The sequence below is a fragment of the Kitasatospora sp. NPDC051705 genome (assembly GCF_044453265.1).
Taxonomy (GTDB): domain Bacteria; phylum Actinomycetota; class Actinomycetes; order Streptomycetales; family Streptomycetaceae; genus Kitasatospora.
On record NZ_JBITCO010000034.1, the window covers coordinates 1 to 55266 of the forward strand.

The following is a 55266-nucleotide window of genomic DNA, read 5'->3' on the forward strand; positions in this document are numbered from 1 at the left end:
TGTGGCGGTTCTTTGGTTCCCCGGGGCCGGCGGGGGGGGGGCCCGGGGGGGGGGGGGTTGGGCCGGGGGGGGGGGGGCCGGGGGCCCCCCCCCCGGGGCCCGGGGGGGGCGGCCCGCGGCCGTGTGTGTGGTGGGTGACCGGTTTTCCCCGGGTGGGTGTCCCCGGTGGCTTCTGCCGGGGCGCGTGCGGGCCCGGTGTGCGGGCCGCGGGGCCTCTTCGGGGGTTGCGCGGGCCCGGGGAGGGCCGGGGTGTGCGGTGGGTGCTCGGCGGGTGTCGTGCAGTCCCTGCCGGGCCGCGCGGGGCCCCGGGGTGTCCGGGCCCGGGGGGTGTTGGGGTCGTGGGGAGGGTGGTGGCCTGCCGGTACGAGGGCAGGTCCCGTCGGCTTCGGTGCGATCGTGTCCAGGGCCATCGCCATTGCGGCGGTCGACCGGTTCCTGTGCCACGCGGTCATCGTGTCGGCCGGGGGCGGTGTTCGCTTCGCCGGGGCCGCCGACGGCCAGGGCGTGGTGTTCCTGGCGATGTGACCGGGCGTGCGCGAGGTTCTCGCCGGAGCAGTCCGGGGTCACATCCTGTGGAGCTCGACCGAGAAGCCGCGGGCGAGGACGGCGTTGAGGTGTTCCGCGTGGGCGCCGAGCCACTGCTCGGTGGGGATGCCGGGGGCGCTGATCCCCAGGAGGACGTAGTCGTCGGATCCGGTGGTGCTCTGGCCGCAGACGCAGCACAGGAGGTGCTCGAACATGGTGTCTGAGGGGTTCGCGTCATCGGGCATGAGCGGCAGGGTAGCGAGTGCAGGCCGCTCGGTGCGGGCGATTGTCGCTCGCTGGAGACCCGGCCGCCCGGTGGAAGGGTTCGCGGCCACTGCACCACCGACGTCCGGGTCGGCCGCCGCATCGGTGACAGCTGTCTCGACCGGTCGCACCGTGCGGGTGACGGTCGATCACACGGCGCGGGGAGCCGAGCTGTCCGCCCGCTGGGGCCGCGAACTGTCCTTGCACCCGGACGTCCTGGTGTCCGAGGACAGGGCGGTGATCTGCGGGCTGACCGGGGGCGAGGACCTTCACCGGCCCCTGCCGGGGCGTGCACGGGCCCCGGGGCCTCTTCGGGGGTTGCGTGGGCCCGGGGGAGGGCCGGGGTGCCGGGCGGGTGGAGGAGGTCCGGGCTGCCGCCCACGCCTTCCACAAACCGGGCACCCCCCGAGTCCGAGGCCTGGAGCGCCGCAGCGCCCGGCCGTGATCCTCGCAGGCCACGCCGCCCGTACGGCCGGCGAGATGACCACCCGGGCCGGCCACGAACACCTGACTGCTTCCCGACGCGAGGCCGTCGACGCCTGCCACCGTTACCCGTTCGGCCCGCTTCGCCCGGCTCCGTGACGACACCGCCCCCGACAGCGGCCGGCCGATCGCCACCGGCGCGATCGAGGGCGCCTGCCGGCACCTGGTCGTCGACCGTGAGGGTGCCTGCCGCCACCTGGTCGTCGATCTTGAGGGTGTCTGCCGCCGTCTGGTTGCCGACCGCTGCGACGTCACCGGCGCCTGCTGGGGCTTTCACGGAGTCGAGGACGTCCTGCGACTGTGCACCCTCGTCTGCGGCGGCGGCCGCGACCCGTGCTGGCGCTTGCGCACCGCCTGCGGGCACCGGCGTCCCTGCCCCGCCTGCGATCAGGACGGATACGGGCTCATGGCCTGAGCGTGAGTCTCCGGACGAAGAGCCACCACCAGGTACTCATGTCCTGCCGAACCGGAAGACCGTGTCGGTCCAGCCGGTGTCGGGTACTCCGTCGTCGAGGGCCTCGCTGATCGTCCGCTCTTCGTAGCTGAAGTGTGATTCCATGATCGCCGCCAGTCCGTCGAGTTCACGTCGGACCGCCTCCCGGGCCGGGCCGCCCGATTCGGCGGCCCTGTCGGCGAGTTCACGCACCCGGGACAGGATGGATGCGATCATGCCGTGATCCTCGACGAGATTGGCGACCGTCGTCGCGAGATCCGGGCGTTCGCGCAGCAGCTGGGAGAACATCGCGTCGTCCTCGCCCTGGTGGTGTGACGTCAGCGCGGCACAGAAGGCCAGGCAATGGGCGGCGAGTGTGTCGTCGCTCGACCGGCGGTGCCCGAGACGCGTCCTGATCTCGCTGATCTGGCGGCGCAGTTCGTGATGTGCTTGTGAGAGTTGCAGGCTCAGGGCGACTACACGGTCGCCGTCGCGGGAGGCCACGGACGGTGGTCCCTTCGGTTGCGCACCTCCATGCCTGGCGCGGTCCGCCACCGGCACGCGATGCTGCCGCAATCCGATCACGTAACGGGCAGGCACGGCAAGCACGTTGCCTGCCCGCACCTGTCACCGGCTCCGGGCCCCGGCGTTCGGCCGGCTCGGCCCGTCACTGCGGAAGAACCGCACCCGAGGGACAAGCCGGCCATCGCCTGCCGGGCGGCACGTCACCTCGCGGCCGTCCTCGTCCGGGGCCCGCAGACGACCAGCGCAGAAGGGGGCGGCCGTCAGGCGGCGCGGTGCACGAGGATGAGCACATGGACGATCTGCTGAGGTTCCTGCGGGCCCGCACCACGGAGGACAACCACGCCTACGCCTACATCGCGCAGGTCTTCGGCAGCGAGGCCCTCCTCGACAGCCACCTGCCCCTGCTGGACCTGATCGACGTGCTGGCACGGGAGCACACGGCGATGGACCGCTCGGATCCGCGTTCAGTCGGCCTGGCCCATGCCCTTCGTGTCCTTGCACAGGCCTACGCCGAGCACCCCGACTTCCGCGAGCAATGGCGTCCCTGAACCGCATCGAAGGACAGTTTCTCGTCGGCGGAGTCGTCGCAGTCGGCGGGGCGCTGGTGCCCGCACGGCACGATGCCGCCGTTCTTGTCGACGACCTCAGCGTGGTTGGACGAGTTCACCCACACCGTGATGCCCTGGGCATGGACGACGACGTCGGACGGTGACTTCTCGTGCTCCGGTTCCGTCACGACAGTGAACTCCTCGCCGGGGCGCATCCGGTGATCGGTTCCCCGGGGCTCCACCCACAGGCAGTGCATGCCTTCGGTCTCGTTGCTCACGCTGGTCTTCGACACACCGCGACACACCGCGACCCTGACGAGCAGCATGGTCGCCCGGACGGCTCCTGGTGTCCGTGGACAGGGCGGTGATCCGCGGGCTGGCCCGGGGGCGAGGGCCTTCACGGGCCCCTGCCGGTGCGGGGGCGTCGCCGACGGCCTCGCGCTCGACGGCACGGTCATTCGCGGCCGTTGCCGGCTTCTGCCGCGTGGCCGGTGTCCGGGCCCGTACCGGGCGGCCGGAGGGGGCCGGGGCGGGCCGGCCGGGGCGGGCCGGGGCCGGTGTGGCGATCTTGCCGGGGCCGGCGGGTGTGACGTCGGATGCGGTGGGACGCCGGTGTCGGCAAGCGGCACCGCCGCAAGGGGGTTTGGCGTGTTCACCATGGAAGAGACGGTTTTCGATGCCGGTGAGATGCCGGGCCTCGACACGTCGGTGGGCTGGGAGGGCTGCACCGGCGATGTCGACAGGCCGCCCTGCCGGGGCCTGTGCGACTCCCATCTCGTCATCACCGCGCGGGACGGTTTGGGAACGCTCCTGGGACTGGCCCGGAACCGCCCCGACCGGCGGGAGATGACGCCGTGAAGGCTCTCGCCCGTCCCGTCCCGCCCCGCCCCGGCCCGGCCGGGGCGCGGACCGCGGGTATGTCCGCCCCTGACCGGCTGACGCCGTCGCGGTGAGGGGTGTCGGCCGCGGCGCGTCCCCCCGGACGGGCCATGCCGTTGTGCCGTATCGGCGGCGGTCGGCCCGGCGATCAGCATGTGCCTGCGAAACCGGTCGACGAACGCTGTCCCTGCGGTTCTGGTCGCTCCCGCGGCCCGGGTCGCGTTGACTGTTCTGTCGGCGGGGTCGGCGGGGTCGGCGGGGTCGGCGGGGTCGGCGGGGTCGGCGGGGTCGGCGGGGTCGGCGGGGTCGGCGGGGTCGGCGGGGTCGGCGGTGTCGGCGGTGTCGGCGGTGTCGGCCTGGGCGGTGTGGGCGGTGTGGTGGGGGTGTTCGCGGGGTGGGTGGGGTGGTTCAGGGCCTTCAGGGCCTTCGCCGGTCGGAGGTGGTGGTGCCGCCGGGTGTGGGGGTGAGGAAGTGCCGGCCGGCCAGGGCGATGGTCCAGGCGGGTCTGTCGGTGGTCGCCGGGACGTCGAGGTGCCATCCGTTGGCGAAGCGGATCTGTAGGGCGCCCGTGTCGTGGGGGTGGATGTCGGCGATGACCTGGTCGAGGAGCTGGGCGGCTTGGTCGAGGTTGGTGCGTGCCGGGGCGTGGACGGGGTGGGTCTGGCGGCCGGTGGTCAGTACGGCGGGGCTGTGGATCTCGATGCCGTGCGGGCCGATGTGCAGGCGCAGCGAGGTGCCGAGGACGATCTCGCTCACGCTGATGCCGCGCATGACGCGTAGGTCCGGGCTGTGCGGGGTGGGTTCGGTCGGGTGGTGCATGGGGCGGAAGGCTATCCGCTCAGGCGGGGTGGTTTGGTCGGGTGGTGGTGGGAGCTGTCGGGCCGGGTGTGGGGGAGGGCTGGGTCCAGGCCGTTGGTGGCGGTGGTGTGTTCGGCAGTGGCGAGTGTTCGTCGGCGCGTTCGGGAGCCGTTCTGCGGAGCGGGTTGTGGGGTGCGGGGTTCGGCGGGTTCGAGGGTGTTGGTGTTGTTGGCTTGTCCTTCGATGGTGGGGGGGTGGCCGGGATCGCTGCGGGGAGTTCGGCGGCGGGTGCGGGCAGGGCGGTGTTCGGGCGTTGCCGTGGGGCCCAGCACGAGCAAGCGTGCGGGTGCGGGTGGGCGTTGGGGCGGTGCGTGTTCGGTCGGCGGGTGTGCGGGTCATCGGCCCGGGACCGTGCGGGCGGGCTCGTGCGGCGTGGCCCGCAGCGCGGTGGCGCCGGCCGGCGGTGGTGCTCGAATGGCGGTGTTTCGGCTGGTCAGCGATGGTATTGCCCGTTGTGTCGGCGGGCTTGGTCAAGATCGCGGTGAGGCCCTACAGTGCGCGGCATGAACCTGCGTACCAAGAAGACGCTGTCCATCCTGCTCAGAGGCATCGTCGTCCTCGCCTTCCTGACCCTTTTCGGCGTGCTCAGGAACGGGTGGCACGGCCTGGGTCCGGGTTTCTACGTCTGTGTGGCCCTGAACGTGGCGGTCACCGGGTACGCGTGGTGGTGGTACGGCGATTCGCCCAAGGCGGTGGAGGCGCGGATGAAGGTGGAGGCCAAGCGGGCCGCCCGGCAGCAGACGCGCTGATCGCTTCGTCTCCTGTTCGCCGGTGTGTTCGCCGGTGTTCGTCGGCGTCCGCGCTGTCACGGGCCGTTCGTCACACCGATCCTGACGACGGGCCGTTCGGCCTGCGGGGCGCACGGCGCGCCCGCCTCGCCCGGGCCGGGCCCGGGGCGGGCCGGCGAGAACACGGGAGATCGAATCCCCGGCCTTCCCGAGAGCAGGACGAGGCCGCACCCACCTCGAGTACGGTGGCTTCGCGTGATCGAATCCGAGACCGAGATCAGCGAGGACCTGCTCCGCGACCTGTTGCGGGAACAGCATCCGGATCTGGCCGAACTGCCCATCCACGAGGTGGAGGGCGGTTGGGGAAACCAGATGTGGCGCCTCGGGGACACGCTGGCCGTCCGGGTGCAGCGGATGGACCCGCTCCCCGACCTGCAGCTCAAGGAACGCCGCTGGCTGCCGGTACTGGCCCCGCGCCTGCCGCTTCCGATCCCGACCCCGGTGCGAAACGGGACACCGTCCGAGCGCTTCCCCAAGACCTGGACCGTCATGACCTGGGTCGAAGGCACACCACTGGACCACGCCTCGATCACCCGCGGCGACCACGCGGCCGACACCCTGGCGGCCTTCCTCAAAGCGCTGCACACGCAGGCGCCCGCCGACGCGCCGCCCGCCGCGGACTTCGGCGCCCACCCCCGGGAGTGCACGGACGCCTTCGAGAACCACCTGCAGGCCGTCGACCTCGGCGACCTCGCCGAGGACGACGTCCGGGCCGTGTGGGACGACGCGACGGCGGCGCCCGCGTGGCAGGGCCCGCGCGTGTGGGTGCACGGCGACCTGCACCCCGCGAACGTCGTCGTCGCCCACGGAACACTGGCGGGCGTCGTCGACTTCGGCGCACTCTTCGCGGGCGACCCGGCATGGGACCTGACGGCCGCCTGGCTGCTGCTCCCGGCGGGCGGTGCGTCCCGGTTCTTCGCCGGCTACGCGCGGGCGGACGCAGCGGCGCTGCGACGGGCGCGCGGGCTGGCGGTGATGAAGAGTCTGTTCCTGATGCTGATGGGGCAGAACGGGGACCGCGGCCTGCCCGGTGGCAAGCCGAACTGGGGGCCTGTGGGCCGGTCGGCGCTTGAGCGTGTCCTGAAGGGTCCGTGACGTCGGCACGGCGGCACGTCGGCACGTCGGCATGGATCGGCCGACTGGCCCGGGCCGCCGCCGGCGTCCTGTCGCGGCGGGCGCCGGGCGTGGTGGCCGGCCGGGGGCGCGAGGTGGCACGGCCCGGTGCCGGTGGCTGACGAGTTCCCGAACAGAAGGCGCGAGGCGACAGGCGGGGGCCGTTGCCGCCGGGTACCGGCCCTCGGCCCCCGGCCCCGGTCCCGGCCCCCGGCCCCGGTCCCTGGTCCCGGCCTTGCAACCTCAGCCTCGGTTACGCCCTGGCCCCGTCCAGGCTGGGGCCAGGGCGTGACATCACCGCCCGGCGGGTCCGGTCCTTCGCGGCTGCTCTTTGGCCGGGCCGCCCGGCTGGGCGGGGCCGCTGTGGTGTGCTGCCTGCTCCGGCAGACCGGTGCGCCCGTGGCCGTGGCCGTGGTTGTTGTCGTGGGCGGTGGGCGGTGGGCGGTGGGTGGTGGTGCGGGCGTGGTGGGTTCGTCGTTGGCCGGGGCCCGTGCGGGGGTGTTGGGGGTTGGGTGGTGGTGTCAGGGGTGGTTGAGCAGGTGCAGGGGCCATCGTCGTTGTTCGGTGGTGTCGGGGACGGTGAGGCCGCGGGCTCGTTCGATGTGGTGCCAGGCGGTGTCGGGGGCGGTGCCGGTGAGGGTGAGGACTGCGGCCGCGAGGAGGGATGAGCGGCCGATGCCGGCTCGGCAGTGGGTGACGATGTGGGCGCCGTCGCGGAGCTGTTCGGCGAGTGTGTGCAGGGTGGGCAGGATCTCGGCGGGGTCGGGGACGGTGCGGTCGGGGACGGGGGTGGCGACGAACCGCAGCCCGGCTGCGGTGGCTGCGCGGGGCTCGTCGGTGAGGCCGGGTTCGGCGAGTTCGGGGCCGGTCAGCGCGCAGACCAGGATGTCGACGCCGTGGTTGCTCAGTGCGGTCATCTCGTCGTCGAGCCAGTCGTGGCCGCGGGGTCTGGCCATGGTGCTCAGTCGTCCGGGGCCGGGCAGGTCGAGGGTGAAGAGCGCGGGGCGCATGGGCGGTGGCACCTTTCGGCCGGGTGGATTGCCCGCATCCGGGCTGGAACACCGACCCCCGGCCCGGGTCCTGAGCCCCGGGCCCCGGTCCTGAGCCCCGACCCAGGCCCCGGGCTCAGGTCGCGAGTCCGGGGTCCGGGGTCCGGGTTCAGGCCGGGGGCCTGGGGAGGGCGGCTACTTCTTCAGGTGGCGGTGGTAGAAGCGGCTGGCGTCTTCTGCTTCGAACCAGGGGGTGCCGGTGTGTCCGCCGAGGTTGGCGTGGAGGGTTTTCTCGGTGCTGGCGAAGGCGTCGAACAGCTCGAGGGCGCGGTGGCGGGGGTTGCCGTGGTCGTCCCACTGCAGCAGCATCAGCAGGGGGATGGTGATCTGCCGGGCCTGGGCGCGTTGGGCGTGGGGGACGTAGCCGCCGGCGAAGTAGCCGGCGGCGGTGATGCGTGGCTCGGCGGCGGCCAGGGCGATACCGACGGCCATCCACCCGCTGTAGCCGACCGGGCCGGTGATGCCGGGCAGGGTGAGCAGGGCGTCCAGGGTGGTGCGCCATTGCGGGACGGCCTGGTCGACGAGCGGGCCGATGAAGGACTCGAAGACGTCGTCGACGCTCTCGCCGGCCTGCATCGCCCGGCGTAGCTCGGCGCGGGCCTGTTCGGTGGCGGGGGAGCGGGGCCGGTCGCCGCATTCGGGGGTGTCGATGGAGGCGACGGCGTAGCCGTCGGCGGCCAGGTGGCGGGCCCGGGCGATCAGGCGGGCTTCGCGCCTGGGCAGGGCGTTGTTGTGGGCCATGAGGACCAGCGGCACCGGGGCGGGGGCCGACGCCGGTGCGGGGGCCGGGTCGGGTGTGGGTGTCCACAGGGTGCCGGGGATGTCGCCGAGGGTGAAGTCGCGGGCGAGGACGCCGTCGTCGAGGTGCTGTTCGGAGGTGAACTGCATGGTCGTGCCTTTCGGGAGGGCTGTGAACGGCGCTCCCGGACGACCTACCGCCCGACCATGACCCCGTAGGAGAGCACCCGTGTCGTTACTGCGTTCACGGGTATCACCTCCTTGTTCTCTCGCACGGCCGGGGGAAACGTAGCAGGGCGTGTGGTGGTGCGCCAAACGGTTTAGCCACCCGCCCCTTCCGGCCCCCGCCCACCCGTCTCCCCGCCTCCCCGCCTCCCGCGGGCCCGCGGCCTCCCAGGTCCCCGGGCCCCCTACTGCCCTCGCCCTCCTGGCCCTGGCCCTCGCCCTCCTGGCCCTCGCGCTCCTGGCCCTCGCGCTCCTGGCCCTCGCGCTCCTGGTCTTCCGGGCCAGCGGCTCTGCGCTCTGCTGGCCCGGGGTGGCTCTGGGCGGGGCCGGGCGCCACCCTCGGTGCCCGGGAGCCCGGTGGCGCCCGGTGGCGCACCTCCCGGGGGCTGCGCCGGCGGGGGCCGGGGACCCACCGGGTCCGGGGTGCGGGACGGGGGTGGGGGTACCGGCCCCGGGGTGGGGCCCCGGGGTTGCCGGGGTGGGTGTCAGGTGCCGAGGAAGCGTAGGACGGCCAGGACGCGGCGGTTGGTGCTGTCATCGCGGGGCAGGCGGAGTTTGTCGAACACGGCGTTGGTGTGTTTCTCCACGGCGCTTTTGGACACGAACAGGTGTTGCGCGATGGCGGTGTTGGTGTGGCCCTGGGCCATGAGGGTCAGGACGACGTGTTCGCGGGGGGTGAGGTGGCGCAGGTCGTCGGTGTGGCGGGTGCGGGCGAGCAGGCGTCGGACGACTTCGGGGTCGAGGACGGTGTCGCCGTCGTGGATGCGTTGCAGGGCGGTCAGGAACTCCTCGACCCGGGCGACGCGGTCTTTGAGGAGGTAGCCGACGCCGCGGGTGTCGGCGGCCAGCAGGTCGGCGGCGTAGCGCTGTTCGACGTGCTGGGACAGGACCAGGACGCCGACCTGGGGGTGGGTGCGGCGCAGGTGCAGGGCGGCGCGCAGTCCTTCGTCGGTGTGGGTGGGGGGCATGCGGACGTCCACGACGGTGACGTCGGGCGGGTCGGCGGCGACGGCGGCCAGCAGGGCGTCGGCGTTTGCGACGGCGGCGGTGACGTGGTGTCCTTCGTCGGCGAGGAGGCGTTCGAGGCCGGCGCGCAGCAGGGCGGAGTCTTCGGCGATCATGAGGCGCATGGCAGCTCCGCGGTGAGGTGGGTGGGGCCGCCGGGTGGGCTGTCGATGGTGAGGTGTCCGTCGAGGGCGCCCAGGCGCCGGGCCAGGCCGGCCAGTCCGGTGCCGGTGGGGTCGGCGCCGCCGTTTCCGTCGTCGCGTACCGACACCCGTACGGTGTGGGCGTCCTGGTGGATGGTGACGTCGATGCGGGTGGCGGCCCGGGCGTGCTTGGCGGCGTTGGTGAGGGCTTCGCGGACGGCGAAGTAGGCGGCGGTCTCGATGGCGGGGGCGGGGCGGTGGGTCAGGTCGCCGTGGAGGTGGACGGGCACGGGGCAGCGTTCGGCGTCCACGGCCAGGGCCTCGCGCAGGCCGAGCTGGTCCAGGGACGCCGGGTAGATGCGCCAGGCGACCTGGCGCAGTTCCTCCAGGGCCTGTTCGTTCTCGTGCCGGGCCTGGCGGTACAGCTCCTCGGAGTCCTTGCGCCGGGCCCGGCCCAGGAGCATCGCGACGACGATCAGGCGTTGTTGGAGGCCGTCGTGCAGGTCGCGTTCGATGCGGCGGCGTTCGGCGTCGACGGCTTCGACGATCCCGGAACGGGTGGCGGCCAGTTCGTCGATGCGCCGGCGCATCAGGGCCAGTTCGTCGGGCCCCAGGTGACGCCGCACCAGACGCCGTTCGAGTTCGGCGACGGCGGCCAGACCGGCCAGGTCGAGGAAGAGCAGCAGCAGAGCGGCGGCCAGGAGGTAGCCGGCGACGGGCCAGGTCGGCCGCATGCCGTCGGCGGCGTGTCCGCTCAGCCAGGCGCCCAGCGCGCCCGCCACCGTCCACGCCCCCGCGCCGAGCAGGACCAGGGCCCCGCCGCCGAGCAGCCCGACCGGCAGACGCGCCCACAGGTAGGCCCGGGCCCGCCACACCTCCACACCGCCGCCGGCCCCGGTGACACCGCCGCCGGCCCCGGTGGCGCCGGCGCCTTCGGCACCTGCTCCGGCACCTGCTCCGGCACCGGCGCCGGCACCTGCTCCGGCACCGGCGTGGGCGGACCTGCCGGTGTTGCCGTGACTCCCGCTTCTGCCGGCCTGGTCGGCCTGGTCGGGGTGGTCGGGGTGGGCGGGGGTGGTGTCGAGGAGGGCGGCGACGCGCCGCTGGTCCAGCTCGGCCAGGCGTACCACCGCCGTGCCGCGACGCGTCAGCGCGGCCGTGGCCAGGACGGCCGGCGCGGCACACGCCGTCACCGCGCCCAGCGCGATCCCGGCCGCCGCCCGCACCGCACCCACCACCCGCTCCGTGCCCGCCGCCTGCCCGGCACCTGCGGTGCGCGCGGTACCCGAGGTGTGTGCGGTTCTCACGCGCGGTGCCGGGCGCCGCGGCGCCGGCGCGCCCGTACCAGGAACCAGCGGGCGACGGCCACCACCGCCACCGCCACCACGGCCTTGGACACCCATCCCCCGTACTCCTCCACCAGGCGCCAGTTGTCGCCCAGCCAGTATCCCAACACCACGAACACCGTGTTCCACACCAGGCTGCCCGCCGCGGTCAAAGCGGTGAACACCGCCAACGGCATGCGCTGGATCCCCGCGGGAACGGAGATGACACTGCGCAGCACCGGCACCATGCGCGCCAGCAGCACGGTGATCCGCCCCCGCCGCTCGAACCACGCCTCCGCACGGTCGATCTCGTGCGCGTGGAGCAGCGGGATCCGGGCGGCCAGCGCACGGGTGCGCTCACGGCCCAGCACGGCCCCGGCCGCGTACACGATCCAGGAACCGACGACAGAACCGAGCGTGGTCCACACGATGACCGCCACGAGACTCAACCGGCCCTGCCCGGCGGCGAATCCGGCGACGGGCAGGACGATCTCACTGGGCACGAACGGCAGGACCGTGTCCACCAGGTTGGCCACCCCGGTCCCCGCGGCACCGAGGGAATCCACGACGGACAGCACCCACCCGGCCACCCCACCGGCGGGCTGCGCCGGGGCCGTTGCGGCAAGGCCGGTGTCGGCGAGGACGGCGTGGGCGGGCCCGGCCCAGAGGGCGTCGGCGGGCCCGGGTGAGGCGGTGTGCGGGTCGAGGAACGGGAGGAGGACCGTTGCTGTGATCATGCCGTTCACGCTAGGGACCGGGCCCTGCCGGTCACCATGCGGTCGACCGCCCGGTCACCCTGCGGTTTCCCGCACCCCCGCAGCCCCGCAGCCCGCGACACCCTGGTGCCGCCCCGCGCGGGCGCCGGCCACGGACACCCGGACACCCGGACACCTCGGGCGGTGGGCGGTGCGCGGTGGGGGTCGTGAGCGGGGAGCGCGGCGCAAGCAGGCGAGGAAGGCAGCCGGGCGCCGGAAGCCGTCGGGCCTCCGCCCGCCCCCGCCCGCGGCGCGCCCGGGTGCCCGTCCCGCGTCCGCGTCCGGTGCCCGGTTCCCGGTGGGGGAGTGTCCGGCGGTGTTCCACGCCCCGGGAACCGGGGGCGGCGCGAGACGAGGGGCTGGTGGTCCCGGGCTGTCCCGGGTGGCCGGGGTACGGGCCGAGGCAGGTAGCGGCGAGGGGCAGGCAGCGATGCCGAGGGGCGAAGTCGGGTGCCCGGTGGGCCCGGTGGCGCCTACGATCGCCGGCATGGACCGCCACCTACCCGCCGGCCTGGCCCCGGTGGACAGCCACGCCGCGTGGTGCCGGGAGCGCGGTGACGCCGAGCACCTGCGCAGCATCCGTCTGCACCAGGCCCATCCCGAGCGCAACCTCGCCCTGTACGTACGGCGCATCGAGGCGGCCGGCTGGCGGATGGCGGAACAGGTCTTCGGCGACGACGGGACACACCGCCGCTGCTCGATGCGTTTCGTCCCCGCCACCGGCTGAGCCACGACCCGGCCGGTCCTCGGGGCGCCGCGGCCGTGACGCGCTGCGCCACCGGGGTGTTTCGCCGGGGCCTCGCGAACGGCCCGCGCCGGCGCCCGGGTCCGCGTGGGTCTCCGCGCCCGTGCCCGCGTTCGTGCCCGTGCTGCTTGTGGGGGAGTGCCGGGGGCGGCCGGGAGTCGGCCGGGCGTGCTCAACCGTCGTCTCCGGCCCGCCCTTTCACACTGCCCGGCACCCGGCACCCGGCACCCGGCACCCGGCACCCGGCACCCGGCACCCGGCGCCCGGCACCCGGCACCTGGCATCCCGGGGTCCGGGGCTCGAGGAGCGGGCCCGGGCCCGGTCCCTCCGGGGGTGTGTACGGGTGCGGCCCCGCTCCTGTGCCGCGTTGCCGGGGTGTTCCGGTGGGCGGGTGGACAGGGGCGGGGCCGCGGGTCGTACGGGTGGCCGGCGTCGGGTGAGCGGGCCGGTCACCGGTACGGGTGGGTCAGTTGAGGGAGGCGAGGGCGGCCTCGTAGTTCGGCTCGTCGGCGATCTCGGCGACCAGCTCGGTGTGCAGGACGGTGTCGTTCTCGTCGAGGACGACGACGGCGCGGGCGGTGAGGCCGGCCAGCGGGCCGTCGGCCAGCGCCACGCCGTAGGACTCGTGGAAGTCGCGGCCGCGCAGGGTGGACAGCACCTGGACGTTGTCCAGGCCCTCGGCGCCGCAGAAGCGGGCCTGCGCGAACGGCAGGTCGGCGGAGATGCACAGCACCACGGTGTTGTCCAGCGAGCCGGCCTTGGCGTTGAACGTGCGCACCGAGGTGGCGCAGGTGGGGGTGTCGATGCTCGGGAAGATGTTGAGGACCTTGCGGCGGCCGGCGAAGTCCTTCAGCGACTTGTCCGCCAGCCCCTCGCCGACGAGCGTGAACGCCGGCGCCTGGCTGCCGGCCTGGGGCAGCGCGCCGCCCACCTGGACCGGGTTGCCCTTCAGCGTGACCTGAGCCATGAATAGCCTCCTACCAGCGATGTATGTGGTGACAACGCCGTCGATCCTACTGCCCGTCCGCGACCCGGACGCAGGGTGACCATCCCCTGGACACCTTTCCGGGCCCCCGGCCCCCGGGCCGGCGGGCCCCGGCCGCTTGGGCCGGCGGGCCCGGGGCTGCCTCTGGTGTTCTCGTGCCTGCGGCCCGTCCCGGCCGTGCACCCAAGGTGCCTGATCTCCGCGCGGTAGCGCTCCGGCGCGCGCGTGGGGAGGGGGGACGGGCGGGCGCCGGTCGCCGACGGCCGGGCGACCTCGACGTGTCCGACCCGGGCCCGGCGCCTGCCGCAGACGTGACGGCTTCTGCTCTGCTGCCAGGGCACGTGCTGCGCCCCCGGGGGTCCGCTCGGCGGGGCGGCTGCGCCGGTCGCCTTCGGACGGCGGCGGGCGCGGTTCGCCTTCCCCGCCCGCCCGCGCCCGGGGTGCGCGCAGGCGGTGGCGGCGGTCGACGTGTTCGCCCCGGCCGCGCCGGGGCCGCCGTGGGGCTGGCCGGGGCTGCGGGCCGCCGTCGTCTGCGCCTGGAACGCGCGCACCCCGGGGAACCGGATCCACCGGTGCGGTGCGGTGTCGTGACGGCCCGCGGGGGCGGGGTGGGGCCCGGAGCGGGTCCCGTGCGCAGGGACGGGGCCCGCCCGGTCGCGGCCGCCCGGCCCGGGGCCGGCAGTGGCACGGGCCCGGTCGCAGGGGGACGCCGGCGGCGAGCGCGACACAGGGCCGGGGTGTCGGCGGGTGCCGGGGGTACTGGCGGCCGGGTCCGGGCTGCTGCCAAGGGCCGCCGGACGGGAGGCCATCCCCCAGCACCCGGCACCCGGGGCCGGCCGCCTGTGCCCGGCGCCGGCCGTCCTGGCCCGGTCGCGGCCGGTTGTGGCAGACGCCGGCGCCCGCCACCCCGCTCCGCCGCTGTTCCCCTGCTCAGCTGCCGTCCCCGGCCGGTCGTCCCAAGCCTGCCGGTCGTCCCGTCCCCGGCCGGTCGGCCCGGGCCCGCCGCTGCTCCCCGGCCTGTCACCGTCACCCCCGCCACCCACCCCGACGAGCCGTCCCCTTCGGCGGGTTGGCGTGTTCCGTCGGGTGTTCCGTCGGCTGCGTGGTGTCGGTGTGGTCAGGCGGACCAGAACGGGTGGTCGTGGCGGGGGAGGATGTCGGGGTTGCCGTTGGGCAGGGTGGGTTCGGGGGCGTGGGGGCCGAAGGGGTCGTGGTCGCGGATGACGGGGATGGGGCCGACGGTGGCCTGGAAGGCGATGTTGCCGGCGGCGCCGAACAGCAGGGCGAGGCCGTGGCCGTGTGCGGTGGTGGCGAACATGGCGGGCTGGTGGGGGTTGACGGCGGTGATGCGGTGGCCGTGGGCCGTCCAGCCGCGTTCGGTGACGCCCAGCAGTGCTCCGTAGCGGGTGGGGGCGACGCGGGTCATGATGTGGCGTTCGCGGGTGACGGTGGCGTAGCCGAGGGAGTACTCGTCGATGCCGGGGGCGCTCTGTTCGGTCGAGCGGGGCCGGCCGGCCCGGTAGGCGAGGGCGGGGCGGATCGCGGACATCGCCTCGTCGAGGAGCGCGTCGAGGGTGTGCAGGGCCTGCTGGGGGGTCAGGAGGGCCCGGGGGGCGTGTTCGGGGTTCATGGCGGGGCTTTCAGTGCGACCAGTACGGGTCGTCGTGGTCGGGAACGACGTCGGGGTTGCCGTTGCTCATGGTCGGGTCGGGGGTGGGGGTGCCGAAGGGCGGCTGTCCCGCCTGGGGGACCGCGATGGGGCCGCTGGTCGCGCTGATGTCGATGACGGTGGTGTCGGGGTTGATGCCGATGCCCACGGTGGAGCCGTCGGGGGCGGTGGCGGACACGGCGCGCAGGGTGGGGGTGCCGGGGCCGTCCTGGACGACGTAGCCCTTGGCACGCCAGGCGGTACGGACCGCGTCCAGCAGCGCCTCGTAGCGGCCGGCGGCGACCTTGGTCATGACGTGGCGTTCGCGGCTGGTGGTGGCGTAGCCGAGGGAGTGCTCGTCCAGGCCGGTGGAGTACTTCTCGCGCCAGTTCGGCCAGGCGTCCCAGGTGCGCAGCGGGGGCTGGATGCCGGCGGTGGTCTCCTGCAGGAGGGTGTCCATGCGCTGCAGGGCCTGGGCGGGGGTGATGAGCGGGCCGGGCGCCCCCGTGCCGGTGCCGGTGGCGGGGGTGTTCCTGCCGGGGGTGGGTGCTCCGGTGGCGGAGCAGGCGGTGGCGGTGAACGCGAGCGCCAGCGCCAGGCCGACGACGACCCCACCCGGGACACCGGGAACAGCGCGGGCGCCGCGGACGGCGGCGGCGGGGGTGGGCGCGGGGCGCCCGGGGCGGGTCACCGCTGGCCCTGGTGGGTGACGTTGCCGTACTTGCCGGCAACGATCTGGCCGATGTTGTTGACCGATTCCAAGGTCGTGGAGCCCTTCTCGCTGGGGTCGGTCATGTAGTTGGAGTGGGAGTCGAACGACAGCGACGGCCCGTCGGCGACGGTGAAGCGGTTCGCGCCGAACTCCTTGCTCGCGGGGTCCTGGCCGAACCACAGCTTGTTGTCGGGTCCGAACAGCTGGTAGGCGCCGTCGGCGGCCGGTCCGATCACCGGGCCCAGGATCGCGTCGGTGGCGACGCGGCCCTTGGCCGGCAGGTGGCTGACCGGGTCGTTCTCGGCGTCGCCGACCCACACGTGGGAGGGGTCGATGTGCAGCTGGGAGGCCTTGTCGGCGCCGGTGCCGGGGGAGCCGACGAGGATGATGTCGTCGGCGCCGGTGCCACCGGGCATCTGCGCGCCCAGCCCGACGGTGGTGGAGCCGTAGCTGTGGGCGAGGGCGACCAGGTGGGCGGGCGCGCCCTCGTGGGTGGCGCGCAGCCCGGACATGAACGTGTCGTAGGCGGCGCCGCCCTTCTCGGCGCGGTCGGTGCTCATCACCTCCAGCGGGTGCGGGTTGCCGTCCATCAGCTTCTCCAGGCCCGGCGGCGGGTCGTAGCCCAGCCAGATCATCGAGGCGGTACTGGCGTTGGGGTCGGCGATGTGCGCGGCGTTCCACACGTTCAGTGCCCGGTCGGCGTCCTTGCCGCCGACCGCGGACAGGGTGGTGCCCAGGCCCGGTACGTAGGCGCTGACGTTCTGCGCGGTGTCGGGGTTGCCGTAGGACAGGATGCCGCGGCCCTGCCCCTCCTCGCTGACGCCCAGCAGGAACGCCGGCGGGACGTGGCCCTCCTGGTCCTTCAGCTTCTTGCGGATCGCCCGGAAGCCGTCCAGCTTCTGCTGCTCGGCCTCCGACAGGGCGCCCTTGTGCTCGTACACGTCGATCAGGTGCGCCAGGTTGAGCTGGTTGGCCTGGTCGCGGGCGGTGGCCGGGATGCCGTCGCGCATGCCCAGCAGGTCCGGGTGGGCGTGGATCAGGCGCTGCTGCTCGTCGGGGGTCAGGCCCTTCCACCAGGAGTTGACGTCGGTGGGGGCGGCGCCGGCCGGCGGCCAGCCCGCCGCCATCAGCCCGGTGCCCAGCTCGTCGACGGCCTTCTGGTCGGCGGCGGCCTGCTTGAGGTCGAGCCCGGTGCCGGTACGGGCCCGGGTGGTCAGGTCGTCCAGCAGCTTGGCGATCTTCTGGTCGGCGTTGTCGGCCTCGGTGACGGCGTGCGAGATCCGGTCCGCCAGCGCCCTGGCCCGCCGCGGCGTGTCGTAGTCCGGGTCGTGCCGCTCGGCCTGCGAGGGCGGCGGCCACGACACCGACCCGTCCTCACCCACCGTCAGCCCGGCCGTGGTGGCCTCCTGCAGCGCCTCCTTCAGCTTCGACTGCGCCAGCAGGAAGCTCTCCGACGCCTCGCGCAGCAGCCCCGAGACCGCCGACATCTCGGTGTGCGCGGCGTCCAGCCGGTTGCCGGTGCGCTGCAGCGCCGAGTTCGCCGCACCCGCCGCACTGCCCACCCACTGGCTGTTGAAGATGTGCTTGTTGACCTCGGTCGTCATCGCCTGCACGTGCTTGGCGAACGCACCGGACAACGTGTCGTAGGCGCCCGCCGCACCGTCCAGCCCGGACAGGTCGGCGTCACGCAGCTGCGCGAGGGTGACCATCAGTTCCCCACCGGCCCGTACAGGCCCGGCAGCTTCAGCCCGCCCGCGTTGGAGGTGTCGGTGCCCCGGTAGTTGCCCGCGGTCTGGGTCAGCTTCACCGCCACCCCGTCCACCTCCGACGCCAGCGCGTTCAGGCACTCCTCCCACGCCGCCGTGCAGTTGTGCAGCGACGCCCCCGTGCGCCAGCCCGCCAGCGCCGCGGCCGCGGTGTCCGAGGGCTGGTGGATGTGCTTGAGCTCGGTCGGCATCGCCTCACCGGTGTCCTTGGCCACCTTCGCCGCCGCGTCCAGATCCGCCGGGTTCACCCCGAACAGCGGACCGCCCGGCGACCCCGCCACGCTCACCGGCGGCGCGAACGGCCCGCCCGGCCCGTCGGAACCTGCATACGCGTTCATGGATCCCCGTCCCCCGTGTCCTCGACCAGTGCTGCGCGCCTCGCCGCACCCGCCGCCCCCGCGCGCGTGCGCCCGTGCCCGCCGTGCGCGGCCCGCCACGGGCACGCGCGCACGCGCGCAGGACCGCGTGGGGGTACGGAACACGCACGCTTGTACGGTTCGCGTCGAAGCATGGCGAAACTAGCAGATCGGACCCACCGCTCCCACCGGCCCCGTCAACCCCACCCACCCCACCCCCACCACCCCCACACCCCGGGCCGGTGCTCCGGCGGGGGAGGCCGGTGTCCGGCGCAGGCGGCGCCCCGGCGCCGACCGGGGCGGGCGGCCTCGCCGGCGCCGCCCCGCCGGCGCCGGGCCCACGGCAGCGGCCCCGTCCTCTCCGGACAGGCCACCCGGGGCCCTCCCCGCCCTGGGCGTGGTCCGGCCCCCGTCGGGACCGTGAAGAGCCGTCAGCGCACACGCCGTGCGGATGCCCGCCCGTGGCGCCGGCGGCGGTGCGCGTGGCGGCCGGCGGACCCGGCCTGCCACCGAGGCCGGCGCCGCCGCCGGTACGCCCTGACGGCGGGAACCCGGTGCCTCGACCGCCCCACCCCCGCGGAGGCCGTCACACCGGGCGCGGCCGGTGTCCGGTACAGGCAGTGGCCCGGCAGCCGCCGGTGCCCTGACGGCGCGCCTTCGGCCTCGTCGGGACCACGGAGGGACGCCGCCCGTGGTACCGGCGGGCGGTGGTGTGCGGCCGGCAGGCCTGCCGCCCCGCACCCATACCGGCACGGCCCGGCGACAGGGACCCGGCTCTTCGCCGCCCCGCCCTGCGATGGGCGGAAACCGATGGTGACGGCGCACCAGAAGTCGGACAGGCCGACTTTTGGTGCGTACGAGGCGGCTCTGGGTCCAGGGTTCTGTGGCCATGCTGCCTGTGGCGCCCGGCCCGGAGCCGAGAGGCAGGTCGGTGCCCGGAGGTGGGGGTGAGTGCCGGCGAGCACCAGAAGTCGGACAGGCCGACTTTTGGTGCGTACGAGGCGGGTCCGGGTCCAGGGTTCTGTGGCCGTGTTGCCTGTGGCGCTGGGCCCGGAGCTGAGAGGCAGGTCGGTGCCCGGGGGCGGGGATGAGTGCCGGTGAGCGCCAGAAGTCGGACAGGCCGACTTCCCGCGCCTGGTCCGTGGCCGCGGTCCGGCATGTGGAGCCCGCGGGCTGCGCCCGGCACCGCCGTGCCGGTGGTGGTGTTCACGCGTGGGACGTCGGGCGGGCCGACTTCCCGCGCCTGGCGACGCGCGTCCCGAGCACTGGAACCGGGTCAAGGACACGTACCAGGGCCTTGGCGGGCCGTGGGCGACCGGCCGCCGCCTCGCGCACGGGTCCCGCGCCGCGCGGGACCGGCGCCTGCTCCACATCGAGGACCACTGCTGAGCGAACCCGCTCAATGGACGACGGGCCCCACCGGCGGGGTGACACCGCGCCAGGCCGGACGCCGACACCGCGCACGGCCCGCCCGCCGCACCCGGCAGGCCCTCGGCACCCCGCCCGCCCCTGCGCGCGCTGCGCCCTGCAAAGGCCGCACCAGGGCCGGGCATGGGGCCGGGGCCGGGGACGAGGCCGGGGTGGACACGGCGCCGCCCGCCGCCCGCCCGCCGCGGGCGCCCCCGCCCCCCGGGGCCTACCGGGGCGGGACGGCGCCGTCGTAGACGTGGTCCGGGGTGACCAGGGCGGTGACGGCGCGGGCCAGCAGGGTGGACGGTTCCTGGCCCTGGCTGGCGATGTCCGTGTTGATCAGGATGACCAGGGTGGCCCGCTGCTCGGGCAGGTAGACCGTCACGCTCTCGTACCCCGGCAGGGAGCCGTTGTGCCCGATCCACCCGCCGGTCTCGAAGATGCCCAGGCCGTAACCCGTACCGGGGAAACCGGTCGGCAGCATCGTCAGGCGCTGTTCCTGGGTGCGGGCGCTGAGCAGTTCGCCGGTGGCCAGGACCTTGGCCCAGCGGTGCAGGTCGTGCAGGTCGGAGATCATCGCGCCGGCCGCCCACGCCCAGCTGGGGTTCCAGTCGGTGGAGTCCTCGACGTCGCCGCTGAGCGTCTGGTCGGTGTAGCCGTGCGCGTGCGGGGAGGGGAACTCGGGCCCGGCGGGGAACAGCGTGTGGCGCAGACCGGCCGGGCGCAGCACCCGCTCGTGGACGACGTCGGCCAGGCGGCGGCCAGTGACCTTCTCGACGACCAGGCCGAGCAGGACGAGGTTGGTGTTGGAGTACTGGAACTCCTGGCCCGGTTCGGCGGTGTTCGGGTGCTTGAACCCGTAGGCGAGGACCTCGGCGGGGGTGAAGGAACGACGGGGGTCGCTGAGCAGGTCGTGGACGAACCCGGGGTCGGCGGTGTACGGGAACAGGCCGCTGCGCATCTCGGCGAGTTGACGCAGGGTGATCTCCTCGCCGCAGGGCACGCCGTCGACGTAGGCGGAGATCGGGTCGTCCAGGCCGATGCGGTGCTCGTCGACGAGCTGGAGCAGCGCGGTGACGGTGAAGGTCTTGGTCTCGCTGCCGATGCGCAGGTAGGTGTCGGCGGGCATGGGGGCGCCGGTGGCGGTGTCGGCGACGCCGCTGGCCCGCACGTAGCAGCCCCTGCCGGGCAGCCACAGGCCGACGACGGCGCCGGGGATGCCGGCCTGGCGGCGCACGTCCTCGATCGTCCGGTCCAGGCGGGCGCTCAGGTCGGCGTCCAGGCCCCCGCGCGGGCAGTCCTCGCCGGGCCCGCCGACACCGGGCCCGCCGACACCGGGCCCGTCGACACCGGGCCCGCCGCCGCGCCCGTCACCCCGGTCCGCGGTGCCCGCGGCGGCGGGCGCCGGGGACCGGCCGGCGGTGTGGCCGGCGGCGGGCGCCGCCGTGACCGGGGCCAGGACACAGACCGCGGACAGTGCCGCGGCGCACAGCCGGCGATGGGTGGTACGTCGCACGTCGGGGCCGCCTCTTCCAGCTCACGGGGGTCGGACGGCAACACCACCACCGCGACCCGCGGACCACCGCCCGCGCCCGCCCGCCACGGCGGCGAGTCCACTCGTTCGGAGCCCACACCCACTCGTGCCGGCCCGCCGCCGGCCCCGCAAGCCCGCAGGCGCTGGCGCCCCGGCGGTGCCACGGCGGCGATCCGCGGGCAAGGGGCCCCGGTCCGGCTGCGCCCGCCGGAGCGGCAGCGCCCCGGTGGTGGGGCGGGCAGGGGTCAGGGCCGCCAGCGGGGGGCCGAGTCGTCGGGGGTGCGGGGGCTGGCGAAGTGGAAGGGCACCACCAGGCGTTCGGCCAGGGCCCGGCCGGCCCGTTCGGCGGCCGCGGCCTCCAGGGGCTGCGCGCCCACGCCCGCCGCGTCCGCGCCCAGGTGGTGCTCGGCGGTGGACCGGTAGACCGTCGCCAACTCGTGCTGCTGCGCGGGATCGGTGGTGATCGCGAGCAGGACCACGAACCAGTCGTGGACGGTGTCACCGTCCCAGACCGCCTCGACGGCCACGATCCGCCCCGGGCAGCCGGCCGCGCGGTGCGCCAGCGACGCCACGTCCAGGGGACTCTCCGGCGTACGGGCTATCCGGTCCCCGTAGTGGAGGTAGCGGTCACCGACGATCAGCTGCGCGGCACCGACCCCGATGTTGTGGGTGACGAACCCGACGTCGACGACGACCTTCACCGCCTGCAGGAACGAGTCCTGCAACACGTAACCGTCGACCTGGTCGCGGATCCCGGCCGGCAGGCTCTGCCACCACTTGGCCCTGGCCGCCTCGTCCATGATCATCCGGGCCCCCCTGGACTCCCGCGGCCCTCACGGCAGGGCCCCGCGCGCCACTGTACCCGGGCCCGCCCGGCCCGCACGGCGGACCATGACAAGCCCCCGCCACCGCCCGTGCGAAACCGGCCGCCGCACCGCCCCACCAGCCCCGGCCCCCACACCCGACCACCGCAACCCCTGGTCACGACCCCCGCGAAACCCGCCGCCGCACCGCCGACACACCCCCCGCCCCGACCCGCACGGGACGCCGAACGGGCCGACTCCCGCACACGCAGTGGCCGGATTCCACCACGACCACCACCCCCACCCACGCCACCACGGCCCGGGCACACCCGCACCCCACCCCCGGACGAGGCGGCCCGAACCCCCGCCACAGCACGGGAAGTCGGACGGGCCGACTTCCCGCGCGGGGCAGTCCTGATCCCCGCCGGATGCCGGCGCGCCGGTGGAGAGGAACCGGGGGCGCGGCCCGGCCGACGGGCCGGGCCGGGCGGCCGGGGGTCAGGACGGGGCCGGGCCCGGGAGCCGGCGCTCCTCGGCGTCGGCGGCGGCGACCACCGCCGACAGCAGGCCCGGGAAACGCCCCTCCAACTCGTCGGCACGCAACGCGTTCATCTTGGTGGTCCCCACGTAGTACTGGCGCAGCAGACCCGCCTGGCGCAGCACGTTGAAGTGGTGGGTGGACGTGGAACGGGAGATCGGAAGGTCGAAGGAACCACAGCTCAGATCAGCGCCGGCGTGGGCGAGCCGGCGCACCACCGATCTGCGCGCCGGGTCCGCCAGCGCTTCCAGTACCTGCTGGACGCTCAGGTCCTCCACACCAGGGTGCACGATCACCCGCGCGACGACGCGTGCCCGTCCCACACCCACCACCCCTTCCCACCATCGCCCCCGTTCCGGTTTCGGTGAAAAGCCGCGCCGCGTGCGCGACTTCGCGTCCCTGACGCTACTACGAGCACGACCCCTCCCACGCCCACCGCAACACCTCCGCAACACGCCCCGGCACAGCGCAGAACGGGAAGGAGCAGAAGGCAAGGAGCAGAAGAGGGGAGAGGAAGGCAGGGACCGGAGAAGAGGACGAGGGCGGGGCCGGGGCCGGGGCCCGGTCAGGCCGCGCGCACCGGCGGCCCCGCCGGACGCGGCGCCAACCGGGCCAGCGCCAGCGGCTCGAAGATGCCCATCAGCACCGGATCCACCGGCCGCACCACCGCCGGCGCCGGCGCCAGCGCAACCGGCGAGCGCAGCAGCGCCAGATACAACTCCTGCGTCTCGGCCGCCGGATCGATGCCCAGCTCCTCCGCCAGCACCTGACGCAACTGCTGGTAACAGCGCAGCGCCTCGGCCCGGTTGCCCGCCGCCGCCAGCGCCTCCATCCGGCACCGGTAGGCACTCTCCCGGAACGGCGCCCGCCGCACCGCCTCGTCCGCCCACCGCAGCGCGTGGTGCTCCTCACCCAGCGCCGACGCCGACAGACTCGCCGTCTCCAACGCCGACATCCGCAACTCCTCCACGTGCTCGCGCACCCCGCCCGCCCACTCACCCTCGTGGTCGGGCAGGAACGCCCCCCGCAGGTTCGCGATCGCCCCGGCCGCCAACTGCTGCGCCACCGCGTAGGAACGCGCCGCGTACGCCTCCCCGGCCTCGCCGACCGCACTGGCCGCCGCCTCCAGATCCACCGCCGCGTCCGCGGGCAGCCGCAGCACGTACCGCCCGCCCTGGGCGATCAACGGGGTCGCCCCCGGCCCCTGACCGGGGGAGGCGACGAAGGCCCGCACCCGGCTGACCACGCTGCGCAGCGCGGACGCCCAGGTGTCGGGCAGCCCGTCGGGCCAGATGGTGTCGGCCAGCTGGTCGCGGCTGGTGCCGGCGGAGCGCTCCAGCACCAGGCGGGCGAACGCCACCTGGGCCTGGGCGCTGGACAGGTGCTGCGGGGCGCCGTGGTCGTGCTCGATCGTCACCAGGCCCGTCAGACGGATCAGCATGCGGACGCCCCCGATCTGCCGGACGGACTGTCTTCCCGGAAGCCGTTCATCGTGCTCCAACCCCCTTGAGCCAAAGCGGAGCCGCCGGCCCGTGCGCCGGGCCTGCGGTATGGGAAACCTGGACCGGAAAAAATGCCGCCGACCAGCCGTTCGGTTTCGGCGGATTTCGACCATACATTCGGCGTATCACGCGGTGTCAACACCGGTAGGGGAAACATACCCACCGGCCGGTCCATACGTCGTGGACGCAAGGTTTCTGCACGTCAGGGTAGAACCGCAGGCCGGGAATGCGGCTATTGCGGACGCCTTGCGCTTCCTGCCGTAGAAATGTAGCCATCCTTGAGCACCTCGCGTGAAGGCTTCCAGAAAAGCCCGCCCGAACCACTGCCCGTGAAAAGCCCGGGACCGCCCCGCGCCTTTCGTCCGGCAAAAGCCGCGCACCACCGCCCGTCACACCCGCGGATAAACCGCCCGCATACCGCGGAACAACCCGCGCGAAGAATGCCGCACACCGCACCGTGCCACCGCAGCACCCGCACCGCCGCCCGAAGCACCACCACCGCCCGCACCACCGCCGCCCGTAGCACTGCCGCCCGACGCACCCGCCGACGAAGGAGACCCGTACGTGAACGCCACCGGAGCATGGGACCGCCTGGAGCCGAAGCTCGCCGCCACCCTGAACCGCGTGGCCGCACTGGAATCCGACCCCTCCCGCCGCAACAGCTTCGTCGCCTACACCATGGAACGCGACAGCGCCTACTGCGACCTCGACGGCGAACGCCTGCTCATGATGTCCGGCTACAGCTACCTCGGACTGGCCGGCGACGAACGCGTCGTCGCCGCCGCCAAGGCCGCCGTCGACGTCTACGGCACCGGCAACCACGGCGTGCGCGCCCTGGCCGGCACCATCCCCCTGCACGAGGAACTCGAAGCCGAGGTCGCCCGCTTCGCCCGCCGCGAACGCGCCCAGGTCTTCGGCTCCGGCTACGCCGCCAACGTCGGCACCGTCGGCGCCCTCGTCGGCCAGGGCGACACCGTCCTGATCGACAAGTACGACCACGCCAGCATCGTCGACGGCTGCCGCCTCTCCGGCGCCACCGTCACCCGCTTCCGCCACAACGACGTCGACCACCTCGAACGCCGCCTCAAGGCCGCCGCCCCCACCGGCGTGCGCCTGGTCATCGTCGACAGCGTCTACTCCATGGACGGCGACATCGCCCCGCTGCCCGAACTGCGCGAGGTCTGCGACCGCCACGACGCCCTCCTCATGGTCGACGAGGCCCACGCCCTGGGCGTCATCGGCGCCACCGGCGGCGGCATCGAGGAACACTTCGGCCACCGCTACCGCGTCGACATCAAACTCGGCACCCTCTCCAAGGCCATCCCCTCCATGGGCGGCTGGGTCGCCGGCAGCCACGAACTCATCGGCCACCTGCGCTACGCCGCCCGCCCCTTCCTCTTCTCCGCCGCCCTCGGCCCCGCCCAGACCGGCGCCGCCCTGGAATCCCTGCGCATCCTGCGCCGCGAACCCGAACGCGTCACCCACACCCAGACCCAGGCCCAGCGCCTGCGCGAGCGCCTCAACCAGGCCGGCATCTCCACCATGGACTCCACCACCGCCGTCCTGCCCGTCATCGCCGGCTCCGACGACGCCGCCTACGACTACGCCACCGCCTGCCGCAAGGCCGGCGTCATCGGCCTGCCCGTCGTCACCCCCGCCGTGCCCAACGACCTCGCCCGCCTGCGCATCGCCGTCACCGCCCGCCACACCGCGGCCGACATCGACTTCGCCGCCGACGCGTTCCTGACCGCCGCCGCCCAGACCGGCCTGATCTGACACCCGGCCGCACCCGGCCACCCCAGGCCGCACCAGGCCGCACCCGGCCACCCAGGCCCCACGCCGGCCACCCCAGGCCCCACGCCGGCCACCCCAGGCCCACGCCGGTCACCCCAGGCCCACGCCGGCCGCACCCGGTCACCCCCCGGCCCGGACAGGAGAGGAAGCCATGGCCCCGCACCCCCGCCCACCGATCGCCGTCACCGGCCTCGGCGTGCTCAGCCCCGCCGGCCACACCGTCCCCGAGTTCTGGCACACCGTCACCTCCGGGCACTCCACCGCCACCGCCCTGCACGACCCCGACCTCGCCCGCCACAAGGTCCGCCTGGGCTGCCGCGTCAACGACCTGCCCCACGACGACTGCCTGCCCGCCAAGGACGCCCGCCGCCTCGACCCCTTCGCCCACTACGGCACCCTCGCCGCCCTCGCCGCCCACCGCGACGCCGGAAGCCCCCACCCCGAACCCGGCCGCGCCGCCATCGTCGTCGGCAACGCCGTCGGCGGACGCACCACCAGCGACCGCGAATCCGCCCTCTACACCACCCACGGCCCCCTGCGCGTCTCCCCCCTGATGCCGCTGGTCACCATGCCCAACGCCGCCGCCGCCCAGATCGCCATGCGCCTGAACTGGAGCGGCCCCGCCCTGACCATCGCCACCACCTGCGCCTCCAGCGCCGACGCCATCGGCCACGCCGCCCTCCTCCTGCAGACCCACCGCGCCGACGTCGTCATCGCCGGCGGCTGCGAGGCCACCCTCACCCCCGTCACCCTCGCCGCGTTCGGCAACCTCGGCGCCCACTCCCAGCGCAACCACGACCCCGCCCACGCCAGCCGCCCCTTCGACACCCACCGCGACGGCTTCGTCATGGGCGAAGGCGCCGGCTTCCTCGTCCTGGAACGCCTCGACGACGCCCGCGCCCGCCACCGCACCCCCTACGCCCTGCTCGCCGGCCACGGCTCCAGCTCCGACGCCTACCACCTGGCCAACCCCCGCCCCGACGGCGCCGGCGCCGTCACCGCGATGCGCGCCGCCCTCGCCGACGCCGGCCTCACCCCCGCCGACATCGCCCACGTCAACGCCCACGGCACCTCCACCGTCCACAACGACCGCGCCGAAGCCGCCGCGCTGCGCACCGTGTTCGGCCCGCACGGCGTGCCGGTGACCTCCACCAAGGGCGTCATCGGCCACCTGATCGGCGCCGCCGGCGCCGTCGAGCTGATCGCCGCCGTCCAGGCGATGAACAGCCGCCTCGTCCCTCCCACCGCCAACCACGAGAAGACCGAAGAGGGCCTGGACCTCGACGTCGTCCACGGCGCCGCCCGCCCGATCCGCGCCGGCGCGGCCCTGTCCAACTCCTTCGGTTTCGGCGGCCACAACTCGACCCTGGTGGTGACCCCGCTATGACCACGACCGCCCCGCCCGCCCGGCGCGCCCGCCACACCCTCGGCGCCGAGGACCTGGCCGCCTACCGCGCCGCCGCCCGCACCCGCCTGCCGGCCGCCACCACCGCCGCGCCCTCGCCCGCGCAGCCCTTCGTGCTGGCCCACACCCTCGCCCAGCAGAGCGTCGCCGACCTGACCGCGGGCGACGCCGGCTTCACCGGCGTGGTCCACCTCGGCCAGGAGATCCGCACCCACCACCGCCTCAGCCCCGCCACCACGGTGCTGGTGGAGGTCGCCCTCACCGCGGTGCGCCGCGAGGCCCGCGGCACCCGCCTGGCCCTGGCCACCCGCATCAGCGACGACACCCGGGGCACCCTGCTGGCCGAACTGTCCACCGCCGCCCTGCTGGTGGGCGTCACCACCCTCGAACCGTTCGGCGCCCCGGCCCCGGCCGCCCACCCCGGCACCACCGCCGACACCGAACCCCTCACCCTCACCCACACCCTCACCCGCGCCGACGTCGCCGCCTACGCCCACGCCTCCGGCGACCTCAACCCCATCCACCTCGACGACACCGCGGCCCGCGCCGCCGGCTTCCCCGGCGTCATCGCCCACGGCATGCACCTGGTCGCCCTGGCCGCCGAGGAGATCACCGACCGCCACGCCGGCGGCGACCCGGCCCGCATCACCGCCCTGGGCGCCCGCTTCGCCGCCCCGCTCGCCCCCGGCGCCGCCCTGCGCCTGACCCTGCAGCCCTACGACCGGGCCACCGTCGTGCGCTTCAGCGTCGCCACCGACACCGGCACCGCCGTCAAGGCCGGCTGGGCCACCCTGGCGGGGGAGTGAACACCGTGACCACCACCCCCACCCCCGCCCCCGCGGACACCGCCGCCACCCCGGCCACCGCCGCCCCCACCGCCGCCACCCCGGCCACCCCCGCCACCCCCGCCACCGCGGACTCCGCCGCCGCGGGCACCGCCGGGCACGGCGCGCCGCCGCTCACCCTGGCCGACGCGTTCGCCGCGCACGCCCGCCACCAGCCCCACGCCGCCGCCCTCCTGTGGCACGAGCGGGCCGTCACCTACCGCGAACTGGCCGACGCCGCCGACGCCGAACGCACCCGCCTGCACACCCTCGACCTCGCCCCGGGCGAGCCGGTGGGCCTGGTGGCGACCAAGTCCCCCGAGGCGATCGCCCTCGTCCTGGCCTGCCTCACCGAACGCCGCCCCTTCCTGCTGCCCTCCCCCCAGCTGCCGCCGGCCCTGCTGGCCGCGCTGTTCGCCCAGGCCGGTGCCCGCCACGTCCTCGCCCCCCACGGCCAGGACACCCCCCGCCTGCCGCAGCCCCCGCACCCCGCCACCCGCCCCACCCTGGCCGCCGGCACCTCCTTCCTCCTCACCACCTCCGGCTCCACCGACCTGCCCAAGATCGTCCCGCTCGCGCAGAGCGCCGTCGACCGCTTCACCACCTGGGCCCACGACACCTTCGACCTGGGCCCCGGGCGCACCGTCGCCAACTACGCCCCCCTCAACTTCGACCTGTGCCTGCTCGACGTGTGGGCCACCCTGGCCGCCGGCGGCACCGTGCTGCTCGTCGACCCCGCCCACGCCCTCAACGGCCGCCACCTCCTGGACCAGCTCACCCGCCACCGCCCCCACGTCCTGCAGGCCGTCCCGCTGGCCTACGCCCTGCTGGTCCAGGCCGCCGCCCGCGACAACCGGGCGCTGGAGAGCGTCGAACACGCCGCGTTCACCGGCGACGCCATCGACCCGCGCACCCTGGCCGCGCTGCCCGCACTGCTGCCCCGCGCCGCGCTGTACAACATCTACGGCTGCACCGAGACCAACGACAGCTTCCTGCACCGCCTGGACCGCCTGGACGCCACCGCCGCGCTGCCCGTGCCCATCGGCACCCCGCTGCCCGGCGTGCGCACCCTGCTCGCCGCCCCCGACGGCACCCCGGTCACCGGGCCCGGCAGCGGCGAACTGTACGTCTCCACCCCCTTCCAGGCCGCCGGCTACCTGGACCGCTCCCGTGACGCGGGCCGCTTCACCACCCAGCCCGCCGGCGCGGGGCAGGGCCGGCGCTGGTTCCGCACCGGCGACCTCGCCGTCCGCGACGACCAGGGCCGCCTGCACCTGCGCGGACGCGCCGACTTCCAGGTCAAGGTCCGCGGCGTCGCCGTCAACACCGCCGAGGTCGAACGCGTCCTGCTCGCCCACCCCGAGGTGCGCGAGGCCGCCGTCGCCGCCGCCGACGACCCGATGACCGGCAAACGCCTGCACGCCGCCGTCCAGCGCGCCCCCGGCAGCACCCTCAACAGCCTCGTCCTGCGCGAGCACCTGGCCCGCAACCTGCCGCGCGCCGCCGTGCCCGAGCGCCTGGCCATCCACGACGCCCCGCTGCCCAAGACCCCCACCGGCAAGGTCGACCGCAAGGCCGTCCTGCCCCCCACCTGAACCGGCCCCGCCTGAACCGGCCCCGCCTGAACCCCCCGGCCTGACCCCCGCCTGAACCCCCTCGGGCCTGAACCGGCCCCGCCTGAACCGGCCCCATCCGCATCCGATTCCTTCTTCGATTCCTCACTCTTGCAAGGGAGTTGCCACCATGAGCAACATCGCCCAGATCAAGCGGTTCCTCATCGAGGAGTTCCTGCCCGACGTCACCCCCGAGCAGCTCGCCGACGACCACGACCTGCTCTCCGACGGCGTCATCGACAGCCTGGGCGTCCTCAAGCTCATCGCCTGGGTCGAGGACCACTTCGCCCTGCCCGTCGACGACACCGACCTGGACCCGAACAACTTCCGTTCCGTCGCCGCCATCGACGCCTTCATCACCGCCCGCCGCGCCGCGGCCACCGCCACGGTGGGCGGCTGATCCCATGCACCCGGCCCTCACCGCACTCCTCGCCGGCCGCCCGGTGCCCCTGGAGGCCTGGCGCTCGTGGTGGGACCAGCTGGAGCAGCGCACCTTGGGCCCGGCCCGCGACAGCGACCGGGCCCAGGCGGCGGCCCTGCTGGCCAGCCTCACCACCGGCCTGCCCGAGCCCGCGACCCTCGCCGCCCTCACCACCTCCCTCACCGAACGCGCCCCCGACCCGGGCCCCGCCCACCCCGGCAGCGTCAACATCGTCGGCACCGGCGGCGGCCCCGCCACCTTCAACCTCTCCACCGCCGCCGCGCTGACCGCCGCCAGCATGGGCATCCCCGTCGTCAAGACCGGCTCGCGCGCCTACACCAGCGCCGCCGGCTCCATCGACCTCCTCGAACGCCTGGGCATCACCCTCACCTCCTCCCACGCCGCCACCGGCGAGGACCTCGCCCGCCACGGGATCGCCTTCGCCGGCCCGCACGTCTACCCGCCGGCCCTCACCCGCCTGGCCCGCATCCTGTACCCGCTCACCCTCAAACCCTTCGGCGCGTTCCTCAACACCCTCGGGCCCCTCCTGGCGAGCGTGCCCGTCACCGCCCAGCTCACCGGCGTCTGCGCCGCCGCCCGCCTGGACGCCCTGCGCGACCTCGCCGCCCGCACCGCCACCCGCACCGTGTGGCTGGCCACCAACAGCGCCGGCGCCGACGAGCTCCTGCCGTTCGCCGACAACACCCTGCACACCCCCGGCGGCGCGATCCACCTGCCGGCCGGGTCCGTCGCCCCGGACCGCGGCACCCTCGCCGACCTCGCGCCGCACCCCGACGACCTCACCGGCCACTTCCTGCGCGCCCTCGCCGGGCAGGGCGGCGACACCGCCACCCACACCATCGCGCTCAACGCCGCCGCCCTCGCCCTCGCCTCCGGCCGCCACACCCGCTGGCACACCGCCCACGCCGCCGCGCTGGACGCGCTCGCCGACGGCGCCCCGCGCGCGCTCGCCGAACGCCTGCGCGCCCGCCCCCGGGAGGCGGCCGGTGTCTGAGCCCCTCTTCCCCGACGGACGGCTGGGCCTGGCGCTCTTCCTCAACGCCGGCGACCCCGCCGGGCGCCTGGCCGACCTCGCGCACATGCTCGACGCCCACGGCGTGGACGTCCTCGAACTCGCCGTGCCCTTCCCCCACTCGCCCACCGACGGCCCGGTCATCCGCCGCTCCGCCGCCCGCGCCCTGGCAGCCGGCACCACCCTGGACACCGTCCTGGCCGAACTCGCCGACCTCACACCGCGGCTGACCCGCCTCAAGGTCGCCCTGCTCGCCGACTGGAGCCACAGCCTGCGCCACCGCGACCCCGCCGCCACCGCCCGCGCCGTCACCCGCGCCGGAGCCGCGGCCCTGCTCGTCCACGCGCTGCCCCCACGGGTGCGCCCCGCCTGGCAGCAGGCCCTGCACGACGAGGGCCTGCCCGAGGTCACCACCTGCTACCCCGCCTCCACCCCCGAGGTCCTCACCGCCGCCGCCCGCGGCGCAGCCGGCGCCTACGTCTACCTCGTCGCCCACTACGGCCGCTCCGGCACCACCCCCGCCCACGGCCACCGCGCCCTGGCCGACACCGTCACCGCGCTGCGCACGGCGGCCCCCGCCGTCCCCGTCGCCGTCGGCTTCGGCGTCAAGAGCGCCGCCGACCTGGACGCGGTCGCCGCCGCCGGCGCCGACGCCGCCATCGTCGGCTCCGCGGCCGTCGCCCGCATCGAACACGCCCACACCGAAGGCCTCGACGCCGTCGAGGAGTTGCGGGCCTTCCTCACCGACCTCCGCCCCACCCGTCCCCCACACCCGGACGCACCCGGCGGACGCACCACCATCACCCTCACCCCCGCCAGCACCACCACCCGAGAGGAACAACCGGCATGCTGATCCGCGACATCGCCGACGTGAAGACCGTCGAGTGGGGCAACGGCGTCTCCCGCCGCTTCCTGCTCGCCGGCGACGGCCTCGGCTACAGCCTCACCGACACCGTCGTCAACGCCGGCACCAAGTCCCGCCTGGAGTACCGCAACCACCTCGAGGCGTGCTACTGCATCGCCGGCTCCGGCGAGGTCGTCGACATGGACGGCAACTCCCACCCCATCACCCCCGGGCGGCTGTACGCCCTCGACCAGCACGACGCCCACTACCTCATCGCCAGCCCCCACGAGGACCTGCGCCTGGTGTGCGTGTTCTCCCCGGCCCTGCGCGGCGACGAGGTCCACCAGCTCGACGCCCACTCCTCCTCCGCCTACTGAGGCGAAAGGTCCACGCACACGCCCCCAGGCGTGCCGGGCACGCCGCGGGGCGCCTGCGACCCGCCCCGGGGCGGGCCCCCCGCCCCGAGCCACCCACCGGCGCGCCGCCCCGCGCGCCGGCCCTGCCACCCCGGGCCCCCACGGCGGGCCCGGGAGGAAGGCGGCAACGTCATGATCCGCTGGGACGCCGACCAGAACGCCCTGCGCGAGGGCCTGGCCCGCTTCGGCGACGACCTGAGCGCCGGCCACATCGAAGGCGACGAACAGGCCGCCTTCTCCCACGACAAGTGGCGCCTCATCCAGAAGACCGGCATCCTCTCCCTGCCCTTCGACGAGCGCTACGGAGGCCTGGGCCAGTCCCTGCTCACCACCATGTACGTCCTCGAGGGACTGGGCCACACCTGCCGCGACGGAGGCCTCAACTTCTCCGTCACCACCTCCATGGCCTCCACCGGCGTACCCCTGCAGGCCTTCGGCTCACCCGCCCTCAAGGAGGCCTACCTGCCGCGCATCGCCTCCGGCGAGGCGATCGGCGCCCACGCCATCACCGAGTCCGACGGCGGCTCGGACGCCATGCAGATGCGCACCCGCGCCGTGCGCGACGGCGACCACTTCGTCCTCAACGGCGCCAAGACCTTCGTCTCCAACGGCCCCGTCGCCGACGTCATCGTCGTCTACGCCCGCACCCACCCCCAGGGCGGCGCCCTGGGCGTCACCGCGTTCCTCCTGGACCGCGACACCCCCGGCATCACCACCGGCAACCCCATCAAGAAGATGGGCCTGCGCACCTCCCCGCTGTCCGAGCTCTACCTCGACGACGTGCGGGTGCCCAAGGACCGCGTGCTGGGCCGCGTCGGCGGCGGCTTCCTCGTCCTGGACCACGTGATGAAACGCGAGATCCTCTACTCCTTCATCGTCAACACCGGCGAGATGCAGCACCGCCTGGCCCGCTGCCTGGACTACGCCAAGACCCGGATGTCCTTCGGCAAGCCCATCGGCTCCTACCAGTCCGTCGCCAACAAGATCGTCGACACCAAGATCCGCCTCGAGACCGCCCGCAAGTGGCTCTACGACACCGCCCAGCGCCTGGAGGCCGGCGAGAACGTCACCGTCGACATGGCCATCGCCAAACTCCTCACCAGCGAGTCCAACCTCGCCACCTCCCTGGCCGCCGTCCAGGTCTTCGGCGGCAACGGCTACATGTCCGAGTACGGACTGGAGAAGGACGTGCGCAACGCCGTCGCCGGCACCATCTACTCCGGCAGCAACGAGATCCAGTACAACCGCATCGCCGCCATGCTCGGACTGGGCAAATGAGCGCCCCCGCCCCGCCGCGCCCGGCCCCCGCCCGGCCCCGCCACCTCAAGGTGTGCGGGGCCCGCACCCGCGCCGACCTCGCCCTGCTCGCCGAATCCGGCCCCACCCTGGTCGGCCTGTGGCACGGCGTCCCCGACGGCCCCGCCGACCTCACCGAACAACGCCTCGCCGACCTCGCCGCCACCGCCATCCGCCTGGGCCTGGAACCCGTCCTGGTCACCTTCCTCGACGACGCCCACCGCCTGGCCGCCCTGGCCCGCGCCACCGGCATCCGCTGGATCCAGCTGCACGCCTACCAGCCGCCGTCCCTGGTCGCCGAGCTGCGCGAGCGCCTGCCCTACGCCGTCCTCGTCAAGGTCCTCCACCTCTCCCGCGGCCGCTGCCTCGAACGCCCCTTCATCGGAGCCTTCGAACGCGCCGGCACCGACCTGTTCCTCCTCGACACCGTCACCGCCGACGGGCGCGTCGGATCCACCGGCCACCCCCTGGCCCCCACCGACGTCCACACCCTGCTGCCCCGCCTGGGCATCCCCTTCCTCCTCGCCGGCGGCCTCAACGCCGCCAACCGCGACACCTACCGCACCGTCACCGACCACCCCCTGTACGCCGGCGCCGACATCGATACCGCCGCCCGCGACCACGCCGGCCGCTTCACCCGCGAAGCCGTCACCGCCCTCACCCACGCCTGGCAGCACACCCGGCGCACGCCCCACCCGACGGAGGCCTACGCATGAGCAGCGCCCACCCCCAGCGCTTCACCGACGCCCTCCTCGCCGCGCAGCGCCCCCTGATCATGGAGGTCAAACTTCGCGACCCGCACGGCACCGACCTGCTCGGCCCGCGCACCGTCACCGACCTCGTCACCCGCTACGAACAGGCCGGCGCGCCCTGCCTGTCCGTCGTCACCGGCCGCTGGTTCGGCGGCACCCCCCGCCTGCTGCGCGAGGTCACCGCCGCCACCCGCCTGCCTGTCCTGCAGAAGGACTTCCTCACCCGCCCCGCCCAGCTCGAGGCCTCCGCCGCCCTCGGCGCCAGCGCCGTCCTGCTCACCGCCGCCCTGCTGCCCGCCGTCTCCCTGCGCCGCCTGGTCGCCGCCGCCCTCACCCTCGGCCTGACCCCCTTCGTGGAGATCACCGACGCCCGCGAACTCGACCTCCTGGACGACCCCGCCGACTGCGTCATCGCCGTCAACAACAAGGACATCCGCACCCGCGAACGCGACCCGGGCGACCTCACCCGCAGCCTGCGCCTGCTGCCCGCCCTGCGCGCCGCCGCCGTGCGCGCCCCCGTCTCCGCCTCCGCCATCACCGACCCCGCCGACGCCGCCCGCCTCCTGGACGCCGGCTACGCCGGCCTGCTCGTGGGCACCACCCTGATGCGCACCGGCGACCTCACCGGCTGGCTGGCCGGCCTCGACACCGCCCGCGCCGGAGCCGCCGCATGAACACCGCCACCCGCTCCCTGGTCCTGGACGCCGACGGCATCCCGCTGTCCGTCCTGGTCGCCGAACCCCGCGACCGGGCGCCCAAGGCCGTCGTCCTCGCCATCCACGGCCGCGGCATGCGCGGCGCCTACTTCGCCGGCCCCGCCCACCCCGACACCGACCTGCTCACCCTCGCCGCCGACCTCGGCTACACCGTCCTGGCCCCCGACCGCCCCGGCCACGGCGCCTCCGCCCACCGCCTGCCCCACGGCCAGCTCATCGCCGACCAGGCCGCCACCCTGCACGCCGCCCTCACCGACTACGCCCGCGCCCACGACACCGGCGCCGGCGTCCAACTCCTCGCCCACTCCTTCGGCGGCAAGATCGCCCTGCAGCTGGCCGCCCACTGGCCCCACGACCCGCACCTGCCCCTGCTCGGCGCCGACATCTCCGGCCTCGCCCAGCACTACGCCCCCGGCGCCTGGGACCGCCCCGACGACCTCGCCGGCGGCGGCCGCCTCAACTGGGGCCCCCTCCACCTCTACCCGCCCGGCACCTTCCACGCCGCCCGCACCCTGCTCACCCCCGTCCCCGCCCTCGAATCCCGCGAACTGGCCACCTGGCCCGCCCGCTACCGCGCCCTCGCCGCCCGCGTGCGCGTGCCCGTGCGCCTGACCCTGGCCGACCACGAGCACTGGTGGCGCCTGGACCCCGCCGCCCGCACCGCCCTCACCACCGCCTTCCCCGACGGCCTGGCCCACCTCGTCACCGCCCACCGCGCCGGCCACAACCTCTCCCTCGGCCACGCCGCCCGCCCCTACCACCTGCGCGCCCTCGCCTTCACCGACGACTGCCTCACCCGCGCCCCCCACACCCCCGCCACCGCGGCCCCGGCCCTGGCCACCGTCTGACCCGCCCCCACCCCCGGCACCGTCCGCACCCCCGGCACACGCGAAGACCCGGCACGCGCGAGGGCCCCGCCGCCCCCGGCGCGCGGCCGGGAAGCGACGGGGCCCTCACACCGGATCAGGCCTTGCGGATGTTGTACGCCCAACCGGAGCCGTAGCAGCTGCTGGTGCTGTACGAACCGCTGACCACCCACCCCGACGGGATCGGCGAGAACGAACACACCGTCGCACCCGTGCGCCCGGCCGTGTCGGCGATCGTGTACGCCACGCCGGTGCCGGCGCAGCCCGCGCTGCTGTAGGACGTGGTGACGACCCACCCGGCGGGGATCGGCGACATCGAGCAGACGGTGGCGCCGGTACGCCCGGCCGTGTTGGAGATCGAGTACGCGACGCCGGTGCCCGCGCAGCCCGCGCTGCTGTAGGAGCTGGTGACGACCCATCCGGTCGGGATCGGCGACATCGAGCAGACGGTGGCGCCGGCGCGCCCGGCCGTGTTGGAGATGGAGTACGCGACGCCGGTGCCGGCGCAGCCCGCGCTGCTGTAGGAGCTGGTGATCACCCACCCGGTGGGGATCGGGGACATCGAGCAGACCGTCGCACCGTTCAGGGTGGCCGTGTTGGCGATCGAGTACGCGACGCCGGTGCCCGCGCAGCCCGCGCTGCTGTAGGAGCTGGTGATCACCCACCCGGTGGGGATCGGCGACATCGAGCAGACCGTCGCACCGTTCAGCCCGCTCACGTCCGCGATCGTGTACGCGACGCCGGTGCCCGGACAACCGGAGCTGCTGTAGGAGCTGGTGATCACCCACCCCGGCGGGATGGGGGAGTTGGAGCAGACGATCGAAGCGGCGGTGCGCTGCGGGGCCGCCTGCGCGGTCGCGGCCGTCGCGCTCACCATGCCCAGCAGCATGAGCACGACCGTCACCACGTGGGGTATGCGGGTACGTAGGGTCTTCACAACAGGCCTCGGAATCTTCTCGGCGCTCGACGGCGACGCTGATGCAGACGAGGTGAACGCTTGGCACACGGTCCCTTCACCTCGGCTGAGATGGTGTCAGAGTCACGCCGGTGACACCAGAGCGTCGCGAAGATCGCCCACCACCCCCGACAAGGCCGCCACCGCACCCACCCGCATCGGCGCCGCAACGAAGAACACCGCCGCCGCCCCCCAGGCCGAAGAAAGGGGGGCGACGGCGGTGCCGGGCCGAACGAAGGGTGACGTGCCGTCAAGGCACGGCCCGTCGGGGCTACACCTCCGGCTCCCAGGCCGCCAGCTGCTCGAAGATCCGCACATCGCCCTCGACCTTCAGGTCCGACACCGGGATCCGCCCGTACAGGGCCAGCACCAGCTGGCCGGCCGTGCCCAGGGCACTGAAGGCGGCCGCACCCGCACCGGCCTGCGCGCCGCCCGCGGGCAGACGGGTGGTGTGCGCGCCGGCGGCGGACAGCGCCAGGCGCCACGAGCGGCCCTCACCGGCGTGGTAGTCCACGACGCACGGCTCGTGCGGCCAGGGCGCCGTCGTCGCACAGCAGGTGAACAGGAAGTCCTCGACGCCGTCCAGCGCCACCTCCTCGGGCAGCGCGGTGGCACCCGTGCCCGCGGCGAGCTGGGCGTCGTAGGTGTGCACCGCCAGCTGCTGGAGCTGGTGGCGGGCCACCGCGCCGCTGGTGGGCGGGGACTGCGGGCCCCACCACGTCCAGCAGCCCCGGTCGGGACCGGCCTGACCCAGCGCGTCCAGCAGCAGACGGGTGGACTCCGCCAGCCACTGCGACAGCTCCTCGCGCCCGCGCGGGGCGCCACCCTCCCACACCGAGGCCGGCGGCGGGGCGTCGGCCGGCCCGGCGGCGACGGTGGCGGCCCAGCGCCGCCGCCCCTCGCCGATGTGCTGCGCCAGGTCGAACAGCGTCCACTCGGGGCAGGTCGGCACCTGCGCGTCGAGGTCGGGGGCGGCGGCGACGGCGGCGCGGAAGGCGTCCGAGCGTTCGCCGATCAGCCGCAGCAGGGCCGGGAAGTCGAGAATGGTGTCCACGCGGGTTGTCTATCACCCCACCGCGGGGGCGGGGCAACCGAATTTCCGCACGCCGCAAGCCCTGCGGGCGCGTGCGGCGGCGCGCGCGGGGCGCGAGGCCCCGCCCCGGGGCCGGCCGGCCCGGCCGACCGGGGAAGGGGCGGTGGCGCCCCGCGCGCGCCCGGGGGCCGCGCCCGAAGAGGGGGACGGCGCTCAAGCGGTCGAGCGGTCAGGGATTCAAGCGGTCAGGGGCTCAGGCGGTCAGGGGCTCAGGCGGTCAGGCGCACGTTGCGCCGGTGCTCCGTCATCCCGGTGACCAGCTGGTCACGGATGCGCGCCGGCACCTGGGGGGCGAACCGGGCCAGGTAGTGCGCCAGATGCGCCTGGTCGTCGACGAGGAACGGCAGGTCGAAGACGAGGAGCTTACGCACCGCCAGCAACGGCACCGGAGCGCGCAACGGCCGGAACGAGCGGTTCCACAGACCGCCCTCCTCGCACACCGGATGGAACTGACCGATCATCAGCCCCTGCTCGACGAACTCGTCCTTGGCCTTGCGCTGCAACTCGTCCAGCACCGTGGAATCGGCCCGGTCCAGCTGGGGCAGCACCAGCAGCACCGTCAGCAGCTCCCGGTCCGACTCCTCCGTCAGAGCACCCACCAACTGCTCGTACCAGGACCGCAGTTCACCCACCAGCGCGGGCAGGTCGGCCCCCGTGCCGCCGCCGTCACCGGCCGCGCCACCGGCGGCCACCGCGACGTGGAACAGACCACGGCGCAGCGAGGGCTGGGTGTAGGGGCACACCGGGCCGCTGCGCCCCAGGTCGGGGTGGGCGGTGGTGAGGAACTGCCGGCTCCAGGCGAGGATCTCGGCGACCTCGGGGTGGGCGTCGGCGGCCCCGGCGTCGATCTCGTCGGCGGCGAAGACCCGCAGGCCGGCCTCGGCGGCGGCGGGCGCGTTCACCGGGGCCCCCGCCACACCGGGGTCAGCTGCGGCCCGCCGGCGGGCAGGGCCAGGGCGTCGCCGAAGCGGGTGAAGCCGTTGCGGGCGCACAGGTGCGCACCGCCGGGGGAGCTGGTCTCGGCGTAGGCGGCCTGCCCGGCCGCGTCGACCTCGGCGAGCAGGGTCCGCAGCAGGGCCGCGGCGGTCAGGTCGTGACGGCGCTCGGGGCGCACGCCGATGAACGCCAGGTAGTAGTGCGGGCGGTGGCGGGGGTGACGGCGCGCCTGCAGGCGGGTGATCGCCGCCAGCCGCAGCACGCTCTGCGGGTGGGCCGCCGCGTCCACGGCCTCGTCCAGCGCGCGGGCCGCGTCCTGGCCGTGGTGGTCGGGGTGCTCCCACACCCCCGGGGGCAGGAAGAGTAACGCCGCGTCCAGGTCCTCGGTGGTCAGCACCCCCCGGTGGGCCAGGCACTGGTCGACGTAGACGCGGAAGAACGCGGGCAGGACACGGGCCCGGTAGGTGGCGTCGGGGAAGGCCCAGCGGGTGAGCGGGTCGTCCTGGAACGCGGCGGCGAGCACCCGGGACAGGGCGGCCTCCTCGCCGGGCCGGGCGGCCCGCACGACGGGGTGCCCCTCGGGCCGGGCACTGGGGATCTCGGCCGGGCGGGCGGCGGGGGCGCCCGGCGGGACGGTGGCGGTGGTCAACGGACACGCTCCTCGGCAGACAAGCGGACAACGGGCGGGCGGTGGGGCAAGGCGCGGCCCGGCGGTGCGGGCACGCCGTGCCGCGCGTGCAGGGCGCGCGGCGGGTACACCGGTGCGGCGCGGCGGTGCGATCGGACACGGGCGGTGCCGCGCGGTACAGCTGTTCTCCGTGCGGTGGCGCTGTGCAACGGCGGCGGCGCTTGTGCAACGGCGACGGCGCCGTTGCGGCAGGACGGCGGCGCCCGCACGCAACGGCGCGGCACGCCACGCGGGTACGGCGACGCCGCCCCCGGTCAGCCCCCGGCGGCCAGCGCCGCCACCCGCGCGTGCAGCGCCGGCAGGAACTCCCGCGCCTCGGGCTTCATCAGCACGCTGCGCAGCACCCCCGCCGTAGCGGCGTCGGCGAGCGCACCGCGGTGGCGGCGCGTGAAATCGGCGGCGTCCACCCGCAGCAGACTCAGGTAGACCGGATCGTCCTCCGCCGCCATGCCCCGGCGCAGCACCCGCTCGCTGGCGGCGTCCACACCCGACATCGACAACGGCCCGTCCGGGGTGGCGAAGTAGGTGACGATGTCCAGCTGCGGCTCCTGGTACGCCGTCAGCCTCCCGTCCGCACCGACCAGGCGCGACCAGTCCAGCGCGCTGCGCCGCGCACCGGCCAGCACCGCGCCCAGCCCGTCGGGCGTCAGCGGCAGCAGCTGCAGGGTCAGCCACAGCGCCGCGGCCGAGGCACCGGCGCGCGAGCACTCCAGACTGATCTCCCCCAGGTGCAGTTCGGCGTCGGTGAAGTAGGTGTACGGCGAGTCGTGGGCGAAGTGGCGCCCGATCCCCGGGTCCGCGAACAGCACCGCCCCGCACCCGTAGGGCTGCAGGCCGTGCTTGTGCGGGTCGACGGTCACCGAGTCGCAGCCCGCCACCGCCCGCCACGGCGCCGGGTCCAGCTCCAGCTCCGCCGCCAGCGCGTCGTCGGCGGCCAGCAGCGCGAAGAACCCGCCGTAGGCCGCGTCCACGTGCACCCGCACCCCGTACCGGCGGGCCAGCGCCAGCACCTCGTGCACCGGATCGACCGCACCCGCCCCGGTGGTCCCGGCGGTGACGACCACGGTGCCCACCCGCCCGGTGCGCAGCACCTCCTCCAACGCGTCCACGTCCATCCGCCCGGCCGCGTCGGCCGCCACCGCGTGGCCCGCCACCCCCAGCACGTGACACATCCGGCTGTGCGTGTAGTGGGCCTGCTCGCTGTAGGCCACCCCGAGCCCCGGATGGCTCTGGCGGGCCACGTACAGCGCCTCCAGGTTGGCGATGGTGCCGCTGCTGGTGAGGTGGCCCACGTGCCGGGGCAGGCCGAACATGGCGGCGAGCTGCTCCACGCACTCGCGTTCCATGTCGTTGGTGGCCGGCCCACCCTCGTAGGCGTGGTTGTTGGGGTTGAACCGCATCGCCGTCAGATAGCCCACGACCGCCGCCGGGTGCGGCGGCTTGACCATCTGCCCGGCGTAGCGCGGATGGAAGAACGGGTAGTTGTGCTCCAGGCGCTTGGCGAAGCGCTCGAACGCGACGGCGAAGTCCGCGTCCTCCACCTGGTGCGAGGGGTGCGGGCGGAAGGGCCCGAACCGCTCGCCCCACCGCTCGGCCACCTCGGCCGCCCTCGGCAGCCAGTACCGCAGGTCCACGCTCCGGCCCCTTCCCTTCGAGGGATCCTCCAGTGCTTCGCGAGCCACGGTGACCTGCGCCCGCAAGCCGGCCGCAACACCCGCAGCTCACCCGCACCCGCCCCGCCCCCGCCCGCACCCACCCCCCGTACCGGCCGGTAGGGCCAGCCCCTGCGCGGCCCGCCGCACACCCCCCACGCCTCAGCCGGACCCCAACCGCGCGCTAGGAACCGCTGCTGCAATCACCCCCTGGAAGACGGCGAAGACGGCCCCGGGGCGCCACCGGCCCGGACCGCACCCGCCCGGGCAGCGGGCGGACAGGCGAACGGGCCCCGGGCACCCGGCCGCCCCCCGGCAGCGAGCAGGAGGACACACCATGGTGACCAGACGCAGGATGATCGGCGCCGCCCTGGCGACCGGGGGAGGGGTCCTGCTCATGCGCACCACCGTGCGCCCGGCCGCCTCCGCCCAGACCGTCGCGGCCCGCACCCAGGACCAGGCCGACGCCCACACCCACGGCGCCACCCCCCAGGACGACCCCGGCCCCGACGCCGGACCGGCCCTCGCCCCCAAGTTCACCACCGCCATGCCCGTGCCCCCGCTGCTCACCCCGGTCTCCACCGCCGGCGGCACCGACACCTACACCATGACCATGCTGCGGGCCTCCGCCCGCATCCTGCCCGGCCTGCGCACCGACGTCCTCACCTACAACGGCTCCTTCCCCGGCCCCGTCATCCGCGCCCGCTCCGGACGCCCCGTCGTGGTGCGCCACACCAACCTCCTCGACGAGGGCGTCTCCGTCCACCTGCACGGCGCCCGGGTGCCCACCGACAGCGACGGCGACCCGATGAACCTCCTCGCCACCGGCCGCACCCGCACCTACACCTACCCCAACGACCAGGCCCACGCGAGCCTGTGGTTCCACGACCACGCCCACCACCTGGAGTCCGAACACGTCTACCGGGGCCTGGCCGGCTTCTACCTGCTCACCGACGAGACCGAACGCGCCCTGCCGCTGCCCTCCGGCCAGTACGACCTGCCCATCGCCCTGCGCGACGCCCGCTTCGACACCGACGGCAACCTCGTCTACCGCATGGACGACCCCTTCAACCGCACCACCATCCTCGCCAACGGCCGCCCCTGGCCCAAGGTCGACGTCGCCGCCCGCAAGTACCGCCTGCGCCTGCTCAACTCCTCCAACCTGCGCTTCTTCTCCCTGCGCCTGGCCGACGGCGGCCCCATCACCCAGATCGGCTCCGACGGCGGCCTGCTCGAACGCCCCCACCTGACCGACACCGTCGACCTGTCGCCCGGCGAACGCGCCGACGTCGTCATCGACTTCTCCCGCTACCCGGTGGGCAGCAGCATCGCCCTCACCAACACCCTGCCGCCCGGCCCCACCGAACACGTCGGCCAGGTCCTGCGCTTCGACATCACCCGCCCCGCCCACGACCCCAGCTCCGTCCCGGCCGTGCTGCGCACCCTGCCCGCCCTGCCGGCGCCCGCCCGCGAACGCACCGTGGTGCTGCAGGTCGACGAGGACGGGCGCGCCGAACCCCGCGGCCTGATCGACGGCAAGGTCTACGACCCGGCCCGCGTCGACGCCCGGGTGGCCCACGGCACCTCGGAGATCTGGACGGTCGTCAACGCCAACAAGGACGTCCCGCACAACTTCCACCTGCACCTGGTGCAGTTCCGCGTCCTGGCCCGCAACGGCGCCGCCCCCTCACCCGCGGAGGCCGGCCTCAAGGACACCGTGCGCCTGCTGCCCGGCGAGAGCGTGCGCCTGCAGGCCGTCTTCGACTCCTACCGCGGCCGCTACCCCTACCACTGCCACCTGCTCGACCACTCCGCGATGGGCATGATGGCCCAGATGGAGATCGCCTGACCCGGCCCCCGGCCCCCGGGCCCCGGCCGCCCGGGCCCCGGGCCGGCCCGCCCCCCGGGGCCCCGACCGCGCAACACGGCCGCGGCCCCGGCACCGACGTCGCCGCCTCAGGACACGTGGATCCCCTGACCCGGCGTCAGGATCCCCGCCGGATCCCACCGCCGCTTGGCCTCCACCACCCGCCCCCACAACCCGCCGTAGTGCCGCCGCCAGTCCGCCCCCGTCATCCCCGGCACCGCCCCGATCAGATACCGCTTCCCACCCAGCTCCACCGCCCGCTCGTACAACCGCCGGTTGCGCTCCAGCATCGCCCCCGTGTCCGCCCCCGGCCCCGGGAACGCCAACAGGTCGAAGTGCCAGCCCACCTCCTCCCGCGGCAACACCGCCAACGGCGCCCCCACCCGCGAACGCGCGTACGGGTAGAACAACAACAACCCCGCCCCCAGGTCCTGCGCCGACAGCACCCGCGCCGCCTCCTCCATGAACACCCGCGCCCGCGACGCCGGCAGGAACAGGCTCAGCCACGGCTTCGCCAGCCCCCACAACCCGGCCGCCCGCAGGTACCCCGCGAACGCGTCCACCCGGAACGCGTACTCCCGCCAGCTCTGCTCCACCACCTGCGTCTCACCCGCCACCGGACGCAGCCCCGCCAACAACGCCCCCGCATCCACCGGCCGCCCCGCGTCCGCGAACGCCACCAGCTCCGCCTTGTACCGCCACCGCGACCCGTCCGCGCTGCGCTGCACGTCACCCACCTGCAGGTCGAACCGCCCCTGCGCCATCACCCGCTCCTGGTCCGCCAGATACGCCCCCAGATCGTCGTAGAACAGCGAGAACACGTGCGCCCGCTCCCGCGCCGGCACCAGCCGCAGCTGCGCCCGCACGATGATCCCCACCTGCCCGCCACCGGCCAGCACCGCCTCGAACAGCTCCCGGTTCACCGCCCGCGAGGCCGTCACCAGCTCACCCGTGCCGGTCACCACGTCCACCGACTCCACCGTGTCCACCTGCAACCCGTACCGCTGCACCCCACCGCCGATCCCGCCCACGCTCAGCGTCCCCCCGACCGACAGGTGCAGGTAGTCCGTCAGACACGGCGGCATCCACCCCACCGCCAGCGCCGCGTCCGTCAGCTGCGCCCACGTCGCCCCGGCCTCCACCACGGCCCGCCCCGGGCCCACCGACACGATCCGCGACAGGCCGCGCGCGTCGACCGCGATCCCGCCGCGCGGGTTGGCCTGCCCGAAGCTGGAGTGCGACTCCAGCCCCGCCGCCCCGGCCGTCCCCGCGTCCCCGCTCTGCCCGTTGACCGCCACCGGGATCCCGTGACGGCGCGCGAACGCCACCACCCGCTGCACGTCGCGCACCGAGCCCGGCCGCAGCACCGCCCGCGGCCGCTGCGACACCAGGTGCCCGAAGTCCCCGGCGAACCGCTCCAGGCCCTCGCCGGACAGCGTCACCGACCCGTCCAGCACGGGCAGCCGCGCGACGTCGCCACCCTCCTCCACCGCCCAGGCCCCCCGGGCGGTGCTCCACCCGATCACCGCGGCCCCCGCACCCGCGAGCACCGCCCGCCGCGACAGTTGCGACCCGCTCATACCAGACTTCTCCGATCAGTCGTCAAATACGGATTGTTGTACCGCAATCACCCCGCAACCACCTACCACCCCGCCCGCCCCTGCGACCCCTGCCGCCCCTGCGGCCCGTGCCGCCCCTGCGGCCCGCACTGCTCCTGCGGCCCCTGCGGCCCCTGCCGCTCCTGCTGCTCCAGTGCGGCCAGCGCCTCCAGCGCCCGCCCCAGCACCTTCGCCCGGAACGGATGCCCCACCTCCAGCACCCCCGCCGCCGCCACCGCCTCCTCCAGCAGCGCCCGCCGCGCCGCCGGCCGCCCCGCCACCTGCGCCCACCCGCTCGCCTCCACCAACACGTGGGCGAGCTTGGAGCCGTACACCTGCGGGCTCACCCCGAACAGCACCCGGTACACCCACAGGCCCTCCCGCCCCCGCAGCACCCGCCCGTCGTGACTCAACAACCGCATCCGCGCCCTCAGCACCAGATCCCCGTGCACCGACACCCGCACAACCCCCTTCGTCCGCCCACCGCCCACCGCCTGCCGCCCGGGCGCAGCACGACACGCACGCACACCGGCCCCCCGTGGACGGGGTGGCCGGCGCGTGGCCGCAGGAGTGGATGCCGACGAGTCTGCGGCCGGCGCGCCCCCGGCGACAAGACACGATCCGCGTGCGCTGCGTCCTACCGAAACCCCCCGCGACCTGCCAGGATGGGACCCGGCACCCTCCCGCCGCCCCCGCACCGCACCGCACCGCCCTGCGCCGCCTCACCACCCTCCCGCGGCCGCCGGTTCGCTTGCGAGTGATCCGCGCACGTCCTTGCCGCGTAAAGAGGGTGAGGACATCCGAAGGCGATCGGAGCAGAGGAAAACCCGAGGGCCTGTAAAGCCGCTCGCCGAGAACTCGGTCAAGTCTCAGCGATTCGCCCGTGAGTGGACGAAGGTCACCGTCTGACTCGAAACCACGGGGCTTCGATGCGGAGTGGACGCTTCTTGCCCCTGGCGGGAGATTGCGCCGTCTGCGAGGCAGAGTCTCGTCTTACGTCGGCTCGGCGATCCGTTTCCTGTCTCCGGGCCGCTCCCGGCGACGCGCCGCCCTATCATCGCGGCAAGGTTGAGCGCGGCGTTCTCGTCCCGGTCGATGACCAGGCCGCAGCGCTCGCAGACGAACGTACGCACCCGAAGGGGCAGCTTGGATTTCACTGCCTGGCAGCCGGAGCACGTCTTGGAGCTGGGAAACCACCGGTCGGCCACTTCCAGCTGGCCGCCGTTCCATGCGGTCTTGTAGGAGAGCTGACGGCGGATCTCGCCGAACCCCGCGTCGGCCACCGCGCGGGCGAGCCTGTGGTTCTTGAGCATTCCGGCGACGTTGAGGTCTTCGACCACGATGGTGCCGTACTCGCGGGCCAACTCTGTGGTGAGCTTGTGGATCGCGTCCCGTCGTAGTGCGGCTACGCGGTGGTGGACCCGGTTGCGAGCGTCGTTGGCCTTGAGCCAGCGTTTGGAGGGCCGCTGGCCGGCAATGCGGTCGGGTCCGACGCGGCGGGCGACGGTGCGGGACAACCGGGCGAGCTTCCTGCAGGCGGCGTCGTAGTGCTTGGGATTCTCCATCGCGGGGCGGCCGTCGGAGAAGACGGCCAGGGTCCTGATTCCGAGGTCCACTCCGACCACCGCACCCGGACGGGACGGCTGATGGTTGCCCCGCTCGACCTCGACCGTGAAGGAAACGTGCCAGCGACCCGCGTACAGGCGCACCGTCGCGGACTTGAGCCTGGCGGTTCCGTTCGCGATGCGGCGATGCAGCTTGCGGGTGTTCTCGTGCGTCCTGAGGGTGCCGAGCACTGGCAGCGTGACGTGCCTGCGGTCGTCCTCCAGACGTATGGCTCCGGTCGTGAACCGGCAGGACTTCGCCGCCTTGTGCTTGGACTTGAAGTGAGGGAAACCCATCACAGGGCCTCTGCGTTTGCCCCTTCTCGAGTCGGACCAGTTCCTCAGGCCGGTGGCGAGCTGCTCCAGACCAGTGGCATACGCCTCCTTTGAGCACTCACGCCACCACGGTGCGGCGTCGTCCTTGGCCAGATTCCACGCCTTGCGCATCGAGTACATCGACCAGCCGAAGACCGGTGTCAGATCGTCCCCGGCGAGGCCGTATGACCGCTCTGCCTCTCGCTGGGAGAGGTTCGCCTTCACCTGCGCCAGGGCCCAGTTGAACGCCACGCGGGCCGCTCCGCAGTGCCGCAGAAGTTCGTGTGCCTGGCGCGGTGTCGGGTCGAGGGCGAATCGGTAGGCATGGGTGACGATCACGCGGCGCCCTCGCGGACGGCAGCTGCTGCCGTCCGCGAGGAGCGGCCGAGCGCGGTCCGCTTCCCGTACGGGCAGCCGCACACCGAGGTGAGCGTGTCGGTGATGTGGTTGCGGGTCGGGGCTCCGGCCGACTCGTTCTGATCGGGGACTGCGAGGCGTCGGCCCGTCACCTCCGGCACCACCGGGAGGTGTGCGGTGTCGAGCCTGACGAGAGACGGTCACGACGTTTCACGAGAACGACGATAGTGGCAGGGAGTCGACGACCATGACAGACCATCAGGCAGGGCGACCCTTGATGAACCGTCGGCTGCTGAGATCCCCCGCTCCGGCTGTGGCGGTTCGAATCCGCCCTCGCCCACCGCGCGTTCACCACCTCGCGCCGCCGCGTCCGCACCGCCGCGTCCGCGCCCCCTGGTGCCCGGGGCGCGCGGGGTGCTGGCTAGCCTGGTCGCATGTTCGTACTGGAGCTGACGTACACCGCCCCGCTGGAGCGCATCGACGCCGTCCTGCCGCAGCACGTGCAGTGGCTGCACGCGCACTACGAGGCGGGCACCTTCCTTGCCTCGGGCCGCAAGGTGCCGCGCGAGGGCGGGGTGATCATCGCCCTGGGCGAGGACCGCGCCGCGATCGAGGAACTCACCCGCACCGACCCGTTCTCCCGCGAGGGCCTGGTCGCGTACACCGTCACCGAGTTCCTCGCCACCACCACCGCCCCCGCCCTGGACGCCTTCCGCCAGCAGCTGCCGGCCTGACACCCGGGCCGCACCACCCGGGCCGCACGGCCCGGCACGCACGGCCCCGCACGGCCCCGCGCGGGTACGGACGGCCCCGCACGGGCCCTGCGGGGCTGCGTCCGCATGCCCGTCGACGCGCCGTCCGCGTCCCGTTCGCGTCCCGTTCGTGTCCCCGTCCCGCCCGCCGGGTACGGGGCACGGTCGCGTTCTGGCTACGATCGGTGAGCACGGGGCAAGGACGCGACCGGGAAGTTGGCGGGAGAAGACGGATGGCACACGCACGGGCCGGGCAGCCGGCGCAGCCGGAGGACCTGGTGGATGTGGCGCGGCTGGTGACGGCGTACTACGCGCTGCACCCCGACCCGCAGGAGGCCGCCCAGCGGGTGGCGTTCGGCACCTCCGGGCACCGCGGCTCCTCGCTGGACGCCGCGTTCAACGAGGACCACATCGCCGCGACCACGCAGGCGATCTGCGAGTACCGCACCCAACAGGGCATCGCCGGGCCGCTGTTCCTGGGCGCCGACACCCACGCTCTGTCCGAGCCGGCCAAGGTCACCGCGGTGGAGGTGCTGGCCGCCAACGGCGTGCACGTCCTGCTGGACGCCGCCGACGGCTACACGCCCACCCCCGCGGTCTCGCACGCGATCCTGGCCCACAACCGCCGCAGCCCCAAGGCGCTGGCCGACGGCATCGTGGTGACCCCCTCGCACAACCCGCCGCGCGACGGCGGCTTCAAGTACAACCCGCCCAGCGGCGGGCCGGCCGGCTCCGAGGCCACCGGCTGGATCCAGGACCGCGCCAACGAGCTGATCCGCGAGGGCCTGCGCGGCGTCAAGCGCGTCCCCTACGCGCGGGCGCTGGCCGCCGCGACCACCGGGCGCCACGACTTCCTGGGCACCTACGTCGAGGACCTGCCCGCCGTGCTGGACCTGGACGCGGTGCGCGCCGCGGGCCTGCGCATCGGCGCCGACCCGCTCGGCGGTGCCTCGGTGGACTACTGGGCGCGCATCGCCGAAACCCACCGCCTGGACCTCACCGTCGTCAACCCGGTCACCGACCCGACCTGGCGGTTCATGACGCTGGACTGGGACGGCAAGATCCGCATGGACTGCTCCTCGCCCGCCGCGATGGCCTCCCTCATCGGGCGCCGCGCCGAGTACGCCATCGCCACCGGCAACGACGCCGACGCCGACCGCCACGGCATCGTCACCCCCGACGGCGGCCTGATGAACCCCAACCACTACCTCGCGGTCGCCGTCGACTACCTCTACCGCCACCGCCAGGACTGGCCCGCCGACGCGGCCGTCGGCAAGACCCTGGTCTCCTCCTCGATGCTCGACCGCGTCGCCACCGACCTCAAGCGCGACCTGCTGGAGGTGCCGGTCGGCTTCAAGTGGTTCGTCGACGGCCTCCTGGAGGGCTCCATCGCCTTCGGCGGCGAGGAGTCGGCCGGCGCCTCCTTCCTGCGCCGCGACGGCGGCGTGTGGACCACCGACAAGGACGGCATCCTGCTGGCCCTGCTCGCCTCCGAGATCACCGCCGTCACCGGCGCCACCCCCAGCGCCTACTACCGCGAGCTGACCGCCCGCCACGGCGCCCCCTCCTACGCCCGCGTCGACGCCCCCGCCGACCGCGAGCAGAAGGCCCGCCTGGCCCGGCTGTCCCCGGAGCGCGTCAGCGCCGGCGAACTCGCCGGCGAGGCGATCACCGCCGTCCTGGCCGACGCCCCCGGCAACGGCGCGCCCATCGGCGGCATCAAGGTCTGCACCGACAACGCCTGGTTCGCGGCCCGCCCCTCCGGCACCGAGGACGTCTACAAGATCTACGCCGAGTCCTTCCTCGGCGACGACCACCTCGCCCGCGTCCAGGACGAGGCCCGCACCCTGGTCGGCGAGGTCCTCGGCGCCTGACCCGCACCGCGCGTTCCCCGCGGCGCACCGCGTCTCCTGCACCGCACCGCGCACCGCTTACCGCCCGTGCCCCGGACCGGACCCCCGGCCCGGGGCACGGGCGCACCCGGGCCCGTACGCCGGCCCCGGCCCCGGCCCCTACGCCGCTGCCGCGCCCGCCTCCGCCGGCGCCCCCGCCGCCGCGTCCCGCGTGGTCGCCGCCGCGACCCCCGCCGCCACCAGCGCCAGCCCCGCCGCCGCCAACGGGAACCACCGCCCGCCCAGCACCGCGATCGCCCAACTGCCCGCCACACCCCCGGCCGCCGTCCCCAGGTACAGCGCACTGCTGTTCAACGAGATCAGCAGCGGCGCACTGCCCGGATCGATCGACGCCAACCGGTGCGGCAGCGCCACCGACACCGCCCACCCCGCCAACGGCACCACCACCGCGTACACCAGCGCCCCCGGCATGCTGCGCCCCAGCCACGGCAGGGCCGCGAACGTCGCCGCGGCCGCCGCCGAGCCGGCCAGCAGCACGCGGCGCACCCCGACCCGGTCCACCAGGCGCCCGCCCAGCCAGCTGCCCGCCACCGACATCACGCCCGCGGTCAGCAGCACCAGGCTCAGCCGCCCCGCGTCGCCGCCGGTGGCGCCCGCCACGGCGGTGGACAGGTAGATGTAGACGCACTGGAAGGCCAGGAAGAACACCAGGGTGGTGGCCGCGGCCCCGAGCACCCGGGGCCGGCCGAGCGGCGCCAGACGGTCGCGCAGCCCCACCGCGGCGCTCGGTGCGGGCAGCTCGCGCAGCAGCAGCGCGATCCCGGCCAGCGCGGCCGCGCCCAGGGCGGTGACCAGCCACATCGTCAGCCGCCAGTCGGTGCGCCCCACCCAGGTGCCCAGCGGCACGCCCAGCGCGGTGGCCACCGTCATCCCGCCCAGGACGGTCGCCAGCGCCCGTCCGCGCCGTTCGGGGGCGACCAGGGCGGTGGCCACGGCGTTGGCGGTGGGCGTGTACAGCGCGGCACCGGCCGCGGCCAACACCCGGGTGGCCAGGAGCAGGTCGTAGGTGGGGGCGAGCGCGCTGAGGGCGTTGGCCGCGCCGAACACGGTGAGTCCGGTCAGCAGCAGGCGCCGGCGCGGCCAGCGGGCGGTGAGTGTGGCCAGGACCGGGGCGAGCAGGGCGTAGCCGAGGGCGAAGACGGTGACCAGCTGGCCGGCGGCGGGCACCGACACGCCGAGGTCGGCGGCCACCGGGGCGAGGATGCCGGCCACCACCATCGAGTCGGTGCCGACGGCGAAGGTGCCGAGGGCGAGCAGGAGCAGGCGTACGGGCACGGAAGGAACTCCCCGGATCGTTTGATCACCATGCAACAGTTTGATGCTCGTCAAACAATCAGGGACGGGTGGATGATTGTCAAACCATCGCCACCCGCCGGCCACCGCCCGCCACCGCCCCGTGAGGACCACCGCCATGCCCGACGACGAGCGGCTGCCCCAGCCCGACACCGCCGACATCGACCTCGTCACGGTCCTGCACGCCCTCGGCGACCCCGTCCGCATGACCCTGCTGCTCAGCTACGCCGACGGCGCCGAACACTCCTGCGCCCCCCGCGACCTCGGCCTCGAACACCTCCACAAGTCGACCGTCTCCCACCACATGCGCGTCCTGCGCGAAGCCGGCGTCACCACCACCCGCGTCGCCGGGCGCAACCGCTTCGTCAGCCTGCGCCGCACCGACCTCGACACCCGCTTCCCAGGCCTCCTCGACGCCCTCCTCGCCGCCACCCCGCGCGCCTGAGCGCGCCACCCGCCTGAGCGCGCCGCCGGCCTGAGCGCGCCGCCCGCCCGAGCGCGCCGTCCGACGCCGCCTCGGCCCCGGCCGGCCGCCGCCCTGGCAGGATGGCGCCATGGAACACGTGCTGGGCATCGGCGGCTACTTCCTGCGCGCCGCAGACCCCTCCGCCCTCAACGCCTGGTACCGCGACTGCCTGGGTCTGGACACCGACGAACACGGCCTGTGGCACCAGGAGGCGGGCCCCACCGTGCTGGCCACCTTCGACGCGGGCACCGACTACTTCGGCTCCCGCGCCCAGCAGACCATGCTCAACTTCCGCGTCCGCGACCTCGACGCCATGCTCGCCCAACTGCGCGCCAAGGGCGCCGACGTCGCCGACGACATCCAGGACATGGACGGCATCGGCCGCTTCGCCTGGGTCACCGACCCCGAGGGCAACCGCATCGAACTCTGGCAACCCGCCTGACCACCCCCGCAGCCGCATCGAGGCGCGCACGCCGGGCCGCGCCGGAGCGGCGATCGCCCTGCGACGCCGATCGCCATCGCGAGCGGGCTCCCGCCCCCGGGGGCCGCTTCCGTAACTGTGGCAGCCTGCGGGCATGTCGGAGCTTCGAGAGCACGCAGGCCGTCACTACGCCGTCCGGTTCCACTACGCCCTGCCGGACGACGCCTGGTGCGTGGAACTGAGCGAGGCCGTGCCCGCGCCGGCCTTGTGGGCCGGGATCCCCGGCGCCGAGACCCACCTGCCCGGGGCCGCCTTCCTGGTGGCCGTCATACCCGACGAGGATCCCTACCTGGAGCCGACGGTCCACGTGCACGGCCATGACGAGCACGTCATCCCGTACGAGGTCATGCGCTGGTTCATGGACCTGGTCGCCGAGCAGGTGGCCCGCTGCCGCACCGCACTGACGCAAGGCACTCCCGACCCGGTGCAATGATCCCGGCGTGACCGGCGTGACCGGCGTGACCGGCGTGACCGGCGTGACCGGTCTGACTGGTGCGACCGGCGACGGCGGGGTCCGGGCCCGCGCCGAGCACGTCCCTCCCCGGCCTCCTCCCGGCCGGGGAGTGCGCCCCGGCAGCCGGCCGGCCGTGCACTGATCCCCTGGAAGGCCGATGACGGACGGCTCCAGGGCGGCGGGGGAGCGGGAAGTCGGCGGGGCCGACTTCCCGTGCCGCAGGTGTCGGCGGGCGGCTGGGCATCGAGCGAGTGGTGGTCCTGCCGGACCGGCAGCGGCCCCGGCCCCGGGGGAGTCGCCGGGTGAGGGGGCGTCAGGCCTGCTTCTCGGCCAGGGTGTGGGCGACCAGGGCGTTGGCGTGGCCGTGGCCGAGGCCGTGCTCGGACTTGAGCCAGGCGACGAGCTCCATGTGCTTGGTGAGCGGGGAGGTGCGGACGAGGTCCTGCCAGTAGGCGATCGGCCGGCCGTACTTCTTCTCGATCGAGGGGAAGTAGCTGGCGGGGCCCTTCACGGTGTTGGTCATGATCAGATGGTCCCATCGGTGTCGAGCGAGAAGATCTCCGCGGTGGCGGCGTTCCACAGATAGGACCGGGACACCGACCGGAACTCATCGCCCCCGCGGTGTGGCCTGAGTCACACCCGACCGGAGTCCGTACGGCCGGCCCCGGCGGCCTTGACCTCAAGGGCGCTTGATCTCCTACGGTCGGGTACGTGATCTTCACCGAGACAGAACGCGCCTACCTCACCGCCCAGCCACTGGCCCGCCTGGCCACCACCGGCCCCGACGGCGGCCCCCAGGTCCGCCCGGTGGGCTTCCGCCTCAACGCCGACGGAACCATCGACATCGGCGGGCCCGCGATGGCCCGCAGCCGCAAGTACCGCAACGCCCAGGCCCGCCCCGAAGTCTCCGTCCTGGTGGACGACCTCGCCCCCGCCGACGACCCGGTCGCGCCCGGCTGGGGCCGCGGCGTCGAGATCCGGGGCCACGCCGAGACCCTCACCGTCGACGTGCCCCCCGTGGCACCCGACCACTTCAGCCACGACATCCTGCGCATCCACCCTCGACGGGTCATCACCTGGAACCTTCAGGCCCGCGGCAGCACCACCCGCACCGTCGACTGACCCGCGCGAGGACCGCGCGAGGACCGCCCCTTCAAGGCCTCGTCCCCGCACCGGCGCCGTCCGTCCGCACCGCTGCGTAGGGTGCGGGGCATGACCGGGGCCTTCGACATCCACACCCGCCTGCCCGCAGCGCTGACCGACCGCGCCCAGACCGGGCGGTTCATCGCCGACTTCGCGGCCTCCTGGCACCAGCCCCTGCGGCCAGGGGACGGCTGGAGCGCCGAGCAGCTCGCGGCCTGCGAGCACCGCCTGGGCCTGGCCCTGCCGGCCGCCCTGCGCGAGACGTACCTGCTCCTGGGCCGGCGCAGCGACCTCACCGCCAACCACGACACACTGCTGCGCCCCGACGAGCTGCACGTCCTCGCCCCGGCACCGTGATCCGCACGGACCTCGCCGACACGACGCGCGAGCGGTGGGAGCCCTGGGAGCCGAGCCTGACCGTGGCCTGCATCGCCATGGTGATGACCGAGACGGTGCTGTTCGACGGCGGCTTCACCGACTTCCTGGAGGCCGACGCCGAGGAGACCGGCCTGACGCAGCGGTTCCGGGAACTCCCGGCCGTGGGACGCGGCGCGCGCTGGTTCGCCGACGACGACGTCCTGATCCGCGCACTCGACGGCCACGGCCTCAACGCCCGAGCCCGAACGCAGCCAGCTCTGGAACGGCTGCGCACCGCGGTGCCCGGAGACCGGCTCGACGGGTGATCACGCTGCCCAGGGCCCCTCGGGAGTGGGAAGTCGACGGGGCCGACTTCCCGTGTCGCGTCGGCCGCGCCCCGGCCCGGCCGCCCGTCACCCGTTCGAGTCGTAGCGGCTGCGCCGCGCATCCGGGCTTTGTAGCGTCGGGCCCGTGAAGATCATTGCGAGCGTACGCGCGGCCGGTACCGCCGCCCTCGTCGGCGCGGTCCTGACGGCCGGCACCGGGACCGCGGTGGCCACCGGCGCCGTCGCGGCCACCTCGGTGCCCTTCTACGCCCAACAGCTCAACAACGACTGCGAGGCGACGGCCCTGCGCATGGTCCTGGCCGCACGCGGCGTGAAGACCGAAGACCAGGACGTCCTGGACAAGATCGGCGTCGACCGGGACCACCCCGAGTTCGGGCACTCCGGCCCGCGCTCCGGCGACCCGAACGTGGCCTTCGTCGGCGACCCGGACGGCTCCGAGGTCGACGGGACCGGCTTCGGCGTGTACGCCCCGCCGGTGGCGAACGCCGCCCGCGCCTACGGGCTCACCGTGGACCAGTCCGGTTCGGGCATCGCGGTCCAGACGCTCAAGGACGCCCTGGCGGCCGGGCACCCCGCCATCGTCTGGGTCGACTACCTGTGGCGCCACCTCAGGTCGACCACCTACACCGCCTACGACGACGTCAAGGTCCTGTACGCCGGACCGGCCGAACACGCCGTCGTCGTCACCGGGTTCGGCAACGGGACGGTGTCGATCAACGACCCCGCCCGCGGCCGCACGACCGTCTCCGAGCGGGACTTCGAGAACGGCTACGCCACCTACGGCCGGATGGCCGTCGTCGTCGACTGACGAACGGCCCGGACTCCGGCCCGGAAACCCGGTTGACCTGTGGTGAATGACGAGGGCGTGATCTCCGAGGAACGCGCCGTCGAGCTCGTCGAGTCGCTGTTGGCCGACGAGCGGCCGACATGGGCGGGGCCGCTCTCCGAGCCGGTCGTCTGCGAGATGGAGGAGCACGCGGTCGGCTGGCTCGTCCTCTGGAACTCGGCCCAGTACGCGCGCACCCGCGATCCGCGCGACAGCCTGGCCGGCAGCGGCCCCTACCTGGTGGACCGGCACGACGGCAGCATCCACCACGTCCCGGCCACCGCGATGGGCGGGGGCTGGGAGGAGCTCTACCTCCGGCAGCTCCGAGGGGCAACGCCGTCCGACCCGCTGGTCATCGCTCTCCAGGAGCTCCTGCGTTCCTCCGGACCGACAGCGGCCATGCGCCACCTCCGCCGCCAGGCACCGCTACTCGGACTGCAGGACGTCCGGGCGTTCGTGCCGGCGGTGTCGCGCGGGGTGCCGCCTTCGGACGCGCTGGTGCGCCTCACGTGGCAGCGTGAGGCCGGCTCGCTC

General features: G+C 74.6%; 58 protein-coding genes (1 of these 58 only partly in view). 29 read left to right on the plus strand and 29 right to left on the minus strand.

What is annotated here, in order from left to right; all coding sequences use genetic code 11:
• Positions 1-396: 396 nt before the first annotated feature.
• Complete coding sequence (locus ACIA8Q_RS29885) at positions 397-525, plus strand: hypothetical protein (RefSeq protein WP_396317986.1); 129 nt, start codon at positions 397-399, stop codon at positions 523-525.
• A gap of 38 nt (positions 526-563) precedes the next feature.
• Here ACIA8Q_RS29885 and ACIA8Q_RS29890 read toward each other — a convergent pair whose 3' ends face one another.
• The gene (locus ACIA8Q_RS29890) at positions 564-770 is read right to left on the minus strand and encodes a hypothetical protein (RefSeq protein WP_396317987.1); all 207 of its coding nucleotides are present in this window, start codon (positions 768-770) and stop codon (positions 564-566) included.
• A gap of 953 nt (positions 771-1723) precedes the next feature.
• Positions 1724-2209, minus strand: coding sequence for a hemerythrin domain-containing protein (locus ACIA8Q_RS29895; protein WP_396317988.1), 486 nt, complete (start codon positions 2207-2209; stop codon positions 1724-1726).
• A 311-nt stretch (positions 2210-2520) separates the two neighbouring features.
• On the opposite strand from ACIA8Q_RS29895, the gene ACIA8Q_RS29900 reads away from it, so the two are divergent.
• Entirely contained in the window at positions 2521-2778 is a 258-nt protein-coding gene (locus tag ACIA8Q_RS29900; RefSeq protein WP_360206683.1) for a DUF6221 family protein, read from the plus strand.
• On the opposite strand, the gene ACIA8Q_RS29905 is transcribed toward ACIA8Q_RS29900, so the two are convergent.
• Complete coding sequence (locus ACIA8Q_RS29905; RefSeq protein WP_360206686.1) at positions 2736-3104, minus strand: hypothetical protein; 369 nt, start codon at positions 3102-3104, stop codon at positions 2736-2738. The genes ACIA8Q_RS29900 and ACIA8Q_RS29905 overlap by 43 nt on opposite strands.
• 322 nt (positions 3105-3426) lie before the next feature.
• Here ACIA8Q_RS29905 and ACIA8Q_RS29910 point away from each other — a divergent pair, with 322 nt between their 5' ends.
• Positions 3427-3636: a hypothetical protein gene (locus tag ACIA8Q_RS29910; RefSeq protein WP_360206689.1), complete on the plus strand. Its 210-nt coding sequence runs from the start codon at positions 3427-3429 to the stop codon at positions 3634-3636.
• 438 nt (positions 3637-4074) lie between these two features.
• Here ACIA8Q_RS29910 and ACIA8Q_RS29915 read toward each other — a convergent pair whose 3' ends face one another.
• Complete coding sequence (locus ACIA8Q_RS29915; protein ID WP_387903705.1) at positions 4075-4476, minus strand: DUF6188 family protein; 402 nt, start codon at positions 4474-4476, stop codon at positions 4075-4077.
• Between the two features lie 542 nt (positions 4477-5018).
• On the opposite strand from ACIA8Q_RS29915, the gene ACIA8Q_RS29920 reads away from it, so the two are divergent.
• Together ACIA8Q_RS29920 and ACIA8Q_RS29925 are read left to right on the plus strand one after the other, a co-directional pair.
• Entirely contained in the window at positions 5019-5264 is a 246-nt protein-coding gene (locus ACIA8Q_RS29920) for a hypothetical protein (protein ID WP_360206694.1), read from the plus strand.
• Positions 5265-5498: 234 nt separating this feature from the next.
• Positions 5499-6398: an aminoglycoside phosphotransferase family protein gene (locus tag ACIA8Q_RS29925; RefSeq protein ID WP_396317989.1), complete on the plus strand. Its 900-nt coding sequence runs from the start codon at positions 5499-5501 to the stop codon at positions 6396-6398.
• Positions 6399-6937: 539 nt separating this feature from the next.
• Here the strand turns inward: ACIA8Q_RS29925 and ACIA8Q_RS29930 are convergent.
• From ACIA8Q_RS29930 to ACIA8Q_RS29950, 5 genes are all read right to left on the minus strand, one after another.
• Positions 6938-7426, minus strand: a complete 489-nt coding sequence (locus ACIA8Q_RS29930; RefSeq protein ID WP_396317990.1) for a tyrosine protein phosphatase — start codon at positions 7424-7426, stop codon at positions 6938-6940.
• A 174-nt stretch (positions 7427-7600) separates the two neighbouring features.
• Positions 7601-8353, minus strand: coding sequence for an alpha/beta hydrolase (locus tag ACIA8Q_RS29935; RefSeq protein ID WP_360206700.1), 753 nt, complete (start codon positions 8351-8353; stop codon positions 7601-7603).
• Positions 8354-8913: 560 nt separating this feature from the next.
• Entirely contained in the window at positions 8914-9558 is a 645-nt protein-coding gene (locus ACIA8Q_RS29940) for a response regulator transcription factor (RefSeq protein ID WP_360206703.1), read from the minus strand.
• Positions 9546-10811, minus strand: a complete 1266-nt coding sequence (locus ACIA8Q_RS29945; protein ID WP_396317991.1) for a sensor histidine kinase — start codon at positions 10809-10811, stop codon at positions 9546-9548. Before ACIA8Q_RS29945 ends, ACIA8Q_RS29940 begins: the two co-directional genes overlap by 13 nt.
• A gap of 68 nt (positions 10812-10879) precedes the next feature.
• Positions 10880-11638 carry a DedA family protein gene (locus tag ACIA8Q_RS29950; protein ID WP_360206709.1) on the minus strand — a complete coding sequence of 253 codons (759 nt, stop codon included), beginning with the start codon at positions 11636-11638 and terminating at the stop codon, positions 10880-10882.
• A 505-nt stretch (positions 11639-12143) separates the two neighbouring features.
• Between ACIA8Q_RS29950 and ACIA8Q_RS29955 the strand changes: the two genes are divergently transcribed.
• Positions 12144-12383 (plus strand): hypothetical protein, encoded by a 240-nt coding sequence (locus ACIA8Q_RS29955; RefSeq protein WP_360206712.1) that lies wholly within the window; start codon positions 12144-12146, stop codon positions 12381-12383.
• Positions 12384-12867: 484 nt separating this feature from the next.
• Here the strand turns inward: ACIA8Q_RS29955 and tpx are convergent, their stop codons facing one another.
• From tpx to ACIA8Q_RS30000, 9 genes are all read right to left on the minus strand, one after another.
• Positions 12868-13368: a thiol peroxidase gene (gene tpx, locus ACIA8Q_RS29960; protein ID WP_360206715.1), complete on the minus strand. Its 501-nt coding sequence runs from the start codon at positions 13366-13368 to the stop codon at positions 12868-12870.
• Positions 13369-14503: 1135 nt separating this feature from the next.
• On the minus strand, positions 14504-15016 hold the full coding sequence (locus tag ACIA8Q_RS29965) for a hypothetical protein (RefSeq protein WP_360206718.1): 513 nt from the start codon (positions 15014-15016) through the stop codon (positions 14504-14506).
• 10 nt (positions 15017-15026) lie between these two features.
• Positions 15027-15725: a hypothetical protein gene (locus tag ACIA8Q_RS29970; protein WP_360206721.1), complete on the minus strand. Its 699-nt coding sequence runs from the start codon at positions 15723-15725 to the stop codon at positions 15027-15029.
• The gene (locus tag ACIA8Q_RS29975; protein WP_360206724.1) at positions 15722-17455 is read right to left on the minus strand and encodes an alpha/beta hydrolase; all 1734 of its coding nucleotides are present in this window, start codon (positions 17453-17455) and stop codon (positions 15722-15724) included. The genes ACIA8Q_RS29970 and ACIA8Q_RS29975 overlap by 4 nt, the downstream gene beginning before the upstream one ends.
• Positions 17455-17850 carry a WXG100 family type VII secretion target gene (locus tag ACIA8Q_RS29980; protein ID WP_360206727.1) on the minus strand — a complete coding sequence of 132 codons (396 nt, stop codon included), beginning with the start codon at positions 17848-17850 and terminating at the stop codon, positions 17455-17457. The genes ACIA8Q_RS29975 and ACIA8Q_RS29980 overlap by 1 nt, the downstream gene beginning before the upstream one ends.
• Before the next feature lie 1654 nt (positions 17851-19504).
• The gene (locus ACIA8Q_RS29985) at positions 19505-20794 is read right to left on the minus strand and encodes a serine hydrolase domain-containing protein (protein ID WP_360206730.1); all 1290 of its coding nucleotides are present in this window, start codon (positions 20792-20794) and stop codon (positions 19505-19507) included.
• Positions 20795-21057: 263 nt separating this feature from the next.
• Positions 21058-21618 carry a hypothetical protein gene (locus tag ACIA8Q_RS29990; protein ID WP_360206733.1) on the minus strand — a complete coding sequence of 187 codons (561 nt, stop codon included), beginning with the start codon at positions 21616-21618 and terminating at the stop codon, positions 21058-21060.
• A gap of 495 nt (positions 21619-22113) precedes the next feature.
• Complete coding sequence (locus ACIA8Q_RS29995; RefSeq protein WP_360206736.1) at positions 22114-22476, minus strand: helix-turn-helix domain-containing protein; 363 nt, start codon at positions 22474-22476, stop codon at positions 22114-22116.
• Positions 22477-22718: 242 nt separating this feature from the next.
• The gene (locus ACIA8Q_RS30000; protein ID WP_360206739.1) at positions 22719-23594 is read right to left on the minus strand and encodes a bacterial transcriptional activator domain-containing protein; all 876 of its coding nucleotides are present in this window, start codon (positions 23592-23594) and stop codon (positions 22719-22721) included.
• Between the two features lie 625 nt (positions 23595-24219).
• On the opposite strand from ACIA8Q_RS30000, the gene ACIA8Q_RS30005 reads away from it, so the two are divergent.
• The 12 genes from ACIA8Q_RS30005 to ACIA8Q_RS30060 all read left to right on the plus strand — a co-directional run bounded on the left by ACIA8Q_RS30005 (position 24220) and on the right by ACIA8Q_RS30060 (position 35617).
• The gene (locus tag ACIA8Q_RS30005) at positions 24220-25431 is read left to right on the plus strand and encodes an aminotransferase class I/II-fold pyridoxal phosphate-dependent enzyme (RefSeq protein WP_360206742.1); all 1212 of its coding nucleotides are present in this window, start codon (positions 24220-24222) and stop codon (positions 25429-25431) included.
• A 169-nt stretch (positions 25432-25600) separates the two neighbouring features.
• A complete protein-coding gene (locus ACIA8Q_RS30010; RefSeq protein WP_360206745.1) occupies positions 25601-26836 on the plus strand; it encodes a beta-ketoacyl-[acyl-carrier-protein] synthase family protein in 1236 nt (411 codons plus the stop codon).
• Entirely contained in the window at positions 26833-27660 is an 828-nt protein-coding gene (locus ACIA8Q_RS30015; protein WP_360206748.1) for a MaoC/PaaZ C-terminal domain-containing protein, read from the plus strand. The genes ACIA8Q_RS30010 and ACIA8Q_RS30015 overlap by 4 nt, the downstream gene beginning before the upstream one ends.
• A gap of 5 nt (positions 27661-27665) precedes the next feature.
• Entirely contained in the window at positions 27666-29273 is a 1608-nt protein-coding gene (locus ACIA8Q_RS30020) for an AMP-binding protein (RefSeq protein WP_360206751.1), read from the plus strand.
• 148 nt (positions 29274-29421) lie between these two features.
• Entirely contained in the window at positions 29422-29691 is a 270-nt protein-coding gene (locus ACIA8Q_RS30025; protein ID WP_360206754.1) for a phosphopantetheine-binding protein, read from the plus strand.
• A gap of 4 nt (positions 29692-29695) precedes the next feature.
• Positions 29696-30727, plus strand: coding sequence for a hypothetical protein (locus ACIA8Q_RS30030; protein WP_360206757.1), 1032 nt, complete (start codon positions 29696-29698; stop codon positions 30725-30727).
• Positions 30720-31598: a tryptophan synthase subunit alpha gene (gene trpA, locus ACIA8Q_RS30035; protein ID WP_360206760.1), complete on the plus strand. Its 879-nt coding sequence runs from the start codon at positions 30720-30722 to the stop codon at positions 31596-31598. Before ACIA8Q_RS30030 ends, trpA begins: the two co-directional genes overlap by 8 nt.
• The gene (locus ACIA8Q_RS30040; protein ID WP_360206763.1) at positions 31592-31966 is read left to right on the plus strand and encodes an ectoine synthase; all 375 of its coding nucleotides are present in this window, start codon (positions 31592-31594) and stop codon (positions 31964-31966) included. The genes trpA and ACIA8Q_RS30040 overlap by 7 nt, the downstream gene beginning before the upstream one ends.
• 171 nt (positions 31967-32137) lie before the next feature.
• A complete protein-coding gene (locus ACIA8Q_RS30045; RefSeq protein WP_360206766.1) occupies positions 32138-33283 on the plus strand; it encodes an acyl-CoA dehydrogenase family protein in 1146 nt (381 codons plus the stop codon).
• Positions 33280-34017 (plus strand): N-(5'-phosphoribosyl)anthranilate isomerase, encoded by a 738-nt coding sequence (locus tag ACIA8Q_RS30050; protein ID WP_360206768.1) that lies wholly within the window; start codon positions 33280-33282, stop codon positions 34015-34017. Before ACIA8Q_RS30045 ends, ACIA8Q_RS30050 begins: the two co-directional genes overlap by 4 nt.
• Entirely contained in the window at positions 34014-34727 is a 714-nt protein-coding gene (locus tag ACIA8Q_RS30055; RefSeq protein WP_360206770.1) for an indole-3-glycerol-phosphate synthase, read from the plus strand. Before ACIA8Q_RS30050 ends, ACIA8Q_RS30055 begins: the two co-directional genes overlap by 4 nt.
• Entirely contained in the window at positions 34724-35617 is an 894-nt protein-coding gene (locus ACIA8Q_RS30060; RefSeq protein ID WP_360206773.1) for an alpha/beta fold hydrolase, read from the plus strand. The genes ACIA8Q_RS30055 and ACIA8Q_RS30060 overlap by 4 nt, the downstream gene beginning before the upstream one ends.
• 115 nt (positions 35618-35732) lie before the next feature.
• Here the strand turns inward: ACIA8Q_RS30060 and ACIA8Q_RS30065 are convergent, their stop codons facing one another.
• The 5 genes from ACIA8Q_RS30065 to ACIA8Q_RS30085 all read right to left on the minus strand — a co-directional run bounded on the left by ACIA8Q_RS30065 (position 35733) and on the right by ACIA8Q_RS30085 (position 40941).
• On the minus strand, positions 35733-36539 hold the full coding sequence (locus ACIA8Q_RS30065; RefSeq protein ID WP_396317992.1) for a hypothetical protein: 807 nt from the start codon (positions 36537-36539) through the stop codon (positions 35733-35735).
• A gap of 322 nt (positions 36540-36861) precedes the next feature.
• Positions 36862-37644 carry a maleylpyruvate isomerase N-terminal domain-containing protein gene (locus tag ACIA8Q_RS30070; protein ID WP_396317993.1) on the minus strand — a complete coding sequence of 261 codons (783 nt, stop codon included), beginning with the start codon at positions 37642-37644 and terminating at the stop codon, positions 36862-36864.
• Between the two features lie 248 nt (positions 37645-37892).
• On the minus strand, positions 37893-38585 hold the full coding sequence (locus ACIA8Q_RS30075) for a DUF6875 domain-containing protein (protein ID WP_360206780.1): 693 nt from the start codon (positions 38583-38585) through the stop codon (positions 37893-37895).
• Complete coding sequence (locus ACIA8Q_RS30080; RefSeq protein WP_360206783.1) at positions 38582-39268, minus strand: hypothetical protein; 687 nt, start codon at positions 39266-39268, stop codon at positions 38582-38584. The genes ACIA8Q_RS30075 and ACIA8Q_RS30080 overlap by 4 nt, the downstream gene beginning before the upstream one ends.
• A 293-nt stretch (positions 39269-39561) precedes the next feature.
• Positions 39562-40941 (minus strand): pyridoxal phosphate-dependent decarboxylase family protein, encoded by a 1380-nt coding sequence (locus ACIA8Q_RS30085; protein ID WP_396317994.1) that lies wholly within the window; start codon positions 40939-40941, stop codon positions 39562-39564.
• Positions 40942-41296: 355 nt separating this feature from the next.
• On the opposite strand from ACIA8Q_RS30085, the gene ACIA8Q_RS30090 reads away from it, so the two are divergent.
• Positions 41297-42808, plus strand: coding sequence for a multicopper oxidase family protein (locus tag ACIA8Q_RS30090; protein WP_360206789.1), 1512 nt, complete (start codon positions 41297-41299; stop codon positions 42806-42808).
• 107 nt (positions 42809-42915) lie between these two features.
• Here the strand turns inward: ACIA8Q_RS30090 and ACIA8Q_RS30095 are convergent, their stop codons facing one another.
• From ACIA8Q_RS30095 to ACIA8Q_RS30110, 4 genes are all read right to left on the minus strand, one after another.
• Positions 42916-44406: an FAD-binding protein gene (locus ACIA8Q_RS30095; protein WP_360206792.1), complete on the minus strand. Its 1491-nt coding sequence runs from the start codon at positions 44404-44406 to the stop codon at positions 42916-42918.
• Positions 44407-44468: 62 nt separating this feature from the next.
• The gene (locus ACIA8Q_RS30100) at positions 44469-44846 is read right to left on the minus strand and encodes a hypothetical protein (RefSeq protein WP_396317995.1); all 378 of its coding nucleotides are present in this window, start codon (positions 44844-44846) and stop codon (positions 44469-44471) included.
• Positions 44847-45293: 447 nt separating this feature from the next.
• On the minus strand, positions 45294-46682 hold the full coding sequence (tnpB, locus tag ACIA8Q_RS30105) for an IS607 family element RNA-guided endonuclease TnpB (RefSeq protein WP_360206798.1): 1389 nt from the start codon (positions 46680-46682) through the stop codon (positions 45294-45296).
• Positions 46679-46852, minus strand: coding sequence for a hypothetical protein (locus ACIA8Q_RS30110; protein WP_360206801.1), 174 nt, complete (start codon positions 46850-46852; stop codon positions 46679-46681). The genes tnpB and ACIA8Q_RS30110 overlap by 4 nt, the downstream gene beginning before the upstream one ends.
• Before the next feature lie 282 nt (positions 46853-47134).
• Here ACIA8Q_RS30110 and ACIA8Q_RS30115 point away from each other — a divergent pair, with 282 nt between their 5' ends.
• Together ACIA8Q_RS30115 and pgm are read left to right on the plus strand one after the other, a co-directional pair.
• Positions 47135-47434, plus strand: coding sequence for a YciI family protein (locus ACIA8Q_RS30115; protein ID WP_360206804.1), 300 nt, complete (start codon positions 47135-47137; stop codon positions 47432-47434).
• Between the two features lie 251 nt (positions 47435-47685).
• Positions 47686-49326, plus strand: coding sequence for a phosphoglucomutase (alpha-D-glucose-1,6-bisphosphate-dependent) (gene pgm / locus ACIA8Q_RS30120; RefSeq protein ID WP_360206806.1), 1641 nt, complete (start codon positions 47686-47688; stop codon positions 49324-49326).
• Positions 49327-49464: 138 nt separating this feature from the next.
• Here pgm and ACIA8Q_RS30125 read toward each other — a convergent pair whose 3' ends face one another.
• Entirely contained in the window at positions 49465-50640 is a 1176-nt protein-coding gene (locus tag ACIA8Q_RS30125; RefSeq protein WP_396317996.1) for an MFS transporter, read from the minus strand.
• Positions 50641-50776: 136 nt separating this feature from the next.
• Between ACIA8Q_RS30125 and ACIA8Q_RS30130 the strand changes: the two genes are divergently transcribed.
• The 3 genes from ACIA8Q_RS30130 to ACIA8Q_RS30140 all read left to right on the plus strand — a co-directional run bounded on the left by ACIA8Q_RS30130 (position 50777) and on the right by ACIA8Q_RS30140 (position 52038).
• Entirely contained in the window at positions 50777-51103 is a 327-nt protein-coding gene (locus ACIA8Q_RS30130; protein ID WP_360206812.1) for a transcriptional regulator, read from the plus strand.
• A gap of 109 nt (positions 51104-51212) precedes the next feature.
• Entirely contained in the window at positions 51213-51566 is a 354-nt protein-coding gene (locus ACIA8Q_RS30135) for a VOC family protein (RefSeq protein ID WP_360206814.1), read from the plus strand.
• A 133-nt stretch (positions 51567-51699) separates the two neighbouring features.
• Positions 51700-52038: a hypothetical protein gene (locus ACIA8Q_RS30140; RefSeq protein WP_396317997.1), complete on the plus strand. Its 339-nt coding sequence runs from the start codon at positions 51700-51702 to the stop codon at positions 52036-52038.
• A 334-nt stretch (positions 52039-52372) separates the two neighbouring features.
• On the opposite strand, the gene ACIA8Q_RS30145 is transcribed toward ACIA8Q_RS30140, so the two are convergent.
• A complete protein-coding gene (locus tag ACIA8Q_RS30145; protein WP_360206819.1) occupies positions 52373-52582 on the minus strand; it encodes a DUF4287 domain-containing protein in 210 nt (69 codons plus the stop codon).
• 188 nt (positions 52583-52770) lie between these two features.
• On the opposite strand from ACIA8Q_RS30145, the gene ACIA8Q_RS30150 reads away from it, so the two are divergent.
• The 5 genes from ACIA8Q_RS30150 to ACIA8Q_RS30170 all read left to right on the plus strand — a co-directional run.
• A complete protein-coding gene (locus ACIA8Q_RS30150; protein WP_360206822.1) occupies positions 52771-53181 on the plus strand; it encodes a PPOX class F420-dependent oxidoreductase in 411 nt (136 codons plus the stop codon).
• A 90-nt stretch (positions 53182-53271) separates the two neighbouring features.
• Complete coding sequence (locus ACIA8Q_RS30155; protein ID WP_360206825.1) at positions 53272-53559, plus strand: hypothetical protein; 288 nt, start codon at positions 53272-53274, stop codon at positions 53557-53559.
• Positions 53556-53885 (plus strand): hypothetical protein, encoded by a 330-nt coding sequence (locus ACIA8Q_RS30160; RefSeq protein WP_396317998.1) that lies wholly within the window; start codon positions 53556-53558, stop codon positions 53883-53885. The genes ACIA8Q_RS30155 and ACIA8Q_RS30160 overlap by 4 nt, the downstream gene beginning before the upstream one ends.
• Before the next feature lie 145 nt (positions 53886-54030).
• Entirely contained in the window at positions 54031-54714 is a 684-nt protein-coding gene (locus ACIA8Q_RS30165; RefSeq protein ID WP_396317999.1) for a C39 family peptidase, read from the plus strand.
• A gap of 57 nt (positions 54715-54771) precedes the next feature.
• Positions 54772-55266, plus strand: partial view of a YrhB domain-containing protein gene (locus ACIA8Q_RS30170; protein WP_396318000.1) — the 5' portion only. It continues 36 nt past the right edge of the window; the window shows 495 of its 531 coding nt (coding positions 1-495); it begins with the start codon at positions 54772-54774; its stop codon lies beyond the right edge, outside the window.

Excerpts from the sequence above, each read along its gene's own strand:
- ACIA8Q_RS29890 (WP_396317987.1), bottom strand. The coding sequence starts at position 770 with ATGCCCGATGACGCGAACCCCTCAGACACCATGTTCGAGCACCTCCTG.
- ACIA8Q_RS29900 (WP_360206683.1), top strand. The coding sequence starts at position 2,521 with ATGGACGATCTGCTGAGGTTCCTGCGGGCCCGCACCACGGAGGACAAC.
- ACIA8Q_RS29905 (WP_360206686.1), bottom strand. The coding sequence starts at position 3,104 with ATGCTGCTCGTCAGGGTCGCGGTGTGTCGCGGTGTGTCGAAGACCAGC.
- ACIA8Q_RS29915 (WP_387903705.1), bottom strand. The coding sequence starts at position 4,476 with ATGCACCACCCGACCGAACCCACCCCGCACAGCCCGGACCTACGCGTC.
- ACIA8Q_RS29920 (WP_360206694.1), top strand. The coding sequence starts at position 5,019 with ATGAACCTGCGTACCAAGAAGACGCTGTCCATCCTGCTCAGAGGCATC.
- ACIA8Q_RS29930 (WP_396317990.1), bottom strand. The coding sequence starts at position 7,426 with ATGCGCCCCGCGCTCTTCACCCTCGACCTGCCCGGCCCCGGACGACTG.
- ACIA8Q_RS29935 (WP_360206700.1), bottom strand. The coding sequence starts at position 8,353 with ATGCAGTTCACCTCCGAACAGCACCTCGACGACGGCGTCCTCGCCCGC.
- ACIA8Q_RS29940 (WP_360206703.1), bottom strand. The coding sequence starts at position 9,558 with ATGCGCCTCATGATCGCCGAAGACTCCGCCCTGCTGCGCGCCGGCCTC.
- ACIA8Q_RS29950 (WP_360206709.1), bottom strand. The coding sequence starts at position 11,638 with ATGATCACAGCAACGGTCCTCCTCCCGTTCCTCGACCCGCACACCGCC.
- ACIA8Q_RS29955 (WP_360206712.1), top strand. The coding sequence starts at position 12,144 with ATGGACCGCCACCTACCCGCCGGCCTGGCCCCGGTGGACAGCCACGCC.
- tpx (WP_360206715.1), bottom strand. The coding sequence starts at position 13,368 with ATGGCTCAGGTCACGCTGAAGGGCAACCCGGTCCAGGTGGGCGGCGCG.
- ACIA8Q_RS29965 (WP_360206718.1), bottom strand. The coding sequence starts at position 15,016 with ATGAACCCCGAACACGCCCCCCGGGCCCTCCTGACCCCCCAGCAGGCC.
- ACIA8Q_RS29975 (WP_360206724.1), bottom strand. The coding sequence starts at position 17,455 with ATGGTCACCCTCGCGCAGCTGCGTGACGCCGACCTGTCCGGGCTGGAC.
- ACIA8Q_RS29980 (WP_360206727.1), bottom strand. The coding sequence starts at position 17,850 with ATGAACGCGTATGCAGGTTCCGACGGGCCGGGCGGGCCGTTCGCGCCG.
- ACIA8Q_RS29990 (WP_360206733.1), bottom strand. The coding sequence starts at position 21,618 with ATGATCATGGACGAGGCGGCCAGGGCCAAGTGGTGGCAGAGCCTGCCG.
- ACIA8Q_RS30000 (WP_360206739.1), bottom strand. The coding sequence starts at position 23,594 with ATGCTGATCCGTCTGACGGGCCTGGTGACGATCGAGCACGACCACGGC.
- ACIA8Q_RS30010 (WP_360206745.1), top strand. The coding sequence starts at position 25,601 with ATGGCCCCGCACCCCCGCCCACCGATCGCCGTCACCGGCCTCGGCGTG.
- ACIA8Q_RS30015 (WP_360206748.1), top strand. The coding sequence starts at position 26,833 with ATGACCACGACCGCCCCGCCCGCCCGGCGCGCCCGCCACACCCTCGGC.
- ACIA8Q_RS30025 (WP_360206754.1), top strand. The coding sequence starts at position 29,422 with ATGAGCAACATCGCCCAGATCAAGCGGTTCCTCATCGAGGAGTTCCTG.
- ACIA8Q_RS30030 (WP_360206757.1), top strand. The coding sequence starts at position 29,696 with ATGCACCCGGCCCTCACCGCACTCCTCGCCGGCCGCCCGGTGCCCCTG.
- ACIA8Q_RS30040 (WP_360206763.1), top strand. The coding sequence starts at position 31,592 with ATGCTGATCCGCGACATCGCCGACGTGAAGACCGTCGAGTGGGGCAAC.
- ACIA8Q_RS30045 (WP_360206766.1), top strand. The coding sequence starts at position 32,138 with ATGATCCGCTGGGACGCCGACCAGAACGCCCTGCGCGAGGGCCTGGCC.
- ACIA8Q_RS30050 (WP_360206768.1), top strand. The coding sequence starts at position 33,280 with ATGAGCGCCCCCGCCCCGCCGCGCCCGGCCCCCGCCCGGCCCCGCCAC.
- ACIA8Q_RS30055 (WP_360206770.1), top strand. The coding sequence starts at position 34,014 with ATGAGCAGCGCCCACCCCCAGCGCTTCACCGACGCCCTCCTCGCCGCG.
- ACIA8Q_RS30060 (WP_360206773.1), top strand. The coding sequence starts at position 34,724 with ATGAACACCGCCACCCGCTCCCTGGTCCTGGACGCCGACGGCATCCCG.
- ACIA8Q_RS30090 (WP_360206789.1), top strand. The coding sequence starts at position 41,297 with ATGGTGACCAGACGCAGGATGATCGGCGCCGCCCTGGCGACCGGGGGA.
- ACIA8Q_RS30095 (WP_360206792.1), bottom strand. The coding sequence starts at position 44,406 with ATGAGCGGGTCGCAACTGTCGCGGCGGGCGGTGCTCGCGGGTGCGGGG.
- ACIA8Q_RS30100 (WP_396317995.1), bottom strand. The coding sequence starts at position 44,846 with ATGCGGTTGTTGAGTCACGACGGGCGGGTGCTGCGGGGGCGGGAGGGC.
- ACIA8Q_RS30115 (WP_360206804.1), top strand. The coding sequence starts at position 47,135 with ATGTTCGTACTGGAGCTGACGTACACCGCCCCGCTGGAGCGCATCGAC.
- pgm (WP_360206806.1), top strand. The coding sequence starts at position 47,686 with ATGGCACACGCACGGGCCGGGCAGCCGGCGCAGCCGGAGGACCTGGTG.
- ACIA8Q_RS30130 (WP_360206812.1), top strand. The coding sequence starts at position 50,777 with ATGCCCGACGACGAGCGGCTGCCCCAGCCCGACACCGCCGACATCGAC.
- ACIA8Q_RS30135 (WP_360206814.1), top strand. The coding sequence starts at position 51,213 with ATGGAACACGTGCTGGGCATCGGCGGCTACTTCCTGCGCGCCGCAGAC.
- ACIA8Q_RS30140 (WP_396317997.1), top strand. The coding sequence starts at position 51,700 with ATGTCGGAGCTTCGAGAGCACGCAGGCCGTCACTACGCCGTCCGGTTC.
- ACIA8Q_RS30145 (WP_360206819.1), bottom strand. The coding sequence starts at position 52,582 with ATGACCAACACCGTGAAGGGCCCCGCCAGCTACTTCCCCTCGATCGAG.
- ACIA8Q_RS30155 (WP_360206825.1), top strand. The coding sequence starts at position 53,272 with ATGACCGGGGCCTTCGACATCCACACCCGCCTGCCCGCAGCGCTGACC.